The 50,697-nt window shown below is 62.1% G+C and carries 33 protein-coding genes and 1 pseudogene (1 of these 34 cut by a window edge); 27 read left to right on the forward strand and 7 right to left on the reverse strand.

What is annotated here, in order from left to right; genetic code table 11:
- The 5 genes from GWE18_RS30680 to GWE18_RS30700 form a co-directional block, all read left to right on the forward strand.
- Positions 1–3,662 carry the final stretch of a filamentous haemagglutinin family protein gene (locus GWE18_RS30680; protein ID WP_275189461.1) on the forward strand. 7,909 nt of this gene lie to the left of the window's left edge, so the window shows 3,662 of its 11,571 coding nt (coding positions 7,910–11,571); its start codon lies beyond the left edge, outside the window; the stop codon is at positions 3,660–3,662.
- Between the two features lie 268 nt (positions 3,663–3,930).
- Positions 3,931–4,623, forward strand: coding sequence for a secretin and TonB N-terminal domain-containing protein (locus GWE18_RS30685; RefSeq protein ID WP_275189462.1), 693 nt, complete (start codon positions 3,931–3,933; stop codon positions 4,621–4,623).
- Positions 4,624–4,643: 20 nt separating this feature from the next.
- Positions 4,644–5,165: a sigma-70 family RNA polymerase sigma factor gene (locus tag GWE18_RS30690; protein ID WP_275189463.1), complete on the forward strand. Its 522-nt coding sequence runs from the start codon at positions 4,644–4,646 to the stop codon at positions 5,163–5,165.
- Positions 5,166–5,173: 8 nt separating this feature from the next.
- On the forward strand, positions 5,174–6,157 hold the full coding sequence (locus tag GWE18_RS30695) for a FecR domain-containing protein (RefSeq protein ID WP_275189464.1): 984 nt from the start codon (positions 5,174–5,176) through the stop codon (positions 6,155–6,157).
- Positions 6,158–6,534: 377 nt separating this feature from the next.
- Positions 6,535–19,068: a filamentous haemagglutinin family protein gene (locus GWE18_RS30700; protein ID WP_275189465.1), complete on the forward strand. Its 12,534-nt coding sequence runs from the start codon at positions 6,535–6,537 to the stop codon at positions 19,066–19,068.
- Between the two features lie 123 nt (positions 19,069–19,191).
- Here the strand turns inward: GWE18_RS30700 and GWE18_RS30705 are convergent, their stop codons facing one another.
- A complete protein-coding gene (locus tag GWE18_RS30705; RefSeq protein WP_275189466.1) occupies positions 19,192–20,142 on the reverse strand; it encodes a LysR substrate-binding domain-containing protein in 951 nt (316 codons plus the stop codon).
- A gap of 275 nt (positions 20,143–20,417) precedes the next feature.
- Here GWE18_RS30705 and GWE18_RS30710 point away from each other — a divergent pair, with 275 nt between their 5' ends.
- The 9 genes from GWE18_RS30710 (at position 20,418) to GWE18_RS30750 (ending at position 28,693) form a co-directional block, all read left to right on the forward strand.
- On the forward strand, positions 20,418–21,449 hold the full coding sequence (locus tag GWE18_RS30710; protein WP_275189467.1) for an ABC transporter substrate-binding protein: 1,032 nt from the start codon (positions 20,418–20,420) through the stop codon (positions 21,447–21,449).
- A 92-nt stretch (positions 21,450–21,541) separates the two neighbouring features.
- Positions 21,542–22,585, forward strand: coding sequence for an ABC transporter ATP-binding protein (locus GWE18_RS30715; RefSeq protein ID WP_275189468.1), 1,044 nt, complete (start codon positions 21,542–21,544; stop codon positions 22,583–22,585).
- Positions 22,586–22,614: 29 nt separating this feature from the next.
- The gene (locus GWE18_RS30720; protein ID WP_275189492.1) at positions 22,615–23,490 is read left to right on the forward strand and encodes an ABC transporter permease; all 876 of its coding nucleotides are present in this window, start codon (positions 22,615–22,617) and stop codon (positions 23,488–23,490) included.
- Positions 23,487–24,293 carry an ABC transporter permease gene (locus GWE18_RS30725; protein ID WP_275189469.1) on the forward strand — a complete coding sequence of 269 codons (807 nt, stop codon included), beginning with the start codon at positions 23,487–23,489 and terminating at the stop codon, positions 24,291–24,293. The genes GWE18_RS30720 and GWE18_RS30725 overlap by 4 nt, the downstream gene beginning before the upstream one ends.
- A 19-nt stretch (positions 24,294–24,312) precedes the next feature.
- On the forward strand, positions 24,313–25,452 hold the full coding sequence (locus tag GWE18_RS30730; RefSeq protein ID WP_275189470.1) for an FAD-dependent oxidoreductase: 1,140 nt from the start codon (positions 24,313–24,315) through the stop codon (positions 25,450–25,452).
- Positions 25,453–25,496: 44 nt separating this feature from the next.
- Positions 25,497–25,793 carry a (2Fe-2S)-binding protein gene (locus tag GWE18_RS30735; protein ID WP_275189471.1) on the forward strand — a complete coding sequence of 99 codons (297 nt, stop codon included), beginning with the start codon at positions 25,497–25,499 and terminating at the stop codon, positions 25,791–25,793.
- Entirely contained in the window at positions 25,790–27,208 is a 1,419-nt protein-coding gene (locus GWE18_RS30740) for an NAD(P)/FAD-dependent oxidoreductase (RefSeq protein WP_275189472.1), read from the forward strand. Before GWE18_RS30735 ends, GWE18_RS30740 begins: the two co-directional genes overlap by 4 nt.
- Positions 27,205–28,326: an FAD-dependent oxidoreductase gene (locus tag GWE18_RS30745; RefSeq protein WP_275189473.1), complete on the forward strand. Its 1,122-nt coding sequence runs from the start codon at positions 27,205–27,207 to the stop codon at positions 28,324–28,326. Before GWE18_RS30740 ends, GWE18_RS30745 begins: the two co-directional genes overlap by 4 nt.
- Before the next feature lie 19 nt (positions 28,327–28,345).
- On the forward strand, positions 28,346–28,693 hold the full coding sequence (locus GWE18_RS30750) for a RidA family protein (protein WP_275189474.1): 348 nt from the start codon (positions 28,346–28,348) through the stop codon (positions 28,691–28,693).
- Positions 28,694–28,863: 170 nt separating this feature from the next.
- On the opposite strand, the gene GWE18_RS30755 is transcribed toward GWE18_RS30750, so the two are convergent.
- Positions 28,864–29,769, reverse strand: coding sequence for a response regulator transcription factor (locus GWE18_RS30755; RefSeq protein WP_275189475.1), 906 nt, complete (start codon positions 29,767–29,769; stop codon positions 28,864–28,866).
- Between the two features lie 365 nt (positions 29,770–30,134).
- On the opposite strand from GWE18_RS30755, the gene GWE18_RS30760 reads away from it, so the two are divergent.
- The 7 genes from GWE18_RS30760 (at position 30,135) to GWE18_RS30790 (ending at position 39,566) form a co-directional block, all read left to right on the forward strand.
- Positions 30,135–30,722, forward strand: coding sequence for a hypothetical protein (locus tag GWE18_RS30760; protein WP_275189476.1), 588 nt, complete (start codon positions 30,135–30,137; stop codon positions 30,720–30,722).
- Positions 30,723–31,083: 361 nt separating this feature from the next.
- The gene (locus GWE18_RS30765; protein WP_275189477.1) at positions 31,084–31,821 is read left to right on the forward strand and encodes a hypothetical protein; all 738 of its coding nucleotides are present in this window, start codon (positions 31,084–31,086) and stop codon (positions 31,819–31,821) included.
- A gap of 140 nt (positions 31,822–31,961) precedes the next feature.
- Entirely contained in the window at positions 31,962–33,899 is a 1,938-nt protein-coding gene (locus tag GWE18_RS30770; protein WP_275189478.1) for a hypothetical protein, read from the forward strand.
- A gap of 115 nt (positions 33,900–34,014) precedes the next feature.
- Positions 34,015–36,042, forward strand: coding sequence for a type I secretion system permease/ATPase (locus GWE18_RS30775; RefSeq protein ID WP_275189479.1), 2,028 nt, complete (start codon positions 34,015–34,017; stop codon positions 36,040–36,042).
- A gap of 37 nt (positions 36,043–36,079) precedes the next feature.
- Positions 36,080–37,444, forward strand: a complete 1,365-nt coding sequence (locus GWE18_RS30780; RefSeq protein ID WP_275189480.1) for an HlyD family type I secretion periplasmic adaptor subunit — start codon at positions 36,080–36,082, stop codon at positions 37,442–37,444.
- Positions 37,445–37,488: 44 nt separating this feature from the next.
- The gene (locus GWE18_RS30785; RefSeq protein ID WP_275189481.1) at positions 37,489–39,045 is read left to right on the forward strand and encodes a GNAT family N-acetyltransferase; all 1,557 of its coding nucleotides are present in this window, start codon (positions 37,489–37,491) and stop codon (positions 39,043–39,045) included.
- A 245-nt stretch (positions 39,046–39,290) separates the two neighbouring features.
- Positions 39,291–39,566 (forward strand): hypothetical protein, encoded by a 276-nt coding sequence (locus GWE18_RS30790; protein WP_275189482.1) that lies wholly within the window; start codon positions 39,291–39,293, stop codon positions 39,564–39,566.
- A gap of 105 nt (positions 39,567–39,671) precedes the next feature.
- Here the strand turns inward: GWE18_RS30790 and GWE18_RS30795 are convergent, their stop codons facing one another.
- Complete coding sequence (locus tag GWE18_RS30795; RefSeq protein ID WP_275189483.1) at positions 39,672–40,019, reverse strand: hypothetical protein; 348 nt, start codon at positions 40,017–40,019, stop codon at positions 39,672–39,674.
- A 95-nt stretch (positions 40,020–40,114) separates the two neighbouring features.
- Positions 40,115–41,239: an acyl-CoA desaturase gene (locus GWE18_RS30800; protein WP_275189484.1), complete on the reverse strand. Its 1,125-nt coding sequence runs from the start codon at positions 41,237–41,239 to the stop codon at positions 40,115–40,117.
- A gap of 976 nt (positions 41,240–42,215) precedes the next feature.
- Between GWE18_RS30800 and GWE18_RS30805 the strand changes: the two genes are divergently transcribed.
- Positions 42,216–42,419 carry a hypothetical protein gene (locus GWE18_RS30805; RefSeq protein WP_275189485.1) on the forward strand — a complete coding sequence of 68 codons (204 nt, stop codon included), beginning with the start codon at positions 42,216–42,218 and terminating at the stop codon, positions 42,417–42,419.
- Positions 42,420–44,036: 1,617 nt separating this feature from the next.
- Positions 44,037–44,387, forward strand: a complete 351-nt coding sequence (locus GWE18_RS30810) for a hypothetical protein (protein ID WP_275189486.1) — start codon at positions 44,037–44,039, stop codon at positions 44,385–44,387.
- 320 nt (positions 44,388–44,707) lie between these two features.
- Here GWE18_RS30810 and GWE18_RS30815 read toward each other — a convergent pair.
- Positions 44,708–45,630: pseudogene (locus GWE18_RS30815) on the reverse strand (sialate O-acetylesterase).
- Positions 45,631–46,328: 698 nt separating this feature from the next.
- On the opposite strand from GWE18_RS30815, the gene GWE18_RS30820 reads away from it, so the two are divergent.
- From GWE18_RS30820 to GWE18_RS30830, 3 genes are all read left to right on the forward strand, one after another.
- A complete protein-coding gene (locus GWE18_RS30820; RefSeq protein ID WP_275189487.1) occupies positions 46,329–47,096 on the forward strand; it encodes a hypothetical protein in 768 nt (255 codons plus the stop codon).
- Positions 47,097–47,547: 451 nt separating this feature from the next.
- Positions 47,548–48,300 (forward strand): hypothetical protein, encoded by a 753-nt coding sequence (locus tag GWE18_RS30825; RefSeq protein WP_275189488.1) that lies wholly within the window; start codon positions 47,548–47,550, stop codon positions 48,298–48,300.
- 266 nt (positions 48,301–48,566) lie between these two features.
- The gene (locus GWE18_RS30830) at positions 48,567–49,031 is read left to right on the forward strand and encodes a hypothetical protein (protein WP_275189489.1); all 465 of its coding nucleotides are present in this window, start codon (positions 48,567–48,569) and stop codon (positions 49,029–49,031) included.
- 92 nt (positions 49,032–49,123) lie between these two features.
- Here GWE18_RS30830 and GWE18_RS30835 read toward each other — a convergent pair whose 3' ends face one another.
- Entirely contained in the window at positions 49,124–49,255 is a 132-nt protein-coding gene (locus GWE18_RS30835) for a hypothetical protein (protein WP_275189490.1), read from the reverse strand.
- A gap of 172 nt (positions 49,256–49,427) precedes the next feature.
- Positions 49,428–49,742, reverse strand: a complete 315-nt coding sequence (locus GWE18_RS30840) for a hypothetical protein (protein WP_275189491.1) — start codon at positions 49,740–49,742, stop codon at positions 49,428–49,430.
- Positions 49,743–50,226: 484 nt separating this feature from the next.
- Here GWE18_RS30840 and GWE18_RS30845 point away from each other — a divergent pair, with 484 nt between their 5' ends.
- A complete protein-coding gene (locus GWE18_RS30845) occupies positions 50,227–50,385 on the forward strand; it encodes a hypothetical protein (RefSeq protein WP_342804312.1) in 159 nt (52 codons plus the stop codon).
- Positions 50,386–50,697: the final 312 nt, after the last annotated feature.

Raw genomic sequence — 50,697 nt, forward strand, 5'->3', positions numbered from 1 at the left:
TCAACATCCCATACAGCGCCGCTGCAAATTCGCCCGCGGCCAGGGGAACACTGCCGGGCAACGCCGGCGATCCCCTGCGTTACGCGGAACTGTTCCCGGCCGTCACCAAACCCGGCGGCGAGGCGCTCGCGCCGGCCTCCTGGAGCTACGCGCTGATTGCGGGCGCAGCGCCGTCCCTGCAAAGCGCCAGTCCGATGCAGCGCTCGGCCGGCGCGGCCGGCAGCATCGTTCTGAAGGAGCAGGCGAGCTTTAGCTACACGCTCAATCCATCCGATATCGTCGGCACGATACGGGTCGATGTTGTCCCGGCCTTCAGCACAATATTGGACCCGCCAGCGCCGTCGCCGGCGAACGACTGGGACAACGACACCAAGCTGCTCACGGATTGGCTTAGCTGGATGCTGGAGCCGAACCGCTACGCCGGTCTTTGGAACGGGGGCAGTCTTCGCAGCGACGGGACCGTCGCCCTCGTACTGGGTTCGGCAAGCATCAAGGATCAAGAAGAGCCCAAGCTCCCGGCGAATTCGGGCAGCGTAGGGCTCCGCAGCCTGTGGGAAGCGTTTTCAGCCGGCCGTGGCCTGAAGGCATATAATGCGAGCTCCCCGAGCCTTTCGGCGGACTACAAGATCTACGAGGGTGGTACGGGTGGCTACCATATCGTCATGCCGCTTTCGACCTTGCAATTGTTCTTCAGCGAGAAGATCGCCTGCTCCGCTTGCGCGGCCAATCGCGCCACCATCCTCTCGACCTACACATTGCCAAGCTCGGGCAGCGCGGGCAGGCCGGCGACGCAACACATCACCACACGGCCGACGACCCTCGTGCGCAGCGGCACGGGCGATGTAAGCCTGGCCGCCAATGGCGATGTCCGGCTCGACGGCCAGGCTTCGATCTATTCGGCCGGGCGCCGGGATCTTGCGGTCTATAATGACTTCACGACCGCGCCAGCGAATGCCGTCTACGGCGTTGGTGGTGGTCATGTCGACGTCACGGCGGGCGGTAATATCAGCGTCAAGCTTCCGGAAGACCGCACGCAGATGCAGCATTATGTGGAATGGCTGCAACGACAGGGCACGGCGGGCAAGGACGGTGTATTCAGCCCCACCGAGCAAAGCTCCTGGTGGGTGGATTATGCCAATTTCCAGCGCGGCATCGGTGCGCTCGGCGGCGGCAATGTCGCAATCAGCGCCGGCGGCGATCTCGACAATCTGACGGTGGCGCTGCCGACCAACGGGCGCGTGCGCGGCGGGCGAACCGCCGACGAGCGCAAGCTCCTCGAAATGCGCAATGGCGGCGCCATGACGGTTACGGCCGGCGGCAGCGTCCGCGCCGGCTACTATCACATCGGTCGCGGCGCCGGCACGATCGAGGCCGGCAATTTTGCGGTCGGCCGCATCGTCATCCGCAATGATAGGGGCAGCTATGTGAGCGCCTATCCGATCGCGCCCATCCTGTCCCTGGGCGACGCCACATTGGACGTGAGCACCGCCGGCGACCTCCTCTTGCAGACGGTGCTCGACCCCCTGCTCCTCGGCAAGGGCGTGCCTAATGAGAAATCTTACATGAGCGGCCTGACGGACCGCTCGGCGCTGAGCCTCACCTCGGTCGGCGGCGACGTCACCCTGGTCGGCCAGACGAAGTATCTGTCAAAGGATCTCACCTATGTCACCGACCGGGAGGACCGGAGCTACGAAAAAGTCAATGACTATGCCGCCAATCTCTATCCGTCGAAGACGCTTATCACGGCCCTGAATGGATCGGTGCAAAACCGCGCCGTCATGAACGTGATGCCCGGTACCAATCCGGAGTTGCGCATCCTTGCGGGCAACGACGTCATGCCGGGCTCGATTGTGATGGGGCGGGGGGTGCTTGACCTGATGCCCTCGCCGTTCATGCCGAAGGCCGCCACCGGCTCGGGTAACGAGGTCAATCTCGGCGCCGTCCTTTTTAGCGACATCATCGGCCCCAGCGTGGACGATTATGAGCCGAGCCGCATCTATGCGCGGGAGGGCACGATCTTCATCGGCGACGTATATGCGAATGAGCAGACCTGGTTCCGGGCCGGCAAGGATATCCGCGATATCAACTATCGCTTGCGTAACCTGCATGCGACGGACGTCTCGTTGCTCGAAGCCGGCAACGACATCATCGGCGGCACCAGGCAGATCGGCTCGGTTCTGGGCGGCACGCGCTATGGCGGGCAGGTTGAAATATTGGGGCCGGGCGCGCTCGTGCTCTCGGCGGGACGCGATGTCTACGGCACCGATCTTGTGATCTACAGCCGTGGAAATCAGAGCTACGACGCGAACAACCGCGTCATTCCCGGCACCAGGATCGCGGGTCTTCCCGACCAGGGCGCATCGATCACCGTGATGGCAGGGTTGAAGGGCAAGCAGCCGTCCTACGAGGCCTTCATGACCGCCTATCTCGATCCGGCGAATGTCGCGGCCATGCCGGACTATCTCAAGACGACGCTGCCCGATGGCACGGTGGTGCCACTCTATCTCACCGACGCCTTCGAGACCCGCAAGAGCGGTAACGTAAAGTCGATGCGCAACGGCCTCGTCTCCTTCGTTGAGGAGATGACCGGCGAAAAGCTGTCGCCACTCGACGCCTGGACGCGGTTCAAGACGCTGCCGCAATTCACGCAAGAGCGCTTCCTGCGCCAGGTCTACATGCAAGAGCTGCGCGAGGCGGGGTCGGACCAGAAATCGCCCGGCGAAGACGGTCAGCCACGCAATGTCGGCTATAACCGTGGCTATGCAGCGATCGAAAAGCTGTTCCCCGGCCAGGACTGGAAGGGCGACGTCACGATGGGCAATGCGCTGTTCCGCACCATGGCGGGTGGCGACATCGAGGTGCTGACGCCGGGTGGCGGTTTGCAGGTTGCAGCGTTGGGTACGGACCCAGGTGCGGGCTACGGCCTGGTCACCCTCGGTTATGGCGACATCAACATCTTTGCCCGCAACAACGTCGTTGTGAACCGCTCGCGCATCCTGACTTTCGCCGGCGGCGACGAGACGATCTGGTCGACCTTGGGGGACATAGATGCCGGACGCGGCGCCAAGACGACGCGTGTGCCGTCGGCGCCGGAGATCCAGACCGACGCCGATACGGTGACGAAGGTGCTGGAGAAGGCCGACATCTCCGGCAGCGGCATCGGCACGATCGTCGGCTTCACCGGCGTCGAGGAGGGTGACGTCCATCTGATCGCGCCGCAGGGCACCGTCAATGCCGGCGATGCTGGCGTACGGGTCAGCGGCAATCTCAATATTGCGGCCCTCTTTGTGCTGAATGCGAACAATTTCCAGGTCTCAGGTGAAGTCAAAGGTTTGCCGGCGAAGGAGAGTTCGATCACTCCCTTGAAGCTCGAGGGCGGCGACGCCAGCCAGAAGGCGGCTACCGACGCGGCGAAGGATGTAACGCAATCCGGTGCAGGCCAGCAGGCTTCCATCATCATCGTCGAGGTGCTCGGCTTCGGCGGCGGCGGTGGCGACGCTCCGGTCAATCAAGACGAGCAGCAGGAGCGGCGAGGCGGTGTGAATGAGCAACGGACTCAAAATCCGGACAGCGCCTACCAGGTTCTAGGCGCTGGACAAATGACGGCGGACGAGGCCAGGCAGGTGATAGCCGAGCGCCGTCGCGTTTCCGGACAGCGATGAGGCGCGAAAGAAAGCCAGAATTGCTTTCGCGCGTCGAAAGAAGGGAGAACGCGTTGGTTCTATCGCTATAACGCAGCTCAACTCTGGCGTGCAGGCGCCGCGTCCTGGATGTCGCATTTGCTCGCCGCAATCGAGATCGCGGCGTGTCGTGAAACTGTAATATCGTGTCTTTAACGTCCGCCGCATTCGTCGGCGTTGGGATGCATGTGCCGGCGTTCAACTTGGATCGTCAGCGGCCAGACTGTCGGTGCAATTCCGAAGCTATTACTTGAGTCAGGCGTATGCGCTCATCGCCGCGCAGACCCGGAGCAGTTGGTTGTGCCGTGCGTCGGCTTTCGGTCTTGGGTTGGTATTAGCCATCAGTACAGCGTTCGCACAGGATGGCCGGACCGACTTCGACATTCCGGCGCAGCCTTTGGCGAGCGCTCTCGTTCAGTTTGCAGACAAAACCGGCATGGCCGCATTAATCGATGGTGAACTGGCGAGTGGGCTGCAATCCTCTCCGGTCAAGGGCCAAGTATCACCGCCGAATGCCTTACGCATTCTGCTCGCTGGAACAGGTCTTTCGATTCGTTACGCCGGGGCCAATGCCTTTACCGTGGGCATCGCGACGCCGAAGGAAAGGGCGGCGCGTCCACGCGATGGGCGTAGCGCCGATTATGGCGTCTATTTTTCGCAGGTACAAAGCATTCTCGAACGCACGCTCTGCCGCAACGATGACATTCGTCTGGGCCAAAATCGTGCGGCGTTTCAGATCTGGGTCGGAGACAGCGGCGCCGTTCAAGCGCTGCATTTTCTGGGTTCGACGGGGGACGAAACCCGGGATGCGATGATCACAGGCGCGCTGATGAAAGCCAGTGTCGCGCCGCCGCCACACGACTTGCCGCAGCCGCTCACTGTCATCCTGCAACCGAAGACATCAGGTCGAAGTTGCGCCGAATCGTCCGGTCAGCATCCATGACGGAGCCGCCGAGCGTGCACATGCGCGCTGTCCTCGAGTCCGGCTACCGAAGATTCCAGGAACGTCTTCGCCGCCGCTTGGGCTCCGATGCCCTCGCAACCGAAGTTCTGCACGAGACCTGGCTGCGGGTCGGCCGTATGGGCGACGTCGGGTTGGTGCAGCGCCCGGAATCCTATCTCTTCCGCGTGGCGCTCAATGTTGCTGCGGATCGCAGGGAGGCTCACAGCCGCAAGCTGAGTGCGGCCGAAATCGAGACCTTGCGTCACATGATGGACGAGGTGCTCGATCCCGAGCGCATCGCCACGGCGCGGGCGGAAATGGCGGCGCTCGAAGGCGCGCTGAATGAATTGACGCCCCGCCGCAAGGCCATCTTCGTGCTCGCACGCGTTAGCGAAATGAAGCACGAGGACATCGCATTACGGTTTGGGATTTCGGCCCGGATGGTCGAAAAGGAGCTGCTCCATGCGCTGCGCCACTGTTCGCAGCGTTTGGACAGAAAGATGATCCGAAGGTTCGGTCCTGGCGCTCAGAAACGGTCTTAAGGGGTGGGATGAGCGAGGACGGGCCGACCATGAATGCCGATCGCAAGATGCTTGAGCGCGAAGCACAGGAATGGCTGATCCGGCTGACTTCGGGCAGGGCCACGCCTGCCGACGCGCAGGCGCTCAAGCGTTGGTGTGCCCAAAGTAGAGCACACGCAGAAGCCTTCGCCGAAGCCAATTTGCTGTGGGAGAATCTGGGTCCGGTGGCGCATCGCTTGCCGAACGCGGACGTCTCGGGCCATGCCAATTCCAATCGACCGTTCGTCGGAAGACGTACGTTCCTGGGCGGAGCCGCAGCGGCATCGATCGCCGCCGTCGGTTACCTGGCGGTGCGCCCCCCGCTGGATCTGTGGCTGTCGGCTTATGAACTTGCCGCCGACTACCGCACGAAAACCGGGGAACGGCGGCGGATATCGGTTGCGAACGGAGTCTCGATCGATCTGAACACGCGAAGCAGTCTCAACGTCCGTCAGGAAGGCAACGAAGAGCGACTGGAACTCGTCTCGGGAGAGGCTGCGATCGCGACAGCACAGAAACTTCCCGTGCCACTCACCATCGCTGCCGCGGGCGGACAGATTCACGCGACCGACGCTCAGTACAATCTTCGGTGTGACGGACCGCGGGCAATCGTGACCTGTTATCGTGGTTCGGTCGGTATCGACTATTCGGGACAATCCGTCACCCTGCGCGAAGGGCATCAAATCTCCTATGCGAACGGTGTGCTGGATGCCGCGGCTACCGTCGATCCAACCGTGGTGATGGCGTGGCGCGAAGGACAACTCGTGTTTCGACAAATGCCCCTGTCACAGGTCGTGTATGAGGTCAACCGGTACAGATCGGGACGCATCATCCTGATGAACGAAGCGCTCGGCCGCCGTCTCGTCGAGGCACGGATTCCGCTTGACCAGATTGACGAACTGATCGTCTTGGTCCGCGAGGCCTATGGCGCGCAGATAACGTTGCTTCCCGGCGGGGTTGTGGTCCTCTCCTGAACACGGCCTTGGAGCGCGAGACCTACCGGTTGCCCCATTTCTCATGAATTTTTTGTGACGCGGTTCAGTCCTTCGGCTCCTTAATCGGTCTTAGGGGCAACAACGAAGGGACGAGGCGTGGATGTATTCGCGAATTCGCGACAGGCGATGCTTTGGCGGCTTTCAGGCCGTCAGTGGCGATTGCGGATTCTGGATACAGGCTTCCTAGTCGTTCGATCGACGCCTTTCCGACGATTATTTCACTAACCGTTCACGGGTGAACTATGTCCGTCCGCATTGCTACCGCTCGCATCAATTCCACTAGTCGCAACGCCCGTCACGCAGCCTTGCTTGTTGGCGTCAGTGCGGCGGCTCTGTTCCTGGTGAATCCGGCGGCCGTGGCACGTCCATTAGGCGGATCGACGCCGACACCATCCGCGGCGGCAATCGCAGCGGCGCAATCGGGTTCACAGGAAGCGGCAAGGGCAGCAAGCAATTCACTGAAGCGCGCGACACTTGCGATCCAGGCGCAGCAGGCGGCACGCGTTGCCGCGCGAGCGGCACTGAATGCGATGCCCAATATCGTGCCGAATGGTTTGCGGCCTGGTGGCTTGCGGATCGGCGCCGGGGTGATTGGTTCAGATGGAAGCGTCAATACGAACCTGTGGCAGGGTGCGAACCTGCCGACCGAGTTCACCGACGGCGATCGGGTTAAGGTTACCGTCGAGCAGAAGCAGCAGAAGGCGATCCTCACCTGGGACACCTTCAATATCGGTGGCAAGACGGATCTGCGTTTCGACCAGCAGGGCAATCGCGGCTGGGTGGCGTTGAACCGCGTGCTCGGCACGGATGCAAAGCCGAGCCAGATTCTCGGCAACATCAAGGCCGACGGTTCGGTCTATGTCATCAACCAGAACGGCATCATCTTCGGCGGTGCGTCGCAGGTGAATGTCGGTGCGCTGATCGCCTCGACCGCGAAAATCTCGAACGAACAATTTTTGAGCGGAATCTATTCGACGCAGAGCGGCGCGACATGGACGCCGAGCTTCACCGATGCGGCGGCGCTCCTCGGCAACGGCACTGGCGGCGGTGTCGTCAAGGTCGAGGCGGGTGCACAGATCGCAACGCACGCGCCGGCGTCGGTGACATCGGGTGGCGGCCTCGTCCTGCTGATCGGCGGTGAGGTGATCAATGCCGGCTCAATCACGACTCCGAATGGCCAGACTCAGCTTGCGGCCGGCGACGACTTCGTATTGCGACGCGGCTACGGCACCGAACAGAACATTTCTTCTACTACCCGCGGCAACGAGATCGCACCGTTGTTCAATGCTGGGAGCTTCGCCGGGCTTGTCAGCAACGACGGTATCATCTTCAGCGCGCAGGGCGATATTACCTTGGCCGGAAGAACGATCGAGCAGAGTGGCGTGCTCGTCGCTTCCACGTCCGTCAACACGCGCGGGACGATTCATCTTCTCAATTCGGGGACCGATACGCTTGGCAGCGTCACGCTCGGTGCCAATAGTGTCACCATCATCATCCCCGAATTCGAGAGCGAGGAGACCGCGCTCAACTCCCAGCGCGATGCGCTGATCGAAGCTTCTCAAGAAGCCAACCTGCAGCGCGCCGCGGCGGCGGGTGGCCCCTTCAACAATCTGTCGCTCTTGGCCGACCGGCTCGACCAATCGCGCATCGAGATAGTCACCGGCGGCAATGTGATCTTCAAGGGTGGTGCGACGTCGGAGACCGGTTCGCTCACCACCGCGCAGGGCGGTCAGGTTGCGGTGTCGGCTGGCGGGCGCATCTTCACCGAGAGCGGATCGACCATCGATGTGTCGGGCGTGCGCGACGTCGTGCTGGCGATGTCGGCTAACAACATCCTGGTCAATATCCAGGGCAACGAACTGCGCGATTCGCCACAGAACCGGGACACTAATTACCTGAAGAACGCAGATGTCTGGGTCGATCTGCGCGATCTCATTTTCGTGCCATCAGGCACCGGTGGGTATGACGGCGACCGCTATTACACGCCCGGCGGGCTGCTCGAAGTTGGCGGCTATCTCGCCAATACCGCGCACAAGATCGGTGAATGGACCGCGGTGGGCGGTACGATCACGCTATCGGCGCCGGAGGTGATTGCGCAGGCGGGATCGGTGTTCGACATATCCGGCGGTTCGATCCGCTACGAAGGCGGCTATATCCGCACATCTAACTTCCTCGGCGAGGACGGGCGGACCTACAACATCAACAACGCTCGCGCAGACATGACCTTTTACGGGCTCGGGCAAGGGTTTGTGCGCAAGAGCGAGCGCTGGGGCATCACCGAGGTCTGGATGAGCCCGTTTGGGCGGGGTTCTGTCAGCACCCGCTGGGAGCCGGGCTACGTGGTCGGCCGTGACGCCGGCTCTCTAATCCTCTCCACGCCGACCGCTATCTTCGAGGGCAGTATTGTCGCCGACGTCATCCAGGGCGAGCGCCAAGTCGATGCGCCCCCTACCGGCATCTATGACGGTTATAAGGTCGGCCAGAACACCGTTGCCCAAGCCGGAACGCTGGCACTCGGGCAATATGGCGCGCTTGGACGGATCGGGGCCTATACGAGCGACGTGCGAATCGGCGATGTGGCCAATATCACCGAAAGTCTCGATGCGTCCGCGATCGTACCCTCGGCCCGAACCGGCACGCTCTGGCTCGATGCATCTCATCTCAACGAGCAGAAACTCGGCGGGCTGACGCTCGCCACGCACGACACGATCGCGATTAACAATGACCTGACCCTTGCGGAAGGGGGCGCGCTCGAGCTCGTCGCGCCCGTCATCGACATTAAAGCCAACGTGACGGCCCCTAGCGGCTCGGTCACGGCGAGCAATCAATTGACGACGCGCGAGCTTCAAGGAGCGTTGGTCTTCACGCGGACGACCGACCTGTCGAAGGACGGCTTGGCGAGCGTGATGCTGCGCAGCGGCGCCACGATCGATACAAGCGGCGTGTGGACCAATGCGCTCCTCGATCGGAGCAATATGCGCGGCCTCGCCTTCGTTGACGGTGGCGATGTCGTGCTGCGATCGACCGGCAATGTGACGCTGGAGGCCGGATCGCGGATCGACACCTTCTCCGGCGGTGCCATTCTTGCCGGCGGCAAAACACGTGGTGGCAAGGGCGGAGACCTGTCCCTGCTTGCCGGATTCAACGGTGGTCGCGGCAACCTGACGCTGAACGGGGCAATCGCCGGCTACGGCGTCGAAGGCGGCGGCGCGCTGTCTCTCTCCACCGCAAGCCTCGTTGTGATCGGCGATGCGAGCTATGAGATCGGCGACACATTGCCCGCCGGCAGCGTCACGCCGGCGGACGTGACGTTGACAGAAGCCTTGTTCATTCCGGCGGGGACGCCGCTTCCTGCTACCTACAACCAGACCGTCACCACGATCGCGGTGGGCGCGACTCTGCCCACCGACGTGCCCTTTATCACGACAACGGTCGCTGCTGAGTGGGTGGTGCCCGCCGGTGCAGTCAGCATCGCGTACGTAAGGCCCGGAACGTCGGCCGTGGTAGCGGCGCCGCCCGGCACCGTCATCCCTGCCGGCTCGACGGTGCGTGGATATAGCACGCAAACACCTGTCCTGCCCGGCGGCTATGTGCTGCCCGCCAACGCCTTTCCAACGGGGCTGAGGCTGACCACGCCGCAAGTCATGACCTACATGCCGGGGACGCCTGCGCCGGTGGACGTGACCATCGCGGCCGGCACGATGATCCGGGCCGGAACGCTTCTGCCGGCGGAAGCCCGGATCGAGCCGCTAGCGACGCTTCATGTCGCCAATGATCTTCTGAGCCGCGGATTCTCCAAATACTCAATCAACGGGCAGCGCGGCTTGCTCGTGGCGTCGGGCGCCGCGGTTGCGCCGGTGATGCCGGTCTATCGGTTTACCGCCGACGCCTACGGCACACCGAACGGCAGCAACGTGTTCAGCCTCTGGCTGCCCGAGATCTACACGCCGGATCCCGTCAACGGGACGCTCACCCAGCGCGGTGGGGTCAATCTTGAATTGCTGTCGGGCAGCAGTGTGGGCATGAACGCCAGCGCGCTCTCGGGCGGAGGCGTGACGATCGCGGAGGGCGCGTCGATCACCGTCGATCCCGGCCGAAAGGTCAGCATCGCCAGCGGCGGGCAGATCACCATCGACGGCACGATCACCGCCCATGGCGGCGAGATCACCGTCCTGAATACCAACTGGTTCAGCAATAAGGACGTCGGCGGGCTTTCGGTCTGGATCGGCGAGCATGCACGGCTCGACGCCTCGGCGCGGGCGGTCACCGCGGTCGATATCCGGGGGCAGCTCTATGGCGTGGTGCCGGACGGCGGCAAGGTCGTTCTCGGCAGCCTCGGTGGAGAGGACACGGCGGACGCCAATGCCTATCTTTCCTCCGACGCCTATGTCGTGGTGCGCGAGGGCGCGGTGATCGACGTCTCGGGCGCCAGCGCGCCGCTCGACGTCATCTCCTTCGGTGCGGCCGGGCAGAGCACGTCCGTGCGCCGCACAGTCGCCAGCAATGGCGGTAGCATCGTCCTGGATTCCTATCAGGGCATCTACAATGATGGCACGCTGCTTGCCCATGCCGGTGGTGCCGGCGCCTCGGGCGGTACGCTGACGATCAATTTCGAAGCGCCGATCTACGGCTATGCGCCGGGCGACATCGTGCCTTCGCGCCTGCAGGCGGGCCGGGCGCTGCGTATCTCCCAGACAAGGCAGCCGAGCGCATTGCCGGCCGGTCTCAAGGCTGGCGCGGCCCATGACGGCCTCAGGCCCGGTTATGCGAGCCTGAGTGACGAACAGGTCGCGGAAGGCGGCTTCGACAATCTCTCACTGTTCGCACGCACGGCCATCGTGTTCGAAGGTGACGTGAATCTCACTGCCGGCCGCAGCATCGCGCTGCGCACGTCGGGCCTTTACAATTCCGTCGAGGGTGCCAACGCGACGGTGTCCGCGCCATATGTCATGCTGGACGGACAGTTCCTGCGGCAGGCTGGACAGTTCAGCGTGCTTCCCTCGATCCTGCCGGTCTATCCAACGACGGGGACACTGACCGTTCATGGCGGGCTGATTGATATCGTCAACCGCATGAACGCGCATGTCGCAAAGCTCACGCTCGACAGCGACACCGATCTGCGCTTCCTGGCCTATAACCGGACGCCGACCAGCGGTGCGGCCGGTGATACGACGGCACTCGGCGTGACCGGAGATCTCGATCTGATCGCGCGGCGCATCTATCCCACGACGGGTGCCAAGGTCCAACTCTATGCCGGCGCCGCGATCGATGTGAACGGCGCGCCGCCGTTTGTCTCCGGCGCCGTGAATACCAGCACGATCACGATCGGACGCCACGACGATGCGCCAGTCGCGGCGCCATATTCCGTCTTCGGCTCGCTCAACCTGACGGCCGGGACGATCCGGCAGGGCGGCAATCTGCTCGCCCCGCTCGGCGCGATCTCGCTTGCCGCAGATGACACCCAGACGGTGACGCGAGGTCTCGTCGAATTCCTGCCGGGCAGCCTGACCTCGGTCAGCGCCAAGGGGCTGGTCATACCCTATGGCGGTACTGTGGACGGCGTCAGCTTCACCGTCGATGGCAGCGAGCCGGTGCCTTACGACCTGCTCACCGGAACGATCGTAAAGGATGCGGACGGCAATATTCTCAACAACAGCCGCAGCGGACGCCTCGGCATCACCGTAACGGGCACCAATGTGGTGAGTCATACGGGCTCGGTGCTCGACCTCTCCGGCGGCGGCACGCTGGCGGGCGCGGCCTTCGTCTCCGGCCGCGGCGGCTCGGTCGACGCGCTGGTCAACGCGCTCGCCGACGCCAATCCCGGCTATAGCTTCAGCAAGTCCGGGAACCCCGTCTACGCCATCGTGCCGGGCGCCGGCATCGCGCCGCCTGCCGGCGGCTATTCGACGGCCTGGACCGGCGCGGCGCCGGGCATCGGCGAGCAGATCACGATCCCGGCCGGCGTGCCGGGCCTGCCGGCTGGCACCTACACGCTGCTGCCGGCAAACTACGCGCTGTTGCCCGGCGGCTATCGTATCGAGCTCGGCGCGCGCGGGACGACAGGATTTGCCGCAGCTCAGTCGATGCCGAACGGTTCCTATATGACGAGCGCGACGCGCGGCGTCGCCAACACTTCGATCAGCGACGCGCTGCTGACCCGCGCCATCGTCACGCCCGGCGCGACTTTGCGCACTTATTCGCAATACAACGAGCAGGGCTACGAGGCTTTCCAGCTCGCGCAGGCGGCGACCTTCGGCGTGGCCCGCCCGTTGATGGCGGTCGACGGCAAGTTCCTGACCTTCAATCTTTCGACATTGGATGCGGGCAGCGCGCCGCGCGTGGAATCGGCGCTCATCTTCGACGGCTTCGCCGATTTCACACCTGGCAAGGGCGGGTATGGCGGCACCCTGGGGGTCTCCGGCGGCGGCGGCGCCAAACGTTCATACGACACCGACATGGTGATCACCGGAGCGGGCAGCACGACGGTCCGCAGCAGCAGCGTCACGACAATTGCCGCCTCCGAAATCGCCGATGTCGGGGCGCCCAACCTCTATGTCGGCTCCGCGCCTGGGACCAAGTATAGCGCCGGAAGTCCTGTCTTCGAACTCACTCTCAACGATGGCCTTGTCCGCTCGCTTACCCTGGAAAGCGGGGTTGTGCTGACGGGTTCGCAGGTCATCCTTGCCGCTCAGGACGGCGGCATCACGGTGAAGTCCGGTGCGTCGGTCAATACGCTCGGCCATGGCTTGACGGCGCCGGACACGGTCGCCACCGGCATTCTGTTCAGCGCGCCGGCGCTGCTCGTGGTCTCTAACGGCTCGATCTCTCTCGAACCGTATCGGCTCAACACGACGTCGAGGATCACGCTCGAGGACGGCTCCTCACTCTACAGCGAAGGCTCGATCGCCTTCACCGCCGGGCAGGGGGTCGTCATGCAAGACGGCGCCCGTTTCGGCACGCGCGACCTCGAACTGGCGCTGCCTTACATCAATATCGGCACGGCGGAGCAGCTTGCGGCCGCGGCGGCCGCCGGCATCCTGCCGGGCGGGCTGTCGCTCGACCAGGCGCTGCTCGACAGGCTGGTGCAGGGCGATCCGGCAACCGGCGCGCCGGGCATGAAGAATCTCATTCTGGCGGCTGGAAACTCGGTCAATTTCTATGGTTCCGTGAACCTCTCCACGCTCGATGAGAACGGCAAGTCGGTCCTCGAAAGTTTCGTGCTGAGCACGCCCGCGATCTACGGCCACGGCAGCGCCAATGACAGCGTCACGCTGACCACCGACCGGCTGGTCTGGTCGAGCCGTTCGCTGCGGACGGGCTCGACCGGGACGGGCCAGCCGATCTATTCTCCCGCCGCGCCCGGCGCGATCATCGCCAACGGGCCGGGCACCGGCCATGGCGTATTCAATGTCGACGCGCGCGAGATCGCCTTCGGCTATCTTGAGCACGCGCGGCCGCTCAACACGGTCCAGTTCAACCGGCTTATGCTCGGCTTCGAGACCGTCAATCTCAACGCCTCGCAGCGCATCACGTCGAACAACATCAACACGTTCGCGGTTTGGCAAACCGGGGCGAATCCGACATCGTCCTTCGATGCCGCCACCTACAGGGGTGAGCAGGCCACGCTGAACCTCGTCACGCCATTGCTCACCGCCGATAGCGCATCGACGCTGTCGATCTATGCCGGCGGCGCGCTACGCGTCGTCGCGCCGCAGGGCGCGCCCGCCGGCATCGCTTCGGTTGACACGCTCGGCGCCACCATCAATCTCGCCTCCGTCCAGGGTTCGGTCCTACTCGACACGGCGGTCGGGTTGCCCTCCGGCAAGTTAAAGGTGACTGCGGACCAGACCATTGAGATGGGTGACGGGGCGCGCATCGATTTGGCCGGCCGCGCCATCCCCTTCAAGGACGTGACCAAATATTCGTGGGGCGGCGACGTCATCCTGGAAAGCGCGCATAGCAGCATCGTCGTCCATAATGGCGCGACGTTCGATGTTTCCGCGGTGAACAACCATGCCGGCTCGATCACGCTGTCGGCCACAGACGGAGCCACCGGTGGCGGCATCGTCTTCGTCAATCAGGACGGCACGCCGCTGTCCTCCCTCGACGGCATCTTCAAGGGCTCGTCAACCACAGGATACGAGAGCGGCTCATTCAAGCTCGGCGCGCACTTCGTCGGCCCGACAGGCACCCAGAGCGAAAACTTCGCCCGTATCAACACCGCCCTGAACGCCGGCGGGTTCTTCCAGACGCGCGAATTCGCCTTCAAGCAGGGCGATCTCGCCATCGGCAATGAGGTAAAGGCGCGCAATGTTGTCATTTCGGTGGATAATGGCAGCCTGACCGTCAACGGCCGGATCGACGCCAGCGGCGCCGCACCGGGCTCCATCCGGCTCTCGGCCAAGAACGGTCTGACGCTCGCGTCCACTGCCGTGCTCGACGTGCATGGCACCGAGCTGCAGACCGACAGCGACGGCGTCGCCATCGAGGCGAAGAACCGCGGTCGCATCGAGCTGACCGCGACGACGGGGTGGCTGCGGCTCAACGAAGGCGCGACTTTGGATCTGAGGTCGCCGGACGGCGCGGCTCGCGGCAAGATCGTGCTCAATGCCCGCCGCACGAGCGAGACAGGCGGAGACGCGCAGATCGATGCCGCAAGTCCGCTGAACATCCAAGGCACGGCGGAGATCGCGCTGAACGCCTTCTGGAGCTATTCGCCGACCGACGCCGACGGCAGCATCGTGCAAGACAACGGTAGCTCGAACCCGGTGGGTGCGGACGGGGTGGTCGGCCTCAATCAGATCGGTGCGCGCAACGCTCAGTTCATCAACGCGGCGCTGGCCAATTCCGGTCTCGCCGCCCGCACCGCCGGCCTGTCGGCTTACGGTGACGCCTATCATCTGCGGCCGGGCGTCGAGATCGACGGCCGTTCGTCGTCGAACGGCAACCTCACGGTCAAGGGCAATCTTGATCTTGCGAGCCTGCGCACATCGGACGAGACCTACAGCGCCACGGAATCGGGCTCGCTCGTCATCCGCGCGCCCGGCAACCTCACCGTGAACGGCAGCATCACGGACGGCTTCGGCAATCCGGTCGCGAATCCGAACGACATAAAGAATATCAACGAGACGCTGACCAGCCCCCGGACGCTGACCGAGGCCATCACCTCCGGCGCATCGACCATTCCGCTCACGGAGACGGTGACCTTCGACTTCATCGCAGGAACGGGCAATTCCGTTCAGCGCGGCGGTGTCGCGATCCCGTTCGAGTACACGGGTGCGGGCCTGACCGTTCGCGCCGATATGGTGCCCGACGGCACCTGGACGTTGACCGGGTCGATCAAGCTTGTCGCCAACCTGCAGCTTCCCACATCGGTTCCGGACCGCACCGTCGTGGTGCCGGGTCCGGGCGGAACGACGACATACCGCGTGGGTGACTTCATACCGGCGGGCACCATCCTGCCGGTCGGGACCAAAATCAATATCGGTTTTCTCAATGGTAATTCCACCAACTTTATCCTTCCGATCAATACGGTCTACGGCGCCGGAACCACGCTTCCGCGAACGAACGCCACCACTGTAGGCACGCATACGATCGGGGTCGGCACGGTCATTCCGAAGAATATAAACCTCGCCGCCGTCATGGGTGGCGACAAGGTCACGCTGCAGGCCGGCCAGACGCTGCCGGTCGATACCCTCCTGCCTGCGGGAATGAAGCTCATCGCGGTGTTGCCCATCACCAATCATGCGCGAGCGCCGATGCTGGCGCCGGGCAGCCAGTCCTGGTCGATCCGCCTCGTCAGCGGCGCCGACAGCGCCAGCGCGGACACAAGCGCGGTGCAATCGCTCTCAGTGATCGGGGTGGGCGGCAACATGCTGCTCTCCAACTCCCTCATCAACGCGGCCGGCAACGTTCTGCCGAGCGTGATCCGTACCGGCACCGGCGATCTCGATCTTATCGCCGGGCGTGATCTCACGCAGGACACCTCCTTCGGCATCTACACCGCCGGCACCCAGATCGATGCCGGCGGCGCCTATTCCGGCGTCACCTCGCAGAGCGGCTATTTCACTGAAGGTGCCGGCGATCTGACCATCACGGCCGGACGCAATCTCACGGGCTCTCTCCAACTGAACGATGTTGCGGGTGCGGGCCTGAACAGTTACTCGGTCGGCAACTGGCTGGTGCGCCAGGGCGACGCCGCGACGCCGGCGGCCTGGGGCATCCGCTTCGGGGCCTATGGCGGGCCCAGGGCCGACATCTTCTATGGCTTCTCCGGCTTCGGCACTCTGGGCGGCGGCAATCTGGCGGTCGACGTCGGCGGCGATGCCGGCGTGCTCGGCGCGATCGACAATCCCGGCAGCACGACTCGGGCCAGCACCGGCCTCGTCTTCGCCGTGGGCGGAAGCGGCCGCGTGACCTCCGTGACGAAGACGCCGGACGGCGTCGTGACCGGTGGCACGTTGCTGCAGACCGGCGGCGGCGACCTCTCCGTCGATATCGGCGGCCGGCTCAACCCGTCCACCATATCCACTGCCAACGACGATCTCAACGGCTCCTTCACCAATCTGCGCGGCGACATCGCCGTCAAGGCCGGCGCCATCGGCTCGGCCCTGCTGGCCTACGGCGTCGGCGCACCGAACGATCCGCGGGCCGTCGATCTCTATCGGGCGACGATGCTGCAGACTGATGGCGGCGTCGGCGGGCCTGTGGTCGTCATCGGCGACGGATCGGCCAGCCTGCAGGCGCGCGGCGATCTTGTCTTCGGCGGCGCTGGCGATCCGGGCATGATCTATCCCAGCGGCATCTCCGTCATCGGCCCGGCCTTCTCGCTGTGGCGCTCGGACACCGCGATCACGCTGCTCTCCGCCGGCGGCAACATGGTGCCGCTGAACCTTTCGGGCTCCTCCGCCCAGAACGAGCTCTGGACCAGCGAGGACACCAGCGCGAACCGCGCCATGCTGCCGCCGATCTTCGAGGCGGTCGCGGCGCAGGGCAGCCTGTACTGGGCGGGTAGGTCGCGGATCGAGCTCGCGCCCTCCCGCGAGGGCTATCTGGAGCTTCTGGCGGGAGACTCGATCCACGCGGCCGCTTTCGGCATCGGGTCCGCCGGCACTAACGCATCCGTGCCGGCGGCCTGGATTGTATCGGGCGCGCTGACGGATCCCAACTCGATCCCCAATCCGTTCCGGCCGGGAACGAGCAGCTCCTATTTCCAGTTCCAGCCGGACACCGTCACCACCAATCTGCACGAAGGCGACGACAAGCTCATTCGCGTCTATGCGCTCACCGGCGACATCGTCAATTTCACGCTCGGCGATCCCACGCCGCAATATGTGAACGGCGAATATCTGCCGCGTTATCGCGCGGCCATGCCGGCCCGCATCTATGCCGGGCGCGACATCGTCAATTTCGGCAAGAACGCCTATCGCAGTTCGGACTCGAAACTTCAGGATACGCCAAGCCTGATCCTGAACAACGACGCGACCGATGTCTCGATCATCGAGGCCGGCCGCGACATCCTCTACGCGCAGGTGCAGGTCGCCGGTCCCGGCTCGCTCGAAGTCGTCGCCGGGCGCAACCTCTATCTTGGCGACAAGGGCTCGATTGTCTCCATAGGCCCTGTGGCTGCGGGCGACAGCCGTCCCGGCGCCTCGATTCTGATGCAGGCCGGCGCCGGTGCGGCTGGGCCGAACTATGCGGCGCTGCACGTCTATCTCGATCCGGCCAATCTCGCGGTGACCGGCACGCCGCTCGCCGATCAGCCGGGCAAGGTCGCCAAGACCTACGAGCAGGAATTGAGGACCTGGTTGAAAGAGCGTTTCGGCTATGACGCGGCGAGCGATGAAGACAGGCGCGCCTATTTCGCAACGCTCGCGCCGGAGCAGCAGCGCATCTTCTTGCGCGGCGTCTATTTCGCCGAGCTGAAGGCAGGCGGGCGCGAATACAACGATCCCGCGAGTAGCCGCTTCGGCTCCTATCTCCGCGGCCGCGACGCCATCGCCGCGCTGTTCCCCGACGAGCCGGCCTATGACGGCAATATCACCATATTCGGTGGCTCCGGCGTGCGCACCGAATTCGGCGGCGACATCCAGATGTTGACGCCGGGCGGTCAGCAGGTGGTCGGCCTCGAAGGCGTCGTGCCTCCCGCGAGCGCCGGCATCGTCACCCAGGGCGCGGGCAACATCCAGATGTACTCCAAGGGCTCGATCCTGCTCGGCCTGTCGCGCATCATGACGACGATGGGCGGCGACGTGCTGGCCTGGTCAGCGGAAGGCGACATCAACGCCGGCCGCGGCGCCAAGACGACGATCGTCTATACCCCGGCACGGCGGGTCTACGATGATTACGGGAATGTCACGCTATCGCCGAATGCGCCGTCCTCGGGTGCGGGCATCGCCTCGCGCAGCTCCATTCCGGGCGTGCCGGGCGGCAGCATTGATCTCATCGCGCCCTTGGGCACCATCGACGCGGGCGAGGCGGGCATTCGCTCGGGCGCCGACGTCAACATCGCCGCGCTGCACATCGTCAATGCTGCGAACATCTCGGCGCAAGGCACAACAACGGGTGTGCCGCAGGTCCAGGCACCGAATATCGGTGGCCTCACCGAAGCATCGAATACGGCCGGTGCTGCAGCTCAGCAAGCCGCGACGCCATCGCAAGGTAGCGGCAATGCGCAGCCTTCGATCATCATCGTCGAGGTGCTCGGTTTTGGTGGGGGAACCGGCAGCGAGGATGTAGATCCATCGCAAGAGCAACAGCGTGCGCGGGAACGTAATCAGAGGCGCTCCCAAAATCCCGACAGTCCAGTGCAGGTAGTCGGTGCGGGTTATCTTGACGAAGGTGCGATCAACCAACTGACTCCGGAGGAACGGAAACGTCTCGTTCGGTAACGCGCGTGCTTGCCGAACTCGACTTAATGCATGCGCGTGCCGCGGCTGGACGGAGCGGCGCAACCTGCCATCACCGGCTGCGGGCGGTTCTAGACGAATTCGCTTCGCGTTGAAGACACGCGCCTAAGTCCGGAGTGACGTTCGCCTGTCCACTGCGTCAGTTTTGCGCGACGGGTGTCCGTTTACCTCGCTCAGCGCCTGCCGCATGGCTTCCACCAGGTCCAATGCCACCGGCGAGGGACTGCGCTGCGGCGGAAAAACGGCAGCGAACTCGAAATCGATCCGCGGCAGGAAAGGGCGCACGACGACGCCTCGGCCTTCGAACTCCCGCGCCGTGAATGGATCGCAGATTGCCACGCCGAGTCCGGATGACACCAACCCGCACATGATTTCGGACAGGCTGGTCTCGACCCGAAGAACCCGGCGGACATCGTCGCGATTGAAGGCCTGGTCAATCAGATGACGGCCGGTCGATCCCGCTGTCAGGGACACGAAGGTCTCTCCTTCGAAATCGCGTGGCTGCAGCGTTTCCTTGGCTGCGAGTCGGTGTTCGGCGGGAAGGATCGCAACGCGCGCGGGCGCCGGCAGTCGCACGCACGGTAGACCGGAATGGGCGATCGGCACCTCGGCAAAGCCGATGTCGCACTGGTGGTTCAAAACCCAATCGACCACGATCGGGGAGATGACGCCGAAGAATGACAGGTTGAGGTTTGGTCGTTCCTTCAGGAACCCGCCAGCCAATCGCGGCAGGTAGCCGTTGGACAGCGCCGGCAGGGCCGCAATCCGCAGCGTACCGGTCCGGCGACTGCGGATTTCTTCGGCGGCGGCGGTGATGCGTTCGAGCCCGACGAAGGACCGCTCGACTTCCATATAGAGTGCTGTTGCGGATGCTGTTGGCACAAGGCCGCTGCCGCGTCGCTCGAACAACTCCATTTTGAGCAACGCCTGGAGGTCGCGTAACAGCCGGCTCACGGCCGGTTGCGTCACAGCCATCAGCTTTGCCGCTTCCGTCACGCTGCCTGTCAGCATCATCGCGCGGAAAGCTTCGACCTGCCGCGAATTGATACGCGCCATCAGTGCTCCGTCCATAACATTTCGGCATGTACAAGGTGCCATTATTAATTGGACGGCGAAAGCGGGGATTGCGATCTTTTTCATCAGAGCTGGACAAAGCCAGTTTTTTGGGCAGCGACCCGGTCGCCCCAAAATCTCTCGCAGCCCCACTTTGCGTCGGGCTGCGAGACCGACGAACGGGACGCATGCGCTTCGTTCGAAGGAGGGGACTCGAGCCTGTCGAAATGGGGGTTGCGCGCCGGGTGCACCTCGCACGGTATTGGAGATTGATCCAAATGAAGCAACTCGGCCTTGTGACAGCGACTATTGCGACCCTCGCCCTAACTCCGTCGGCGGTTCTGGCTCAGCAGAAGACACTCTATGTCGCGGGCTATGGCGGCTCCTTCGAGAAGACGATCCGCGACGAGGTCATCCCCGGCTTCGAGCAGAGCAACGGCGTCAAGGTCGAATACGTCGCGGGCAATTCGACCGACACGCTTGCCAAGCTGCAGGCGCAAAAGGGCAACCAGCAGATCGACGTGGCCATCGTCGACGACGGTCCGATGTATCAGGCGATTCAGCTTGGCTTCTGCGGCAAGATCGAAGGCCTTCCTGCGGATCTCTACGAGGCCGCACGTTTCAAGGACGATCGCGCGGTCGGCATTGGTCTGGTCGCAACCGGCTTGATGTACAACACCAAGGTCTTCGCGGAGAAAGGCTGGGCGCCGCCAACCTCCTGGAACGATCTCAAGGATCCGAAGTACCAGAAGCAAATAGTCATCCCGCCGATCAACAACACGTATGGTCTGCACACGTTGTTGATGCTTGCCAGGATGAACGGCGGCAGCGAAGCCAATGTCGACACCGGCTTCAAGACTATCAAGAGTGACATCAATTCCAATGTGCTGGCCTATGAGCCTTCGCCAGGCAAGATGACCGAGCTGTTCCAGTCCGGCCAGGCCGTGCTGGCCGTGTGGGGTACGGGCCGGGTCCAGAGCTTCGCCAATACCGGCTTCCCCGTCGACTTCGTCTATCCGAAGGAAGGCGCGGCCACGCTGCTGACGACCGCCTGTCCGATCACCAAGCCCAACGCGTCACCGCTCGCCTCGGCATTCATCAAGATGCTGCTCGAGCCGAAAACACAGCTCGTGTTGCTGAAGGATTACGGCTACGGCCCGGTGCTGAAGTCGGTCGTGGTGCCGCCGGAACTCGGCAAGATGGCGCCGATCGGCGAGCGCGCCGCAAAGCTCTATACGCCTGACTGGGCGATCATCAACGACAAGCGCGAGGAATGGACCAAGCGGTGGAATCGCGAGGTCGAGCGCTGAGCCCGGGCTCGGCACCGGCAGACAGGATTCGGCGATAGCTCTGCGCAACGCCGCGGGCCCACCATCTGCCACAGCAGCACCTGGAAGCATGCATGTCCTTTCTTGAACTCGACCGAGTCGCAAAACAGTTCGGCCCGCAGACTGTCGTCAATGATTTCAGTCTCACGGTTGGCAAGGGCGAGTTCGTGTCCTTCCTCGGTCCGTCGGGCTGCGGAAAGACCACGACGCTGCAGATGATCGCGGGCTTTCTCGATCCCTCGCGCGGCGCGATCCGGCTGGAGGGACGCGACCTGACCGCGGTGCAGCCGGCCAAGCGCGGGCTCGGCGTCGTATTTCAGAGCTATGCGCTGTTCCCGCATATGACGGCGGCCGAGAACATCGCCTTTGGCCTCGAGATGCGGCGTGTGCCGCGCGCCGAGTGCCGCGAGCGCGTCCGCGCCGCGCTCGAGATGGTCGGACTCGCCGGCTATGAGGAGCGATATCCGCGGCGGATGTCGGGTGGTCAGCAGCAGCGTGTGGCGCTTGCCCGTGCGCTCGTAATCCGGCCGAGTGTGCTGCTCCTCGACGAGCCGCTATCAAATCTGGACGCCAAGCTGCGCGAGGACATGCAGATCGAGTTGCGTCAGATCCAGCGAAATCTCGGCACCACCACGATCCTGGTCACCCACGACCAGAACGAGGCGATGTCGCTGTCCGACCGGATCGTGGTGATGAACCAGGGCCGCATTGAACAGATCGGCACACCGCAGGAGACCTACGAGCGGCCGGCTTCCGCCTTTGTGTCCCAGTTCCTCGGCAAGACGAATGATTTCGCCGCGACGATTGACCTTACCGCTACGCCACGGCGGCTGACCGCCGGCTCCTGGAGCGCGCCGGCACCGGCTGGCGTCGCGGGTCCGGTGACGGTCAGCATCCGCCCCGAGCGGATCGGCTTCGGCGATGCGGGGATCGCGGCAAAGATCGTCACCCGTATCTTCCAGGGCAATCACTGGCTGTTCCAGTGCGAGAGCGAATGCGGCTCAGTGATCGTGATCCGTCAAAATGACGGCCAGCCGCAGCCGGCGGAGGGCGAGGCTGTTCGGCTAGCCTGGCGGCCGGAAGACATGAGCTTGCGTGGCGCTGGAGGTACCGCATGAGCGCAGCCGTCGACACTGCTCCCGCGAATATTGCGGCGACGGCGGACACGCGTGACGGGCGCGCGCCGTGGGCGCTGACCGCGCCGGCGCTGATGCTGTTCGTCGGTGTCCTGGTGATCCCGCTCGCCATGACGGTGATGCTCTCGTTCCACGACTGGGGGCAATACAAAGGCATCGAGCCGATCTTCATCCTGAAGAACTGGCGCGAGATCGCGACCGATCCCTATTATGCCGAGATGTTCTGGCGGACCTTCCGCATCGCGCTGCTGACGACGCTGATAACTGCCATGTTCGGTGCGCCGGAGGCCTACATCCTCAACCGCATGAGCGGACGCTGGAAGAGCTTCTTCCTGCTCGTGATCCTTGGCCCGTTGCTGATCTCTGTAGTGGCGCGCACGCTCGGCTGGGCGCTCTTGTTCGGCGGCAATAATGGCCTCGTCAACAAGTTTCTGATGTCGCTTGGGCTGATCGGTTCGCCGCTGCCGTTCATGTTCACCGAGACCGGCATGGTCATCGCACTCGCGCACGTGATGATGCCGTTCATGGTACTGTCGGTCTGGACCGCGCTGCAGCGCCTCGACCCGCAGATTGAGAATGCCGCCCTCTCGCTCGGCGCCGGCTCCTTCACGATCATCCGCCGCATCGTCCTGCCGCAGATCATGCCGGGCGTGCTATCGGGCGCGATCATCGTCTTCTCGCTGTCCGCCAGCGCTTTTGCGACGCCCGCCATCATCGGCGGCCGCCGGCTCAAGGTCGCGGCGACGCTCGCCTATGACGAGTTTCTCAACACCCTGGACTGGCCGCTCGGCGCAGCCGTAGCGGTACTGCTCCTGGTGGCGCTTGTGCTGATCGTGGTCGGCAGCAACGCGCTGATCGAGCGACGCTATGCCGAGGTGTTCCGATGAGGACGAACGGCCCGCTCGCGCTCATCTTCCATACGATCTTCGTCGTCGTCATGCTGGCGCCGATCGTGGTGGTCTGCCTTGTCGCTTTCACGCCGGAGGGCTACCTGTCGCTGCCAACGACCAGTTTCTCACTACGCTGGTTCAGGAAGATCGCGAGCTATCCCGAGTTCGTCCATGCCTTCTGGGTGAGCCTCGGCTTAGGTGCGCTGTCCTCGTTGGTGGCACTCCTGTTCGCGGTGCCGGCCGCGCTTGCGATCGCCCGCTATAGTTTCCGAGGCCGCGACGCCATCGCAGCGTTGTTCCTGTCGCCGCTGATGATCCCGCATGTCGTGCTCGGCATCGCCTTCCTGCGCTTCTTCACGGCGATCGGCATGGGCGGCAGTTTCGCAGGCCTGCTCATCGCGCATGTCGTCGTGGTGTTCCCGTTCGCGCTGCGGCTGACACTGGCAGCGGCAACCGGCATGGATCGATCTATCGAGATGGCAGCAGTCTCGCTCGGCGCCGGCGGTTGGACATTGTTCCGCCGCGTAACCTTGCCTCTGATCCTGCCAGGCGTCATCAGCGGCTGGGCGCTGGCCTTCATTCAATCCTTTGACGATCTGACCATGACCGTCTTCCTGGCCACGCCCGGCACCGAGACGCTGCCCGTTCGCATGTTCCTTTACATCCAGGACAACATCGATCCGCTGGTGACCTCCGTCTCGGCCAGCGTGATCGCGATCACCATGACCGCCCTTATCCTGCTCGACCGCTTCTACGGGCTCGACCGCGTGCTTGCCGGCAAGAGCGACCCGGGGCGCTAGGAGAACCCAAGGAAAACCCATGTCAAAGGAATATGACGTCGCAGTCGTGGGCGGCGGCCTGCTCGGCTCCGCTATTGCCTGGGGTCTTGGCCGGCTCGGCAAGAATGCCGTTGTTCTCGACGAGGGCGATATCGCCAAGCGCGCCTCGCGGGCAAATTTCGCGCTGGTCTGGGTGCAGAGCAAGGGGCTTGGCATGTCGGCCTATACCGGCTGGACGGTGCGGGCGTCCGAAACCTGGGGCAAGCTCGCCGTCGAATTGAAAGATCAGACCGGGCTCGACGTCGCCCTGCAGCAGAACGGCGGTTTCCACCTGACTCTCGGCGAGGACGAGTTTGCGCAGCGCGCTCAACTTGTCACACGCATGCACAACCAGGTGGGCGCGGCAGATTACAAGATGGAGATGCTGTCGGCGTCGGAGGTCCGAAAGATGCTGCCGCTGATTGGTCCAGAGGTCTCCGGCGGCAGCTTCTGTCCGCTGGACGGGCACGTGAATTCGCTGCGCACCTTCCGCGCCTTCCACACCGGGCTGAAACTGTTCGGCGTCGACTATTTTCCCGAGCGGCCGGTCTCCGTGATCGCCCGGAGCGGCGGCGAATTCCGGCTGTCGACGCCGCAGGGCGAGATCCGCGCCGGCAAGGTTGTGCTCTCCGCCGGCAACGCCAACCAGTCGCTCGCACCGATGGTTGGCTTGTCGGCGCCGATGGGCCCGACGCGCGGCCAGATCGTGGTGACCGAGCGCACCATGCCGTTCCTGCCGCATCCGCTGACCACTATTCGCCAGACCGACGAGGGCACGGTGATGATCGGAGACAGCAAGGAAGATCAACTTGACGATCGCACGCTGAACCATTCGGTGAGCGCCGTGATGGCGGATCGCGCGCAGCGCATGTTTCCTCATCTGGCCCGCCTGAACGTCGTGCGCACCTGGTCCGGCATCCGCGTGATGCCGCAGGACGGCTTCCCGATCTACGATCAGTCGGAGAGTGCGCCCGGCGCCTTCGTCACCTGCTGTCATTCCGGTGTGACGCTCGCCTCCAATCACGCCTTCGAGATTGCCCGGATGGTGGCGGCTGGCGCGCTTGAACCGGAACTTGTCGGCGCGTTCTCGGCTCGCCGCTTTGACACCAACCATGCTGCGACAGGCAGCGGCTACTACTGACATGAGACGACTCCAACGCGAGAGAAGGGGCGAAGAGGCATCCAATGTTCAAACGATTCGACCAGGACAGCAGAAGACCGGTGCACATCGTCGTGGACGGGGCCGCCGTCGCCGCGCGCGAGGGCGATACGGTTTCCGCTGCGCTGCTCGCCTCCGGCCGTGACGTGCGCCGCGCAACCGCGGTGAGCGGCGCGCCGCGCTTGCCCTATTGCATGATGGGCGTGTGTTTCGATTGCCTCGTCACCATCGACGGCATCGGCAATCGCCAGGGCTGCCTGGTGCCCGTCGCCGAGGGCATGCAGATCGAGATCCAAAAGGGCAAAAGGGAGATCGGCCGATGAACGTGGCCCCCAAGCGCGATAGCTACGACGTCGTGGTCATCGGGGCAGGGCCCGCCGGGCTCGCCGCCGCAGCGACCGCGGCCGAAGCTGACCTGTCGACGCTGCTGCTCGACGAGAATGCCGGCCCCGGCGGTCAGGTCTGGCGCGCCATCGCCTCGACCCCGGTAACGGAACGCGACCGCCTCGGCTCCGACTATTGGGCGGGCGCGGAGCTCGTTCGCGCGGTGCGCACGAGCGGGGCCGAAATCATCCAGCGTGCGACGGTCTGGAGCCTTGACCGCCACCTCGAGGTCGGCGTGTCAATCGACGGCGCGTCGTCCCTCGTCAAGGCGCGCCGCGTGATCCTGGCAACAGGCGCGCTGGAGCGGCCGTTTCCGATTCCCGGTTGGACACTTCCTGGGGTGATGACCGCAGGCGCCGCGCAGACGATGCTGAAGTCCTCAGGGCTCGTGCCGGATGGGCAGACGGTGATCGCCGGCCAGGGACCGCTGCTTTGGTTGCTCGCGGCGCAGATCCTGCGCCTTGGTGGCCGCATCGACCGCATCCTCGATACGACCGAGCGTCGAAACTATTTTGCCGCGCTGCCCCACGCCTTCGCCTTCATGACCTCGCCCTATTTCGCAAAGGGCCTTGCCATGATGCGGGAAGTGCGGGCGAAAGTGCCGGTGGTGACCGGAGTGAGCGAACTTTCTGCCGCTGGCGACGGCCGGCTTGCAACCGTGACCTATGCGGCCGGCAGCCGACGCGAGACAATTCCAGCCGAGTTGCTGCTGCTGCACCAGGGTGTGGTGCCCAACGTCAATCTCGCGATGGCGGCCGGGGTCGAGCATCGCTGGGACGACCTGCAGCTCTGCTGGTCGCCGGCTCTTGATCACAACGGCAGCACGTCGGTCGAGGGCATCGCGATCGCCGGCGATGGGGCCGGGATCGGCGGCGCCGAAGCTGCCCTTGTTCGCGGCCGTATCGCGGCGCGCGCTGCGGTCGAGGCGCTGGCACCTGCGGCGGCTGCGACGCTTGCACCGATGGCAACCTTCAGAGCATCGCTGGCGCAGGCCGAGCGCGGCCGTGCCTTCCTCGACACGCTGTTCCGCCCCGCCCGGCAGTTCCGGATCCCCTCAGGCGATACCATCGTCTGCCGCTGCGAGGAGGTCACGGCCAAGGACATTCTCGACGCCGTCGCGATCGGTGCGACCGGTCCCAACCAGCTCAAGGCCTATCGCCGCAGCGGCATGGGTCCCTGCCAGGGCCGGCTCTGCGGCCTGACCGTCACTGAACTGATGGCGCAGGCCCGTGGCAAGAATCCGCAGGAGATCGGCTATTATCGGCTGCGCGCACCGGTGAAGCCGATCACGCTCGCGGAGCTGGCGGCGATGCCGAAGACAGAAGCCGACGTCCAGGCGGTGGTGCGCGGATGACGAAGCTCGCGGATGCCATCATTGTCGGTGGCGGCATCCACGGATGCTCGACCGCGCTTCACATGTGCCTCGCGGGCATGAAGCCGGTGCTGATCGAGAAGGACTATGCCGGCCGCCACGCCTCGGGGGTGAACGCCGGTGGCGTTCGTCAACTCGCACGGCATGTCGCGGAAATCCCGCTCTCGATCCGCTCGATGGGAATTTGGGAGCGGATTGAAGAGCTGGTCGACGACACCTGCGGCTTCGAAAGCCACGGCCAGGTGCTGGTCGCCGAGAACGACGCCGAATTCGATGCCTGTCGCGCGCGCGTCGCCGAGCTGAACGCGCTCGGCTTCACCCATGAGGAGCTGATCGACGGGCCGGAGCTGCGGCGGCTGGTGCCGGCGGTGGCCGAGAGCTGCCCTGGCGGTGTGGTGTCGCGGCGCGATGGCGCGGCCGATCCAGCCAGAACTACCACCGCGTTCCGCCGCAAGGCTGCCGCGCTCGGCGCAACCGTCTGTGAAGGCGTGGCAGCGACCAACATTCGAAAAGAAGATGGGTTGTGGCGGGTGGATGTCGGCGCCGATAGCTATGCTGGGCCGGTGCTCGTCAATGCCGCCGGGGCATGGGCCGGCGGCATCGCCGCGGCGCTCGGCGAGCCGGTGCCGGTTGAGACCGTGGCGCCGATGCTGATGATCACCTCCCGCGTGCCGCATTTCATCGATCCGGTGGTCATCCTGCGTGGCCGCAAACTCTCCTTCAAACAGTTCGCCGACGGCACCGTGCTGATCGGCGGGGGGCATCTGGCAACGCCGGACCAGGATCGAAATGAAACGGTGCTGGACTGGCGCGGCCTCGCCATCAGCGCACGCACCGTGTTCGAGCTATTCCCCGTGATGCGCAGCGCCACCATTGTCCGCGCCTGGGCCGGCATCGAGGCGCGGACGCGCGACGAACTGCCCGTGCTCGGCCCGAGCGCGCGCCACTCGGGGCTCTATCACCAATTCGGCTTTTCGCTGCATGGCTTCCAGCTCGGCCCCGGCGCGGGCGCCGTGATGACGGAGTTGATCGCCAACGGCGGCACCCAGACACGGATCGGCGATCTCAGCATCGACCGCTTTCATCGTTCCACACCCTAGAACCCTAGATGAGGACATCATGAACATCATCCGCAGCATCCGTACGCCGATCATGCACCGCGCAGTTGAAGCCAATGGGTTTGTGTTCGTCGGCGGCACGATCGCCGACGACACCAGCGCCTCGATGGGCGAGCAGACTCGCAACATCCTCGGCAAGATTGCCGGCTATTTGAAAGAGGCGGGCACGGATGCAACCCGCGTCGTCAGCGCCTCGATCTTCGTGACTGATCTGTCCAAGAAAAAGGAGATGGATGCGGCTTGGCTCGAATTTTTCGGCAACCACCTGCCGGCGCGAGCAACGGTCGATGTGGCCGATCTCGGCGGCGGCGCCTTGATTGAGGTAGTTGTCACGGCGCTCAAAGGCTGACCACACGCTGGCCTGCTTGTTGCTGACAGCGGCTGCCGTCCCAGAATCGTGGAGGTCGATGCCTGGCGCGATCTCAAACTGGTTCGAGAGTGGCGCACACTATCAGATATCTGGTGGAGCGCGCCACGCGGGCACGTCGCGGCAAAATTCATCGCCACCACGGTTCATCATCAATGAGGCATGGATGATTTGACCGCCGCGACCGAATCCTGGGTAACCATCTCAGCCAGGCCGTCCGGGACAACGCCGCGGGCGGCGATGGCGACTTGCGTGCGGTTGCAGACGCCCAACTTGCGCATGATCTCGCGGACATGAACCTTGACTGTCGTTTCGGTCATGCCGAGCTTGCGACCGATCACCTTGTTGGGGTCGCCCTGGCAAAGGCACGCGAGAACGGCGTACTGCCGTTCGGTAAACTCGGGTGCATGCCGCGCGCCGTTGGAGCCATTAGACCCATGGGAAGACCCGTTAGAGCCGCGGCTGACGCCGCGGTCGCTCGCCGCCTTGCCGTCGAAAAGGAAGACTTGTTGCTCGTATAGGCCGTCGTCCGGTCCGAGGGGCGGCGCCTGCATCTGTTGCTCGGGGGGCGGGAGTGATTGCTCCTGGGAAAGATCAGGCAGTCTGTATTCGATGGGCGGCGAACTGAGGGACTGGCTGGCCAGGACGGCGGTCGGCGGAAAATAGGTACCGCCATGGAGGACGAACGAAAGGGCCTGCAGCGCGAGCTCGGGCGCCATGGAGTTGCTGAAGTAACCCTGGGCCCCGCAACGCATCGCGGCGAGGACGGTGGCGGGATGTTCATCGTCGGAGACGATGGCGAGCGCGGCGTCCCGGCGAAGCGTATGCAACACCTGTATCTCGGTGAAGACCTCGTAGGGAGAGGGCGCGCCGACGCTGTAAATCAGCATGTCGCATTCGGCGCGTTCGGCAAGCTTCGCGTGCGCTTCGTCAGGATCGAGCGAAATCAGCTCGACGTTTTCATCCCTGGCCCACGGACTTAAGAAGCTCTCCGCGCGGGCTCGCCTAAAGGCCATCGAATCTACAATAAAAACGGTCTTCTTGGGTGGGACCGACATAACGCGCCCCTTAATGTTACATCCTATGATATCGACAGGTTTCTTCCGAGACCCCAAAGGTCGCTATGAAATAGATCACGTAGTATCTTAATTGTGCAGAAAAGTTTACACTCGTTGGAACGAAATGCCAAGATAGGGATGTGTGACAGGAAGTTGTCAAAAAAATGGGAACTGCAATAGGATAGCAGCAGGATAGCAGCAAGAATGCGACATTTTTCCAGCGAGTGCTGCGGAGAATTTCATGCGTTGATTGCATAAAGGAGTTCCTCCAACCTTCGTTATTATATCTTTCGATATATACTTCTTTGGCGACGAAGCCCTTTACGATCAAATGATGATAGGCCTGATCTTTCGGAGACATGGCCATGTTTGTCAGCAAGCTGCCGCCAAAGCCGGATTTTGACATGCTCGCCGCCGCGGCGCCCGCGTCGGCGGATCGCCGTACGTTCGTCCTCGCTTTGATGGGAAACCTGATCTGCAGTTGGTCGAATAACGAAAGCCTTTTCATCTACGTGCTGATGATTCTGTTGCGGACCGACGAGGCTTCTGCCGCAGTCGTGTTCGCGACATTGAACACCACCCGCGCGAGACTCGATCTGATCCAGCGACTGGCCAAGATCAGGATTACCGACAAGGCTCTGTCGAAAAATCTGACAGCGCTCATCGAACGTTTCTCGGAATCCACCAAGGTTCGCAATGAATTGAATCATTGCATGTTCATTTTTGATTCCGCGGGCGCCATCACCCACACGCAGTCGATGCGATTGATGGAAACAAGGGCGAGCCTGAGGTTCGGAGAGATCAAGGCGCTGGACGAAAGCCGTCTGCAGGAGATGGTGCGGACGACCCACGAAATGACGAAGATCAACCGCGATATCTGGGATCTGCTGCCGCGCCTTGAAGCGCATGTTCACAGCGTGAAGTCCCAGAGCGTGCCGCGCGACGCGGCTTGAAACAGGTCGGCGATAACGAACGACCATGCGTCGTCGCGCCGCTATTCATCCAAAAGTCTGACTCGTTCTGAACGCCAATCGTGCCGATTGTTGATATCGCAAGATACAACGAAGGATCGAATGCGTGCATGTTGTTGTCGAAGATGTGGCGGCATTCTGACCGTGCCGTCGTTCGCAATAACGCGAGTGCCGGCAGTCGGAAGAAACCGACGTTAAAGAGCACCGCCGCGCTTCGAAGACCGCAGACTTAGAAGATCAGCGCTCTCCGTTCAGCCCGCGATGCTCCAAACCACAGGAGCTCGTCATGCCTCTTTATGATCCCAACGACCAGGAACAAGATCAGGACCAGAAGCAAGACCAGTTGCAGGCGCAGGCCAATCTCCAGGCTCAATTGCAGGGCCAGGGTCAAGGCCAGGGCCAATTCCAGGTCGCGGTACAGTCGCTCGAGTCCAAGAGCGACAACGAGAACGACAACGAGAATGACAATGACAATGACAACGACAACAAGAATGAGAACGAGAACAAGAACGAGAACGAGGTCGAAAACAAGCTCGACAACGAGGTAGATAACGATCTCGATAACGACGTCGAAAACAAGATCGACAACGACATCGAAAACAAGATCGAAAACACCGTCGAGAGCAAGGTGGATGTCGATGTCGATGTGGATGTCGATGTTGACACAGAAGGGCTGAGCACCCCGGTCATCGCTCTCCACAACTTCGACACGTGGGGTTCTGTTGTCATGCCTGATGTCGTGAATCAGACGATGAACAACGGCAACCAGTTCAATATTGATCAGGTCAACAACCTGGTCGATTACGACGTCAACAACTCGCAAGCCACCTACAATGGTGGCGGCGGCGGCGGATATCCGGGCGCAGGCTTCGATATGGAAGCCAAGATCGAGGACGCCGGCGGGTCCAGCGTCGACGAGAACGATATTGGCGCGCGTGCGAACGTTTCTTCCAGCGCCGATGCGGTTATCAACCAGTCTGCATTCGACCAGAACATCACGCAGGGTGCGAACATCCAGTTCAACAGCATTACCATTCAGTCTGCAGGTCACGATCTGCACGATGGTGGCGATACGCTCTAGTCTCGCGTTCGACCCGCGCGGCGTTAGCCGCGCGGGTCATTTCTTCGCAATTCATTTCAGTTCCGTCGCCGCAGTTGCCGACAAGAGGCTGTGGGGTCGCCGTGCGGCCCCAACAGCTCGCGGCGACAGGGGAGGTTCCCATGGCGTCAGCTAGTTTCGTCGAAATCATTTCCCATTTCGCTGGATATCTGCAGATCTTCGAGGACATCGCTCGCGATCGCACCCAGTACGATGAGACGCCCGCACCCGATCCCTCCGGCGACTACACGACGCTGCGACCGAACTACCACCATCGCTACGCGCCGGAGGATATGGACAGCGCGGCAGGCCCGGTGCCGGAACTGATAGCCGACGATCCGATGGATCTGATCCGCGGCCGTCCGCTCAAGCTGACCAAAGGCCCGCAGGACCCCGATTTCGATTTCTTTCCGACGTCGCTGAAGCCGAACATCGTGCTCCCGGCAGCGGGCGGTGGTGGCGGCGGAGGCGGCGGCGAGCTTAACATCAGGGTGAAGTACGAGGACGGCGGCGCGCAGCTTCAGCTTACGGTCCACCAGCACAACTTCATGCATGACGAGGACGTCAATCTACCGGCGGAGTTCCTGGCTGCGGCCGAGCCCTTGATCATGAGCCTCAACAGCAATGCGATGGCCACCATCGAGCAGTTGGTGGCCAGTGCCAACGCCGAGGTTCCCACCGATTGGTGGATGCCGCAGAGCGATGCCGGCGTGACCGATTTCCTCACCACCCACGACGCCGCATGGGCCGACCGCGACGGCACGCCGGACGAGCATTCCGTGCCTGCCGGCTACTATGTCAACGGCGAACTGCAGGAACCGCCGACGGAGCCGAGGCCGCCGATCGAGCTGAAGGAGTTGCCGGACACCGGCGACGGCATCGGCCAATGGGCGTCGATGGGCGGCAACTACAGCATCAACGCGGCGCTGCTGGTCGATATTGGCGAGGGCGCCCGCACCATGGTGGTGTTGGGGGACTACTTCAAGACCGATGCCATGTTCCAGACCAACACGACCATCGACAACGACGAGGTCAGCGTGTCGGGTGGGGAGGGCACGCTATCGGTGACCAGCGAAGGAAATGTCGCGACCAACATCGCCAACTTCGTCCAGAACCCCAGCATCTACGCCGAACTCCCGTCCTTCTGGGCGGGGCCGAACTGGATCGTCGATGTGGTCGACGGCGACTACTACAGCGTCAATGCGGTGAGCCAAACCAACTATCTCTCCGACAACGATGTGGCAGCGCAGGTCAGCAGCGAAGGCCACTACAACCTCGTCAGCGGCCACAATCAGCTCGGCAATCTGGCTCAGATTTTTGATGGTGACATTCAATACGACCTGATCGTCATCGAGGGCGCCTATCACGGCATGAACGTGATCTTCCAGAACAACATCCTGTTGAACAACGACAACATCGTGATGTCGGCCGACGGCACCGATCCGTCTCAATCGGTGAGCTCAGGCGACAACAGCCTGTTGAACGAGGGCGCTATCGAGAATTATGGCGGCGACACCTTCGACACGCTGACCCCGGGGCTCCAGCAGATCCTGGATCTGCTGGCCTCCGGCGTGACATCGATTGATCCCGAGCTGGGCAGTGCCATCGCCGGCAATGGCGGCCCCCTGCGCGTGCTCTACGTCAAGGGAGACTACTACGACATCAATGCGGTTTGGCAGACCAACGTCACCTCCGACATTAATGTGCTGTATCAACTGCAAAACGAGCCGTCGGCCGATCTGATGGCGCTTGAACACGGCGGGGGCATGGGCATAAGGCAGTCGGCCACCACCGGCGGCAATGAACTCGCCAACGATGCCGCGATTGTCGATGTCAATCCCGACGTCATTTACGTCGAGGGCGAGGTCTACACCGATTCCATTCTGGTGCAGGCCAACCTGCTGCCGGTGGACCAGGATGATGCGGTCAATGGCGACACCGATACCCTGGTGACTGAACTCATTGCGTTCGTCGACGACACCCAGGATCAGACAAACACGAGCCCGGCTGTTGTTGCCAATTCGGTGCAGGCAGATCCGATGGCGAGCGTGCTGCATTAGCGACCAGCAGGATGTTTTGATTATCGGAAGTAGACGGAGTTTCCAAATGTGGGGTTGGGATGATCGTCCAGGCGGGAGTTGGCGCTTGAGGGAGTATGACGAAGCAACGCCGCATATGGCAAAGATAATTCCGCTTCGCCCATGGTTTGATCAGCCCACTTCGCATGCCGAGGATCCGCCTGTCGTACTTGCGGACGAGAAGGCAGCTCCGGCCGAAGCCAAAGTCGCGGACCCGCCGGCGGCCGAGCCGTCCCTGCGGGAGGAAGCCAAGACCCCGGCACCGGGATCCACCGTCGTGATCGAGCAGCAGGTTCCTGCGCCCCCGCTGCAGCGTGGCGGCGACAGGGACGGTGGCGGCTCCTCCGGCGGCGGTGGCGGCGGAGGCGGTGGCGGCACGCCGCGGCTCCAAAAGCGTTCCGGCGACAATGAATTTCGCGATGTGCTCGGCAAGGGCCTTGCGAGTGCCCGCCGCAACCTGGTGACCGTGGGGATATTCTCGATCGCGGTCAATCTGCTGGTGCTGGCGATTCCGATCTACCTGTTCAACATGTCCGATCGCGTGATGACCAGCCGCAGCACGGACACGCTGGTGATGCTGACCATTATCGTGGTCATCGCGATCGGGGCGCATGTGCTCATGGATATGATGCGCCGCGTCATCCTGATGCGGGTTGCGGTCGAGACCGAAGCCAAATTGGGCGGACCCGTGCTGAGCGCCGCCGCCAAATCCGCGCAGAGTGGATCCAGCCGCGAATTCCAGACGTTGGCGGACCTGCAGCATTTGCGCGCGTTCATCACCGGTCCGGTGCTGCTGACGATGTTCGATACGCCGGTGTCGCCGGTCTATTTCGCCGTCGTGTTCCTGATCCATCCACAGCTCGGATTCATCGTGCTGGGCGCAGGCGTCGCGCTGGTCATTGTGGCGCTGCTGAACCAGCGGATGACCGCGATCCCGTTCAACCAGGCGAACAGTTACGGAGCCAGGGCAAACCTGCAGGCGGAATCGATGGCGCGCAACGCCCAGGTCATCAACGCCATGGGCATGATCCCCGAGGGCGTGCAGGTATGGGGCCGCGAAACCGTGGAGTCCCTGAAGGCACAGGTGATCGGACAGGACCTCAACATCCTGATGACGGGCGTGTCTAAATTCCTGCGACTGTGCACCCAGATCGCGATCCTCGGCTGGGGCGCTTGGCTGGCGCTGGAAAGCGAGATCACCAGTGGCATGGTGATCGCGGCCTCGATCGTGGCGAGCCGGGCGCTGGCGCCGCTGGAAGGCACCATCGAAGGCTGGCGCAACTTCGTGCAGGCGCGTTCGGCCTATGCCCGCATCAGATCCCTGCTGCTGAACTCGCCGCTCAACCTGGAGCGGCTCCGACTGCCGCGTCCGGCAGGGTATCTCAGCGTCGAGCGCATTCTCTACGTGCCGCCGCCGAACAAGAAGGTGATCCTGAACGGAATCAGCTTTCAACTGAAGCCCGGAGAATCCCTTGCCATTGTCGGAGATTCCGGTACCGGCAAAACCATGCTGGCCCGCATGCTGGTCGGATCCATCATTCCAACCGCCGGCAGTGTAAGGCTGGACATGATGGATCTGCGCAACTGGGATCCGCGGCAGTTCGGCGAGAGCGTCGGCTACCTGCCGCAGGATGTGCAACTGTTCCCCGCATCCATCAAGGCCAACATCGGCCGGATGCGCGAAGACGCCCGCGACGAGGATGTGTTCGACGCGGCCGAGGCCGCCGACGTGCACGAACTGATCTCGGGCTTCGCCCAGGGCTACGAAACCATTGTCGGCATGGATGGGAGTCCGCTGTCGGGCGGCCAGCGCCAGCGCATCGGGCTAGCGCGCGCGTTCTACGGTAACCCACGTCTGCTCGTGCTCGACGAACCGAATTCGAATCTGGACGCCAATGGCGAGCGCGCGCTTGCCAAGGCGCTGGTGCGCGCCAAGGAAAAGCAGATCACGGTGGTGACGATCACCCAGCGCGCGGCGCTGCTGATGAGCGTCGACAAGATCATGATCCTGCATCAGGGCGCGGTGCAGGCATTCGGCAGCCGCGACGAGATCATTCCGATGATCACCGGACGCAAGCCGAACAATATCCCCCCCAACGGCAATCCTCCTTCGTTGAATTCATAGGGACATCAGTCAGGTTTGACAGCAACGAGGTTACGCGATGGCCAACAGGAAAATTGCGGACCGCTCAGCAGTATCACAAGGCACCTGGTACGATTCGCTGCCGCGATCGACCAAATTTCCAACGGTTGCCGGCGCGCTGATCATGGCCGTGGTGCTGATGGGCTTCGGCGTCTGGGGCAACATGGCGCCGATCGCCGGCGCCGTGGTCGCGTCGGGCGTGTTCGTCGTTACCGGACAGAACAAGATCGTCCAGCATCTCGAGGGCGGCATGATCCGCGAGATTTTCGTGCGCGAAGGCGACAAGGTGGAGGCCGGACAAGCACTGCTCGAACTCGACGACACGGCAGCGCGTGCCGAGTTGCAGCGGCTGTTCCTGCGTCGCACCCGCCTGTCGGCCATGGATGCTAGGCTGCAGGCCGAGATGAGGGAGGAGGCGGATATCACGCTTCCGCCGGAGGTCGTCGCTTGGCTGGGCAAGTCACCCGAGGTGAAGGAAATCGTGGACAGCCAGCAGATGACGTTTGCGGCGCGCCGTAACAACCTCAACAGCGACGTCAAGAGTATCCAGGAGAGCATCAACGCTCTGGAGGAGCGGATCCGGGGGTCGCGGGTCCAACTGGACGCGGTCAAGCGCCAGATCGTCCTGCTCGATGAGGAGATCGTGACCAAGGACCGCCTGGTACAGGCCGGGCTGGTGCGCAAGCCGGAACTGATGGTGCTGCAGCGAACAAAGGCCAATCTGGAAGGCGAGGTCGGCCGCATCATGGGCGACATCGGCGACGCCAAGGAACGCATCGCCCGCGCGGTCGAGCAGATCAACGGCGTGCGCAAGACCGCGATCAAGACCGCAGTCGAGCAGATGCACGAGGTCCGTGGCGAACTGGCCGACGTCCGCGAGCGGATGCTCAGCGCCAAGGGCGTGCTCGATCGAGTCCGCGTCACGGCGCCGGTGAGCGGCGTCGTGGTCAAGCTCCGCTACCATACGCGGGGCGGCGTGGTGGAAGCCGGCAAGAACATCATGGAGCTGCTGCCGGTGAAGGACGAACTGATCATCGAGGCGCGACTGCGGCCGCAGGACATCGACAGCGTAAAGCACGGACAGGCTGCGATGGTGCGGCTGACGGCGCTGAACCAGCGCATCACGCCGATGGTCTCCGGCGACGTCGTGTACCTGTCGGCCGATACTCTGGCGGACGAAAAGAAGTCCCAGCAGGTCGGGCCGACCGACATCTATCTCGTCCGCGTCAGGCTCAACAGCGAAGAGAGCCGGAATCTTCCGGGCTTCAGTCCGACGCCCGGCATGCCCGCCGAGGTTTACATCAAGACAGCGGAGCGCACGTTCTTCCAGTATCTCATGAGGCCCATCTACGACAGCTTTATGCGCGCATTCCGAGAGCGCTAGGCACTCGACAGGAACTCAACACGCACTTTGGAAAGGCGTCCGCCGTGCATATCGACATCATCGAAACCTTGCCGTCGCTGGCGAAACTCGAGGACAACTGGAACGCCGTCTACGACACGGACGACGAAGCGCAGATATTCCTGTCATGGAAATGGCTCTACGGCTGGCTGTCCTGCATCCCGGGACCATGGTTCATCCTGGCGGCGAAGGCCGGTGACGCCGCCGATCTGCCTTACGTGGCATTCTTTCCGTTGCGGCTGCAGACCACAATCAAGAACTCCGATGTCTTCCATGAAATCAGGATGACGGGCTCCGCCGATTACACTGGCATCGTTTGCAGGCCCGAGGTGGAGAACAAGGTCATTCCCGCGTTTGCCCGATATATCAGGCAGATGAACTGGGCGCGCTTCAAGCTTGATAATCTGCGAATGTCGGAGAGACGCGTGCGGCTGCTTCTGGCCTGCTTTCCGAGAGCCAGTTTCCACTGTACGGAGGTCGACATGGTCAGCAAGGTCGATGGGATCGACCTCAGCCGCTGCCCGTACGTGACGCTGTCCAAGGACTGGAACGCCTATCTCGAAACGCTGAGCTCCAACACAAGACAGAAAATCAGGCGCCTTCTGAAGCAGATCGATGCGCAGGGCGAATATCGAATATCCGTTTCCACCCCCGAAACCTTTGCGCAAGACCTCAAGACTTTGCTGCGGTTCTGGGAGGTAAGGTGGCGCTCCCGCAAAGGGGATCGGATGGATGGGCTCGTTCGTTCGAACAGCGCCATGCTGACGCGCAGTTTTGAATCCGGCTTGGTCTACCTGCCGACGTTCTGGCACGGCGACCGGGCTGTCGCGGCGCTGGCCACGCTGGTGGATCCGCGCAAGCGCACCTTCTCGTTCTACATGACCGGACGCGACGAGACGTTCGATGGACCGCCGGCAGGGGTGATCCTGCATGCCTTCAGCATTCGCCACGCGATCGAGCTCGGCTATACTGAATACGACTTCCTGCGCGGCAACGAGCCGTACAAATATTCATTCGGCTGCGCGGAGCGCAAGATCCGCGGCACCGTTCTGGCGACCAGGAACGGCAGGAATCTCGGCGGCAGGATCGACCGCAGGAGCATCCCTGACGTCCTGCGACAGGCGACTGAACTTCACCGGAAGGGGAAGGCTGCCGACGCCGAGATAGGCTACCGGCGGATTTTGGAGGTTCAGCCAAAACACGCCGACGCGTTGCATCGGTTCGGCCAGTTATTGACGGCGAAGGGCGACTTCGCCGCGGCCAAGCGGCTGTTCCGCACCTTGACAGTGGTTCGCCCCGACGCCGTCAAGGCATGGCAGTGCTTGGGCCAGGTCTGTGAAAGCCTCGGTCAGTACGAGGAAGCGCTGCGCCATCACCTCGAGTTCATGCGGCTGCAGCCTGAACTGACGGACGGATTCGTCGCGGTCGGCCGATGCATGGTCAAGCTCGGCCGGATGGCTGAGATCAACGCCGCGCTGCTGGCTGCGATAGAGCCGGCGAGCGGGTTATCGGTCAGGCGCTGGCGCAACGGCGGCGATGCGCCGGGCCAGCGGGCTGACCGTGAGCACGCGATGCCGTTGTAGCATCGATTGGCTGTCATGCCGGCAGGCGTGTCGGATGCCTGGGTCAGGAGTGAGCACCATGGTCGCAATGACGAGAAACGTCAGTCATCGGCCTTCTCGCAGCAAAACAACGGCACCGGGAATTCCTGGCGCTGGTGGCGTGGCATTTTTCGTATCGCTGCTGGTCGCGTCCTATGAGCGGGAGTTGGTCGTCGGGCTCTGCCGGTCGTTTCTGACGGTGCCGCAAGCTGCATGGTTGAGCTGTAATGGGTTCTGGTCCAAAGACACCATCCGATCCAGCCGCGCCCACTGAGCAGCCTCCGCTGCCTCACCTGACGCGCGTCAAGATGACTGCGCTGGGCGCGGAACGATGCCCGAATCTCGCCGGCAGGGAAGGCGTCGTCGTCGGCTCGGGTCAGTACCGCAGCACCGTCCGCGTCATGTTCGATGGCTTCAAGTCGCCGACGTCGCTGCACAGCACTTACGTCGAAGCTGTGGTCGAGCAAGAGCGCGCTTCCAGCTGTCGCCGGACCTGCCGATAGGACGCAAGTCAGCGTTGAAGCCGACCGTTATGAGCGCGGGACTCTACCTGGAAATTCGAAATCAGTGGTTATCGTTTGCGATCGTGCGCGTTCGTGCACGTTTGTTCATGGGGTTTCTGGCGGATAACTGGTGGGGCGGCGGGCAGAAATTTCTGCTCGCAACGCTGTGAGCAGCTTATTACGGTCCAGTTCGGAGCCATAGAGACTTGTCGAGATCAGACCCGCTCGGAACGCCAGCGTGGTTTTACGCGGCGCAAATATGACGCCCATCAGTGCCAGAGGCAGGCAGAAGAGCGTCGCCGCCCAGTGGCGGTAGCGTCCGGCGGCAAACTCCCAGGCGGCCATCTGCATCTCTCCCGTCATCGTGCAGGGATAGCCGGTGAGAATGTGGTGGAGGTCGTGCCGAGTGATGGCGTCTCGCCGCCACTTCCAGTTTGGAAATTCAACCGACACCGGCCCTATCTTGCAAATCCATGTCGCAGCGCGAGCGGGGTCAGCCTCTATGCCATTCGCCGCATAATAAGCGGCGAGGGCTTCAGCCGCAGTCGTCACAACTGGACTCTCGAAATTTCAGCTTGGCCGGGCGCACAGACTGAAAGCGAGCGGGCGCGGACCGGGCTTATTCCAGGCCTGGGCGGCAGCTCCGCGGGCACCTGAACATTCCACGCCAGGCCAAGGGCGCGAAGCAGCCTCACGAACTCCCAGCCGAGATCGATCTGCCCGGGATAGAGACCGTGCCGCGCAGAGCCCGGAAAGGCGTGATGGTTATTGTGCCAGCTCTCTCCCATTGTTGGAATAGCCATCAAGGGCACGTTGTGCGCCTGGACCACCGCGCCGTCGACTGTCCAGTCCTGCTCTCCTTGTGTGTGCGCAAAGTAGGATATTCCCCAATGCATGGTCGTGCAGGCCGCGACGCGTGCAAAGACGCCCCAAACGACAAAAGGCCACCCGCCCAGCCAATAGAGAACGAGTGCGATCGGAATCTGGTGCAACATCCAGGTGCGATCGAGAAACTGATAGATGGGATCGTCGCCAATTCCCGGACCAAGATCGAAACCTGGAGGACGCTTCAGGACAAGCCGGCCATGGGGGTAGAGCAGGCCATCCAACCAAAAGTCTTTCCGGTGCGCGAGGAACGGATGACAATCGACCTGGCGCTGCGCCCAATCCCGGCTGTCGTGCACGCGAATAGTCCATAGCGGCCCACCCATACCCACCGCCGTTCCGAACCAGACCAGCGTCATCTCCAGCCATTTAGGACACTCGAAGCTGCGGTGAATGAGGCGCCGGTGGAAGCCGACGGAGTGGCAGGCGCAAAGCGTGATTCCGGCTGTGATCAGAAAGACGGCCAAGGCGCTCCACGAAAATGTGAGCGGACCGAGGACGATGGCCCCAAGCAGCATCGCGCCATTCCACAGGGAGCGCGGTGCATCCCAAACAATCGTGCCCTCGACAGGCGACGCCTCGTCCAGATTGGTCAGCGAATTGACTTTGTAAAAATCGTGCTGCTCCTGGACCATCATCCAGACCTCGGCTCTTTGCTGATACCAGGAAAAAATTGGCGAGACGATGCTGCTCCAGTGCTCGTTCAACTGGCCGAGGAGGCGGCAGCTAACGCGGTAGCTATCGAGCGGCTCAACCGCGAGCTCCCCGACGAACAGCGACTGCTCCACGCTGATCACCTCGCGCGGCATCGCGATCCGGCACCCCGAGAGGACCTCGAAACGACCTTCGTCGATTTGTGGACATATGAGAGTAATGGGGATTTGGTCTCAGATACGGACGCGGTAGTCGAGCGCTCCCCTGAGCGAGGCTTCATACCTGGCACCGAGGTCAGCCAGAGGAGGCCTACTTTCGTTGTTCGCAAACGTTGTAGGCAGGTGCGCTATCTCGCTCCTGGAGAACTCGAACGCATTGAACCGCTCGCCTCGGTTCTGCGGCTACCTCGGTTCGATGGCCCCGGCATGCTGTTCGACCGCGGTCGGGCAGTGGAGCCCGCGCCGCGCAGGGAACTACTCGAGCTTGTCCAGCTCCCGAGGCCATCGCCAAGCCAGCCAGCACCGAGGCCGCCTGATTGCACGGCACGATTACAGCAAGTCTGTGTACGACTGGTCGGCCTGCCAGCGCCTGCTGCAGATCACGCATGATTTTTCGAAGCCGCCCTGTGAGTGCCGAGGCTGCTTGGAGCAGGCCGCAATACAAGGAGCTCATGCTGTGCACGCCATTACCACAGCCGATGGTGCCAGAGCGCACCACGCCGCTGCTACCATCCATTGCGCGCCTGTCACGTCAGCCACCGCGACCAGCGGATCGCAGGATTTGATCTCCGTCCGGGCTCGTGATGCAGCGCGCGAGGCAGTGCTGCGCTTGCCGGGCGAAGAGGCTGCACGACAGAGAGTTGCCCAATCTTGGGGCGCCGTCATCGAAGCATTGAATAACCGAAATCAATCGCCGCCGGCGGGCACGGTTCGATAAAAGCTGCCGGCGTCCGCGCGCCGGAGCGGTCCTCAGACAGCCGCTCCGGCGCCACGTTTCGATCAACGACATTGATGGAAGTACGCTTGTACCTTCAGCGCGCTGTAACGGCCTAATTCTCAACATACTTACCGGCCACCAAAACGATTGGGCGGGGGCCATCGGGGGGAAATGATGGCCATTAAAAATGTCGTTATTCCGCTGGAAGATGCGTATCTAGAGGCCGCGGCCAAAGAACGTGGGATCTCCCGAACCAAGCTGGTGCGGGTGGTCATGCAGAAAGTTATTCGAGAAGACCTGGTCCCACAGCTTCTCGATGACGATGACCTGACCGAGCCGCTTCAGCCAAGGTATCGGCGCTTTCGAAATTCGGCCTAGTTGGCGAACGTATCAAGTCTACAGCCGGTCGTGGTAAAGAAACTTACGAAGGTGCTGCTCGATCAGTTCACGAGCAGCCTCGAACACGCCTGGCGAAGGGCACACAGATTCAAGCATGAGGTGCTTGCTCGCAAAGCTAGTGCCGTCGTCTACCGCGGATCCAGAGAGCCGCCTACATTCGCGCAACTAGTTCGCTAAGTTCATTTCAAGCGGTGAAGCTAAAGCAACTCAACGCGAACTTGGACCACGCCGCGGTCTGTGATCCCCAGGCTGCGCGCGGCGCCGAGCGAAAGGTCGACGACCCGACCGCGTACCCACGGTCCGCGGTCAGTGATACGAACTACCACAGACTTGCTGCTCGCAAGATCAGTTACGCGAACTCTGGTGCCGAACCGCAGGCTTCGGTGAGCTGCTGTCAATTCATCCCGCTTGAACTGGGAGCCGCTAGCTGTTTTTCCTTTCGAATATGAGTAGTATGAGGCCTTTCCGGAAAGAACCCGATTGGAAGATCGACCGGTTACGCGATCTTCCGACGATCGCGTCGACTGTCCTCCGACTTGGGATTGCTCTGTTGAATTCTGCTTGATCTGGTCGGGTGCTCCGGCAGGAGCTGGTTCTGCGTGCGCCTTTGGAATGATCGACCATCTCTCGTTGAAGCTCTGAGCCGCAGCGGAATTTATATGTACGCCCAACCAGGCAGGGACTGCGGCAATCGCGACAACTCTAAATAGAAGACGCATGATCCACCTCACAAACTATTGGAAAACAAACGGACAACGCAAATTCATGAAGCCGTGTTCCCGCTGGTTTAAAACCTCCAGCGCTCTGAGCGGTGACAAGTTACCGATGATTCTAGATATGCGGAGAAACCGCGTTTGGAGGCGCTGCAGCAAGAACGACGAATTTGTCTCCCCAACTGTTTCGTGAGAGTAGAGCGGTTTAGAATTAGCGGGCGGACCGCTTGCTTGCGCTGATGCTCCGGAAGCTCTACGGGGACAAATCCCCGAGGCAAAAGGGATGGCCCTCCTTTTCATGCGGTGATCGAACTGCTTTAGGAGCTCACCCGCCTCAGCAGCGCGCGCGAGTTGGCTTGAACTGGCATTATCGCGCGGCATCGCACTATGACTTTTCCTGAGACCGTCGGCCCGGACGGAGCGGAGCACAAAGCCGACGGCATGATTGGTGCCTCCGGGAAATCGAAACTGGAGTTGCTTTTCGCACTCGCGGCCATTTGAAACGGCGCGAATTCATCGCCTGTGCTGCCGGGACGGCGATGCTGCGGCCTCTTGCTCTACGCGCGCACGATCCTAAGCATACGGATCGACGTACCAGAAGGAAGGAGACATCAAGCTGGGATCATGATCTTCGGATGATTGGCCCAATGCGGCTAACAGGCCAACCGTTGACGGTTCGATTTTGACATGGGTAGGCCCTCAAGAAGGTGGATCTTCGACGGCCAGAGACGTGCAGCAGAGCGTAGCACTCAAGCGATCCAGTGAACTGACGGTTTCGACCCTGGCACAGTTGCAGGCGGACTAGATATTCGGGCCCGTCACTATCGCTGCAAACAACGTCACTCTCCGTAGATGCAGGATCAGGACAAACGCGGCTGCAGTAGTGAGCATAGCAGAAGGCGTCACCGGCGCAGTGGTGAGGATTGCTACATCGACGGCCTCGGCACCTGGTTTCGGCATTCGCGGTCTCGGCACCTTCCGCCGCAACAACATCGTCAGAGTTGGCAACGGATCGGCTGCAAAAGGCGCGGGGCAAGCATCGGTCTTTGCCGACAACTGGGTGCATTCGATTCTTTCGCGAGGCACTCCACACTATGACTGCGTCCAGATTGACGGGGGAAAAGCAGACATTCTAATCTCTCATAACAACATGGTGAACGAGCATAACCAGACATCCGCGGTCATGATCGACAAATTACTTTGGAAACGTATCGGATGTAGTAGTCGACAATAATCGCCTGACCGGCGGTGGATATCCCTGTTACTGTGACGCGGAGCAAAATCTGTCCAACACTATCAGCCGCGTCTCGTACACACCAACAATGCCTCGGTATAGGCGTTGGTTACGGCTACACCTATTTCGCACTGGTACGCCAGTCTTTACCGGCAATGTCGACGACGGGACGGGCGCAGCAATCGAGGTCGAAAGCCTGCCGGCAATGTCAGATATGAGCTTCATTCCAGCATCTCGCACCAAACATCAGAGTTGTAGCGCTGTTATTGAGCCGTGGTGCCGCTCATCGCCTCACCGGTCACAGTTTCTTGGCCCCCGGCTCAGGGGTCGGCTGACAGCAAGTCTGCCCAGGCTCTCGCGACCTTCTGTTCTCCTGATGAGCCGAAATGGCAATCGTCGTACCGATCCAGATCGTCAAGCAAGGCGTCCGAATTAACTCCGCTTTTCAGATTGGCACCGGGATTGGGAAGCGCCAGTTGAGCGCGCGCTACCGGGTTATCAGCAGAGTGGAAGCGCGTTCCTCCGTTGCTTGCCCCCAAGCATTTCGTCGCGATGGCAACGTATACCGGCGCCGCCACGTTGTAAGATCTCAACGAGTTAACCAGCGACAAGAAGCGGTCACGGTAGTCCTTCTCGCTCGTTCCCTTTACGTAGTCGATCTCACCTTGCACCCAGAGTACGTGCGTCACACGATGCCCTTGCCGCTGCAGATGGCTCGCGGTGTCGGTCATGATTGCGTTCAAATCGCCTCCCGGCCTCCAGCGGGAGACCTCAGAGCCGCTTATGGACACGGGAGCCAGTACGACTTGGTCGAACGATCCCCGTTCCAGCAGAAGATTGCTGAGCTGGGTCCAATACTCGCCGGCGATGCCGTCAGATCCCAGCAGGGGCGACGCGGCGACGTAGCATCGTCCATCGAAAAAATTCACATCTCTCCGTGTTCCGAGCGGAACCGCTGCCCCCCGTGATTTCCAGCGTTGGACTGCCCGATCAGCAGCAGCACGGCTGTACGGTTCGTCTGCTCCGGGCAGGTGACAGCTTTCTTCTGATCGCCCGAAACGAGCCGTCCCGTTTGATCAAACGTGTAGAGGTCTTCAGGAGCCGTCCTTCCCGCGACACCAGCCTTCAACGCTTGCAAAAACGGAAACGGAAATAATTGCTGGCGAGCGCTATACGCGCCAAACAAATACGTCGCTGTCAGGACAAGAATTGCTGACAAAAACCTCACGGGCGACATCTGCATTCAGAACACCTGAAAGTTTGGCTTAGCGTTTTGGGAGATTAGCGCAACGATTGCTGGCGCGAAAAGGCCTTGGCGAGCGGTGCGTTGTTTCGACGCCCCGAGCGGGTACCACAGTTGCGGCCGTCATTTTGCTCTTCTGCGCGTGACTTTGAGCCACCTCTAGCTGGTGCCCTCACGGGCGCGCATGTCAATCTCCGGTCAAGCGCTTTTGCCAACGGACCTCTGCTGATCGCGCTGCACCGGTCTTGATATCGTTCGCGCAGCGGCAGAGCGCCCCGACTGGGCATAGTCGATGCAGATGAGGCCGACAGCATAGCGCGCCTGAAAGTCATTGGGGTTCGCGAGCAAATTTTAGGTACTGTCTATACTTGACCTCCCATGACCAAGGGGAGCAAAGGCCGCGCCTGATCACCATCCTGTTGACCGGGTGAAGGAGGCCTTTCGCTGACGCCGGAACTGCATTTGAAGGGTCAGGGCTCCTTCCATAGTTCTCCGGCCGTGAACATAGTTCCGCCTTCTCGGTTGCGTTAAAAGCGCCGGTACAGTTCCGGGGTGAATTAAAAAAAAAGACGACGTGACGTGCAGTTGAATGCTCACCTTTGGAAGCTTCGTCGGCTCAAAACCGTCCCGTCGAATGTTAGTTCGTCGTAGCGCAGACGCGCGGTGGCGGGTGCCATTGCATTTGACACGGAGCACAAATGGTTTCCACGCCGGACAACAAGTTCGTGGAAGGGCAGATCGAGAGCTGTCTTTCGAACCTGCTAAGCGAAGCGGGAGTGAACCCTTCGGCCCCACCGATCGCCATGAAGACGTCTCGCGCCCCGCGAGCAACGATTCATCGATCGGCGGGTTGGCGCTATGTGGTTTTCGTCGGCTCTCTCGTGACAGCATCCGTTTGTGGCGCTGCTTGGTGGTGGTCGTCCTCCGCTCATACAGCGATGATAGCCACCTCGGACCCAGCACCTCCGACACAGGCCGTGCCGACTGCCGTCGCCCTGTCTTCCGACTTGGCGCAGCAACTCCAACTGATGGCGCGCGATCTCGCTGCCTTGAGGCAAGCGGTAGAACAGGTCAATGTGAGGCAAGAGCAATTGGTCCGCGACAATGAAAATGTCGCGAGCCAACTCAAGGCGAGCCATCAAGAAATGGCACGCAACAACGGTATCATCGAGCAGGTCAAAGCAACCCAGATCCAGATGGCGCGCGAAAGCCAAACGCTCACCGAGCGGCTCAACGCAAGCCAGGAACAACTCGCCCGCGTCGTCGCCAACGCTTCTGAGCCAAAGGTGGTGCCTGCAGAGCCAAAAGTGAGCCCCGAAGAGCCAAAGGTAATGCCCGAGATACCACTGCCGCGTCCGCGGCAGTCGACCAATGTCGCCCAGGCGCAAAAGCCGTCGCCAACCCCGGCCCGGCTGCAAGCCCAAAAACCTCAATCGCCATTGGCATGGCCGTGGTCAGTGCGCTAATGCCGTCTATGAGCCGGCCGAGAAAAAAACGAGCCGGCGCGGACGTGGGCAGCCCTTGACCACGCCCGGGGCATCCATCGGTGACGGTACAACGCGGTACGCACATCATGGATTGCTGACTCCATCGGTGATATGGGCCGCAAGGCGTGATGGCTGGGATGCGGCCGGGCACACGTTCCGAACTGGCAAACCTTGTTGCCGTCCATCGCGGACACAATTTCCTTCAGACGTGCTGCTGCCCTGACCACATCTCCCATAGCCGAGGCTGGCCCAGTAAGAGCTAAAAACTGCAAAGAAGGCCCCAAAGCAAGCTAAGCGAATTATCTGCCCGTCCTTGCACTCGGCGTCGTCAGCTTCGAAGTAGCCGCTGCCTCCGTCTCCCTTTTACATCTTGCCGCCCGTGCAGCACCGAAGACTCGAGGGCTGCCTTGATCTTTTCGGCATCGCCGGCATGACACAACCCATCGATTACGACGCCCGCGGCCACATCATCCTAACCTGCCGCTGCATTCTCGAATCTGAGGGCAACGAAGGCGCATTCGCGGAGCCGTTCGTCAGCGCCGTGTACGGTGTCTGCAGCAAGCAATCATTTGCAGACCGTGGCCTCGATTTGATAGCCGCATTCGATCAAATCCCGCTTCAGGAGATCATTAAGACGATGCGCGGGCTCGATCTCTTCAAAGAGTCTAGCATCGGGCACTACCTGTCGATGATCGTCGAAAACAAGGTGCGCAAAATCCTTTCCCCGCCGCAGCCAGAGCCGCCGCCGAAGCCGAGCAAGCGCGAGCGGCTCGCGGCGGACAAGCAGGCGACCGCGGCGGCGAACAGACGGATCGTCGAGCAAAAAATCGAGCTTGGCCACAAGCTGGCGGCGCTACGGGACACCATACTGAGCAACCGGAAGTTTGGATCGGCTGTTCGTAAGCAGTTCGGACTCGACGATGCCCTGCAGGTCGCCGAGATGATGCGCGTGGCTCGGCGATACGGCGATAGACCCGAGATCTACTCTAATGTCGGCTGGCGCGTTCTGACAGAGCTGGCTTCGTCGGTAACCTCAGACGAAGAGCATCGCAAGTTCGAGACCAGAATCTCGGCGGGCGAGCGCGTCAATGGTGCCGAGATAATCCGCGCTCGCGCGACAATTGGAGTTCGCACGCCGCGGAGCGCTAGGGACGAACGAGCAAACCACATTGGCAGTGGCTAACCGAAAGCGCCGGGAGGCCTACCCGAACTTCCCCCAGACGCACCAACGGCCTGCTGGCGCATGCCGAAGCGCGTGTTGACCGAAAATACCTGGGCGCGCATGTGCCCTGGTACCTCGCTCCGACGAGCCTGCGCGTGCGATGAAGGGAGCGACGGTTCCAATGTCGGCCACAATACATAGCCATCGGCTTAGCTGTGGACAACCGGTACATTTTGCTTGACCGTTACGGCGCTCGATAGCCCCGCAACAGTTTGGAGCGTTGTACTATGAGTTTTACTGACGAACTGCTCGCATCGAAGTTTGACGGCATTGAACGCGATATTGGAGATATCATCCAAACTAGCAATCGCGCATTACCTTCAATCTCTATCGTTCCGAAAGACGACCATCCGCTTCCGAAAGGCCCGTTGCCCGACTACGTCGAGCACAAGGAGGGCGTCAATCAGGTCGGCAGACTATCCGCCGAAGCGGTCGTTCGCGAATACGATGCGGCCGTAAAGGAGATCGAAGCGCTCGGCGCCGAACTGACAGAGGCTGCCAAGAAGTGCGAGGCCACGGTTGCTGGCGTCCATACGACGGTCAGCGAGATCAAGGCATTGGCGGCAAGCTATCGCGAGGAGGGCAAGCGCTACTTCTTGCAGATCGAGGAGTGTTCGCTAACGACATCTGAAGTGCGCGCGGTCTGCGAAGCGCTCAAGAAAAAAATATCTAAGGGCGCTATCGACGCCTAGTTGTCGGTGGTTTTGGTCTGACCGCGACGTCCATCGTCGTGGTCGGCCAGCGTAGTATTATCACAACCAGTGACGGTTGATCTTCGCGTCGGTTATTCCAGAACGTCATACCCAAAGGCTACTCCTTCGGGATCGTTTTCCGCGGCGTCGGCATTTGCGAAGACCTTGAGGTGGTCGGCGTCTCCGACCCGCTTGCTGGTGTTAACATAGACAACGACGGTCATCGCAAGATCACCCTGTAAGCCTTGGGTTTCTCGCCTCGGAGATCCATCCTGATGATATTGGCAGCGATCTCCCGAGCTTAGAGTGCCTCAACGCGAGGCGGCTAGGCAAGATCAGCGAAGAAAACACCACGTCGTCGGCGGAAGTAACGCTCCGCTCGGCGCAGCCGATGGTCTACGGACTCCGAAGATGTTGCTCGATCAGTTCGCGAGCGGCCTCGAACACGTCTGGCGAGGAAGTCATGACCTGGTTAGTCTCAAGCATCAAAAGCGCCTGCTCGTAGATCTCATGGCCTTCCTCGTCGGTGATGAGATGATTGCGGATCATCGACTGAATCATTGCCGCTTGCATGGCGCCGGCCATCAGGCTTGACGCTATGGCCAACTCGAGCGCAGAGAGCTCCTTCATCAAACGCCCCTGTGCAAAGTCAAACAAGTTGACACAGGGTAGAAACTTGGGAGACCGCCGAGCGGTTCCAAAGGCGATCATTTGGCGCCTTCAACCCCGAGTCTGCAAGCGGCGGAACTGGCTCGGGGTTTTCCTATCTTCCCGCTCTGTGCACTATCGTGCAGACGTTTTGTCGGGGCACCAGACGGGTACCCACTACCCTGTCTGGCTGTTTGAAAATGGGAATACTTGTATGGCCTCGGCGCGGGACCCCGCTCTGGGGCCATTTTTATTCACGATAGACAGCTCTCTGTCCGTTTCAACCTCGCAGGAACATTATGAAAGTAGTTATAATCACGACCCTAGATCACGTCCGTTCCGAAATCGAGCACATGCGCGTCCAAGTCGGAAGGCAGCGTAAGGAAATCCTCCAGCTTCAGCGCGCCGGCATATCGACTGCATCGGCGGAGCTTTTGCTGGTGAGGATGCTAGCGAAGATTGAAGGACTGTGCGCCGAGCGCGACCGGCTCAGGAAGGAGCAGGATGGTCCGATGAAAGTGCGCGTGCTTGGCGGCCGGAGCTGGTGATGAGCGAACAATTGAAATGGTACGACGAGAAGGCGGACAACTCGCCCTGGATTGAGGCGCTTGCTGAGCTGCGTCAGCGGGCCACGCGAGAGGGCTACTGCTATCAGCACGTCCAGGCGATCACCGTTGCGATCACCAGTACACGGAGAAGGCATTAGGCAACCGCGATTACTTCCTCAACAAGCCCTACAGCATCGGCGGACCCAGGAAAGCCGGTGACGCGCCGTAACCTGCTCCAGAACGATGCGCCCAATTTCGCCAAGAATCGGACCCAGCCTGAACTAGCCATTTCGGATGAGACCCGAGTGGCGAGGAGGCCCGGCGTGTATCGTCCGGAAACGTCGCGCGCCGGGCCGCCTAGTGCGCGGACCCATAGGAGGGCGGGATCGCGTTAAATCCGTTCCCCGCGCCCTCGCTGGCGATCCTGGACGGCATCGATGTGCCGGCACCGGGGCGCTGGTGTTCGGGGC

The sequence above is a fragment of the Bradyrhizobium sp. CSA112 genome (assembly GCF_029051645.1).
Classification (GTDB): domain Bacteria; phylum Pseudomonadota; class Alphaproteobacteria; order Rhizobiales; family Xanthobacteraceae; genus Bradyrhizobium.

Excerpts from the sequence above, each read along its gene's own strand:
- GWE18_RS30730 (WP_275189470.1), top strand. The coding sequence starts at position 24,313 with ATGTCAAAGGAATATGACGTCGCAGTCGTGGGCGGCGGCCTGCTCGGC.
- GWE18_RS30845 (WP_342804312.1), top strand. The coding sequence starts at position 50,227 with ATGAGCGAACAATTGAAATGGTACGACGAGAAGGCGGACAACTCGCCC.
- GWE18_RS30715 (WP_275189468.1), top strand. The coding sequence starts at position 21,542 with ATGTCCTTTCTTGAACTCGACCGAGTCGCAAAACAGTTCGGCCCGCAG.
- GWE18_RS30830 (WP_275189489.1), top strand. The coding sequence starts at position 48,567 with ATGAGTTTTACTGACGAACTGCTCGCATCGAAGTTTGACGGCATTGAA.
- GWE18_RS30755 (WP_275189475.1), bottom strand. The coding sequence starts at position 29,769 with ATGTCGGTCCCACCCAAGAAGACCGTTTTTATTGTAGATTCGATGGCC.
- GWE18_RS30805 (WP_275189485.1), top strand. The coding sequence starts at position 42,216 with ATGGCCATTAAAAATGTCGTTATTCCGCTGGAAGATGCGTATCTAGAG.
- GWE18_RS30705 (WP_275189466.1), bottom strand. The coding sequence starts at position 20,142 with ATGGCGCGTATCAATTCGCGGCAGGTCGAAGCTTTCCGCGCGATGATG.
- GWE18_RS30825 (WP_275189488.1), top strand. The coding sequence starts at position 47,548 with ATGACACAACCCATCGATTACGACGCCCGCGGCCACATCATCCTAACC.
- GWE18_RS30790 (WP_275189482.1), top strand. The coding sequence starts at position 39,291 with ATGGGTTCTGGTCCAAAGACACCATCCGATCCAGCCGCGCCCACTGAG.
- GWE18_RS30740 (WP_275189472.1), top strand. The coding sequence starts at position 25,790 with ATGAACGTGGCCCCCAAGCGCGATAGCTACGACGTCGTGGTCATCGGG.
- GWE18_RS30780 (WP_275189480.1), top strand. The coding sequence starts at position 36,080 with ATGGCCAACAGGAAAATTGCGGACCGCTCAGCAGTATCACAAGGCACC.
- GWE18_RS30770 (WP_275189478.1), top strand. The coding sequence starts at position 31,962 with ATGGCGTCAGCTAGTTTCGTCGAAATCATTTCCCATTTCGCTGGATAT.
- GWE18_RS30840 (WP_275189491.1), bottom strand. The coding sequence starts at position 49,742 with ATGATCGCCTTTGGAACCGCTCGGCGGTCTCCCAAGTTTCTACCCTGT.
- GWE18_RS30725 (WP_275189469.1), top strand. The coding sequence starts at position 23,487 with ATGAGGACGAACGGCCCGCTCGCGCTCATCTTCCATACGATCTTCGTC.
- GWE18_RS30710 (WP_275189467.1), top strand. The coding sequence starts at position 20,418 with ATGAAGCAACTCGGCCTTGTGACAGCGACTATTGCGACCCTCGCCCTA.
- GWE18_RS30760 (WP_275189476.1), top strand. The coding sequence starts at position 30,135 with ATGTTTGTCAGCAAGCTGCCGCCAAAGCCGGATTTTGACATGCTCGCC.
- GWE18_RS30695 (WP_275189464.1), top strand. The coding sequence starts at position 5,174 with ATGAGCGAGGACGGGCCGACCATGAATGCCGATCGCAAGATGCTTGAG.
- GWE18_RS30750 (WP_275189474.1), top strand. The coding sequence starts at position 28,346 with ATGAACATCATCCGCAGCATCCGTACGCCGATCATGCACCGCGCAGTT.
- GWE18_RS30775 (WP_275189479.1), top strand. The coding sequence starts at position 34,015 with ATGGCAAAGATAATTCCGCTTCGCCCATGGTTTGATCAGCCCACTTCG.
- GWE18_RS30735 (WP_275189471.1), top strand. The coding sequence starts at position 25,497 with ATGTTCAAACGATTCGACCAGGACAGCAGAAGACCGGTGCACATCGTC.
- GWE18_RS30690 (WP_275189463.1), top strand. The coding sequence starts at position 4,644 with ATGCGCGCTGTCCTCGAGTCCGGCTACCGAAGATTCCAGGAACGTCTT.
- GWE18_RS30835 (WP_275189490.1), bottom strand. The coding sequence starts at position 49,255 with ATGACCGTCGTTGTCTATGTTAACACCAGCAAGCGGGTCGGAGACGCC.
- GWE18_RS30820 (WP_275189487.1), top strand. The coding sequence starts at position 46,329 with ATGGTTTCCACGCCGGACAACAAGTTCGTGGAAGGGCAGATCGAGAGC.
- GWE18_RS30745 (WP_275189473.1), top strand. The coding sequence starts at position 27,205 with ATGACGAAGCTCGCGGATGCCATCATTGTCGGTGGCGGCATCCACGGA.